Here is a 55,011-nt window from a genome sequence, read left to right as displayed (position 1 = left end):
CGGCGGTGCGGGTGGTGGCGCAGGGGCGGGGTTATTCGGTAACATCCGCAGGCCAGGCGATCACCGCAGGCGCCGTTGGCGAGACTGTGCGCATCCGTATGGAGAATGGCCGTGTCGTCGCCGGTGTTGTGTCCGAAAATGGAACAGTAGAGATCACTTTGTAAGCGATGGGGCGCAAGAAAAGCCTAAAGTCCCTGTCGAAGTGGTCGAAAACATTGCTACTGTGCCCCACATCGAGCGGGGTGGGAGAGAGCGATGAAGATAGGTCAAAACCCCGAAATAGCCAATGCAGTGTCGCAAGCCGCCACTGCCGCCAAGCAGGCCAAGGCCCCTGCGGCTGCCGCCGAAACGGCTGCCAAGAGCGCCGCGCCCGCTGCCGCTGCGGCCGCTGGCGTGCCTGTCACGTTTTCCAGCGCCGCCCGCGGACTCGAAGCCAACGGCCGTGCCAGCACCGATTTCGATGCCAACAAGGTGAAGGCCGTGCGCGCCGCCATCGAAAAGGGCACGTTCACGGTGGACGCCGATGCGATCGCGGACAAGCTGCTGTCCAATGCGCAGGAAATCATCTCCCACACCAGCAACAGCCACTGACCCCGGGTTTCCTGCAGGGGTTGATCGGCACAGGATCCACCCATGCAACTCGAAACCACGCTGTCTGAAGTCGAATCCCGGTTGAAAGACGTCGGTGCCGCCCTGCTGGAAACCGACGCGCTCGCGGTAGAACGTACCGCCCCCCTGTTGCGCCAGGCCGCTCTCGATCTGTCCCAGGCGCTCCAGAAAATCCCCCGCCCCACCGAATTGCCGGCCGACATCCAGCGCCGCATCCAGGCCCTGCGCAGCCAGTTGTCCCAGCAGCGTGAACAATTGGCACGCCTGTCCGCGTTGACCGAGCGCCAGGTGGCGACCCTGCTGCCGCCCCAGGAGGCCTCGACTTATGGAAACGGTGCGCCGGCACGCTCGGGCGGCGCCGCTCGGATCTACCGGTCGCAGGGCTGATCCCGCCCGGCTTCCCCTTCGTTCCTGCAAAAGCCAGTCCCCCAAAGCAAAAAGGCCGCATCTGCATGCGGCCTTTTTCGTTGGCTCCAGGGGATGTGCCCGGTGGGGCAGCGGCGCTCCGCTAGTGGCTGCGCATCTTGGCGCGCAGGCGGGCGATGGACTGGCTGTGCAGCTGGCAGATGCGCGATTCGGTCACGCCCAGCACGGCCGCGATTTCCTTCAGGTTCATGTCGTGCTCGTAGTACATGCCCATGATGTGCTGCTCGCGCTCCGGCAGGCTCTTGATGGCGGCCACCAGCGAGGCCTTGAGCCGCTGGTCGCGCAGCATGGTCATCGGATCGGCTTCGCCATCGGCCACGTGCCGGTCGAGGAAGCTGTCGTCGCCGTCGTCGCCCCGCGTCATGTCTTCCAGGTAGACGAGCTGCGTGCCGCGCACCTTGCCCAGCAGCGTCTGGTATTCGCCCAGGCTCAGGTCCAGCTCGGCGGCGATCTCGGACTCCAGCGGGCTGCGCCCGAGTTTCTGCTCCAGCCGGTGGACGGCGTGTTCGATTTCCTTCTGGCTCTTGCGCGAACTGCGGGACATCCAGTCGCCCTCGCGCAGTTCGTCGAGCATGGCGCCGCGGATGCGCTGGGTGGCGAAGGTCTCGAACTGCACGCCCTGCGCCACCTCGTAGCGCGACAGAGCCTCGCTCAAGCCCATCATGCCCACCTGGATGAGGTCGTCCAGCTCCACGTTGGGCGGGAGCTTGGCGATCATGTGGTGCGCAATCCGGCGAACCAGCGGCACGTGCTGGCGGATCAGCGCATCGCGGTCGAGCTGTCCTTTGGCGGTGTACATCGGGTCAATGTCTCCGGGCGAAATGCGCTGCCGTCTCCGTCATGCCGAAGGGCGGGGTGGGGGGCGGCGTTGCGGCGCCAATGGTGCACGCGTTTTCCAGCAGTTGCAAGGCCAGGCGCTGCACGTCCTGGGCGTGGTTGGCGCGCACCGTGCTGGTCAGGATGCCGCTGCCCAGGTGCCGCTCGGCGCAGCGCTGCAGCGTGTTCAACGCCGCATGCGTCGGGTCGGCCTGGGCCGGCCCGCCGGGCGGCAGGATGGAGGCCACCGAGCAGTGCACGCCGGCGTGCATCGCCATGTGTTTCAGTTGCCGGTAGCTTTGCACCACGCTGTCGGGGCCGCCCTCGGCGATCACCAGGGGGATGGCCGAGGTCGCGCGCACCAACGGTGCCAGCACCTCGGCGCTGGCGTAGAGCACGAGCAGCGCATAGGTGCGAAAGAAGGGTTGCAGCGCCTGCATCGCGGCCGGGCCGTCGGCGGTCTGGCGGGCGAGGCGCTGCATGCCGTAGCCGGCCGGAATCACCGCCAGCGACGAGGCTGCCGGACCGGTTTCGAGCGGGGCGCCGTTCTGCCAGGAGGGCTCGGCCAGCAGGTGGGCCAGGCCCGGCGCGTCGTCGGTTTCGCGGGCGGTGCCGTCCAGCACGGCCACGGGATACCCCAGCCGCTGCAGGCTGGAACACACCTGCCACAGGGTTTCCAACCCGTAGGCGGCGTCGGGCTGCGCCACGACGGACACGACCCGCAGGTCCGACTGCGGCGTGATGCTGTGCAGGCTCGTGGCCTGGTGGAATCCGGTATCAAGCATCGACCAGTCCCCTTTCCGAGGCCAGCTCGGGCGAGTGCGAGAAGAAGAAGTTCAGGTCCGACGCCTTGGGGTCGAAGGCCGACTTGGCGGGCGAGCGCATCGAGGTGCTGATGAGCTTGTGCGCATCGGCGGCCTCCCAGTCCTCAGGCACACGCTGGCCGTTGGTCACGCCGCGCAGCACCATCTGGTGGCGGATCAGGGCGTCGATCGAAGGGCCGAGCTTCACGGCCTCGTCCACCTTGGACAGGATGGCCTGCTGAGAGCCGGCGGTCTTGAAGGCGCTGAGCACGTCGTCCAGCGTGTCGCCGTGGCAGCCGGCGTTCAGCACCAGCAGGCGGTTGACGTTGGGCAGGTCCAGCACATCCAGCATGTCGCGCTTGCGCGGGTCGCGCGGGGCGACGCCGGTGGTGTCGATGAGCACCATCTTCTTGCCGCCCAGCAGGCCGAGCAGGTCCTGCAGCGCGGCGCGGTCGTGCGCCAGGTGGGCCACGACGCCCAGCATGCGGCCATAGGTGCGCAGCTGCTCGTGGGCGCCGACCCGGTACGTGTCCAGGGTGATGAGGCCGACGCTGCCCGGGCCGTGGATGCGGGCGCACAGGGCGGCGAGCTTGGCCGTGGTGGTGGTCTTGCCCACGCCGGTGGAGCCCACCATGGCGTAGATGCCGCCTTCTTCGTACAGGGGGCGGGCGTGCGCGTCGGTCTTCAGGTTGCGCTCCAGCACTTCCATGAGCCAGCGCACTGCATCGCCTGCGCCCAGTTCCTCGGGCAGGCGCTCCAGCACGGCGCGGGCCAGCGACGGCGAGTAGCCGGCGCGGATGAGCTTGAGCATCAGGTTCGACTGGATCGGGTTCTGCCGCGCCTGGCCGAGCCAGGCCAGGGTGTTGAAGCGGTCCTCGATGAGGTCCTTCATGGACTGCAGCTCGCTCATCAGGTTCTGCTGGCCGGCGGCGGGGGCCAGCGAGGGCACGGGTACTTGCACGCGGCGCGGGGCCACGGGCTCGGGGGCGACGTCCATCGGAATGGAGCGCAGCGGGTTGTGGCGCACCACAGGCGCGGCGGCCGGTGCGGGCATGCGTTCGCGCTCGCGGTCCGGCGCGCGTTCGCGGCTGCGCTCGTTGATCGAAGGTGCCTCGGCCGTGCCGGTCAGGGCTTCGTGGCGGCGGCGCAGCATGCGCTCGCGCACGTAGTCCTGGAACGACAGCGTGCTCATGGCCAACTGCTCGGTGTCCTGCGCCACCGCATTGCGCTGGGGCTCGGCCCGGGCCGCGGCGGCTGCGGGGCGGGCCAGGGTGCGCGCGGGGCTGGCGGCCATGTCGGAGGCGCGCTCCTGCAGGCGGCTCGGCGCGGCCTGCTCGGGCGCGTTTTCCAGGCTGGACAGCGTGTCTTCCGCCGTGGCCATGACTTCCACGCCATTGGCGGTGGGGCGGTTGGACAGGATGAGGGTGCCGTCCCCGAAGGCCATGCGCGCCTTGGCCAGGGCCTCACGCGAGGTGGGGGCGGTGAAGCGTTTGATGTTCATGCGGATGCACCTTTGAGGATCGGGCCAATGCGGATGGTGTGGGTTTCAGGGATCTCGCTGTGGGCGAGCACCTGCAGCCGGGGCGCGACGCGGCGCACCAGGCGGGAAATGGCGTTGCGGATGGCGTCGGGCACCAGCAGGCAGGCGGGCATGCCCAGTTCTTCCTGCTTCATGGCGACTTCTGCGGCCTTCTGCGTGAGGATGTCGGCCACGCCCGGGTCCAGCGAAGGGCCGGCGTTGTTGCTCAGGGCCTGCACCAGCAGGCGCTCCAGGCCGGGTTCGATGGCGATCACGTTCAGCTCGCGGGTCGGGCCGTAGATCTGCTGCACGATGGCGGGCGAGAGCGCGATGCGCACGCGGCGGGCCAGTTCCACCGGGTCGGTGGTGGCGCCGGCATGTTCGGCCAGCGTCTCGATGATGGTGCGGATGTCGCGGATGTGCACAGACTCTTCCAGCAACAGCTGGAGGACTTTCTGGAACGTTGCGATCGACACCATTTTGGGTACCACTTCCTCGATGAGCTTGGGGGCCAGTTTGGCCACGTGTTCCACGAGTTGCTGGGTTTCCGTGCGACTCAGGAGCTTGGCGGCTTGAACTTGCATCAAGTGTGACAAATGCGTCGCCATCACGGTTTCTGAATCAACGACCGTAAAACCCGCCATTTGTGCCGCTTCCTTCTGGTGTTCGTCGATCCAGTGGGCGGGCAGGCCGAATGCGGGGTCGGTCGTGGGCGTGCCGATCAGGGGGGTGGTGATGCCGCCGGGATTGATCGCCAGGTGCATGCCGGGGAAGGCCTCGCCTTCGCCCACCACCACGCCGCGCAGGGTGATGCGGTAGGCGCTGGGCTTGAGTTCCAGGTTGTCGCGCACGTGCACAGCCGGCGGCAGGAAGCCCACTTCCTGCGCGAACTTGCGGCGCACGCCCTTGATGCGGGTGAGCAGGTCGCCCTGGCGGTTCTTGTCCACCAGGGTGATGAGCCGGTAGCCCAGCTCCAGGCCCAGCAGGTCCACGGGCTGCAGGTCGTCCCAGCTGGCTTCGCCGTCGTGCGCCGGCGGGGGCGCTTCCACCACGGGCTGCGGGGCGTTGGCGCGCTTCATCAGCGTCCAGGCTGCGTAGCCCAAGCCTGAGCCCATGATGAGGAACACGGCGTGCGGCATGCCCGGGATCAGGCCCAGCAGGATCAGGATGCCGGCCGTCACGCCCAGCACGCGGGGCGACATGAAGAGCTGTTGCACGATCTGGTGCCCCATGTCCTCTTCCTTGCCCACGCGCGAGATCACCATGGCCGCGGCCACCGAGATCAGCAGGCCCGGGATCTGCGCCACCAGCGCGTCGCCGACGGCCAGCAGGATGTAGCTGTTGGCCGCCTGGCCGGCCGACAGGTCGTGCTGCAGCATGCCGATGGCGAAGCCGCCGACGATGTTGATCAGCAGGATCAGGATGCCGGCGACCGCATCGCCGCGCACGAACTTCGAGGCGCCGTCCATCGAGCCGAAGAAGTTGGCTTCTTCCGCCACTTCCAGGCGCCGGCGCTTGGCTTCCTTCTCGTCGATGAGGCCGGCGTTCAGGTCGGCGTCCACCGCCATCTGCTTGCCGGGCATGGCGTCCAGGGTGAAGCGGGCCGACACTTCGGCGATCCGCTCGGCGCCCTTGGTCACCACCACGAAGTTGATCACCACCAGGATGGCGAACACGATCAGGCCGACGGCGAAGTTGCCGCCGATCAGGAAGTGGCCGAAGGCCTCGATCACCGCACCCGCCGCGCCCGGGCCGGTGTGGCCTTCCAGCAGCACCACGCGGGTGGAGGCCACGTTGAGCGACAGCCGCATCAGCGTGGTCAGCAGCAGCACCGAGGGAAACGCCGCGAAGTCCAGCGGCCGCAGCATGTAGGCCGCCACCATCATCACCATCAGCGCGACGGCGATGTTCAGGGTGAAGAAGGTGTCCAGCAGCCAGGCGGGGATGGGCAGCACCATCAGCGCCAGGATGGCCACCACCAGCAGCGGGGCGGACATGCCCTGCACGGCCGAGGCGTTGGTGCCGGCCCACTGCCGGACGGATTTGATGGAGGGCGTCATGGGGCGGTCCCTGCGTCGGTGGTGCGGTTCAGCGGATCAAGTTCGGGCGGCACGAACGGGTCGGGCTGGGCCTCGGGCATGCGACCTTCGCCGCGCATCGCGGCCTTGAGGCGGTAAACGTAGGCCAGCACCTGCGCCACGGCGGCGTACAGCGTGGCGGGGATGGCCTGGTCCAGCTCGGCATGCGCGTAGAGCGCGCGGGCCAGCATGGGCGACTGCAGCACCGGTACCGAATGCTGCGTGGCCATTTCGCGGATCTTGAAGGCGAGCAGGTCGGTGCCCTTGGAGATCACCTGCGGGGCGCTCATCGTGCCTTCTTCGTACTTGAGGGCCACGGCATAGTGGGTCGGGTTCATCACCACGAAGTCGGCCTTGGGCACGGCGGCGATGCTGGCGCGGTCGGCGATCTCGCGGGCGCGCTGGCGCTGGCGGCTCTTGGTCTCGGGGCTGCCCTCGGATTCCTTGTGCTCCTGCTTGATTTCCTCGTGCGACATCTTCTGGCGCGACTTGAAGAAGAACGCCTGCAGCGGCACGTCGACGACCGCCGCGAGAAACACCACCAGCAGCATGAGGCTCACGCCCGAGGTCATCCATTCGCCCACCCAGCGCAGAGCCACCGGCGAGGGCTGCAGCACCAGCATGGACAGCTTCTGGATGCTGTTGCCCAGGAAGTTCCAGGCCACGGCGGTGATCACGCCGGTCATGAGCACCATCTTGCCCACGTTGACCAGCTGCTGTTTGGACACGAGGTTGGTGAACCCCGAGATCGGGTTCAGCCGGCTGAACTGGGGCGTGATGGGCTGGAAGCTGAACACCCAGCCGCCGGCGCCGATGGCGCTGACCACGGCTGCGGCGCTGGTGAGAACGGCGAAGACGAGGCTGGCGACCACGCCGATCAGCGCCATCTGGTGCAGCCGGGTGACCATGCTGCCCGTGGCCTGCACCGTGGCGGCGTTGAACACCAGCTGCTCGCGCACGGCCAGCTGCAGGTGTTCGGTCAGCATGGGCGCCAGCACGAGGACGCTGCAGGCGCCCATGCCGAGGACGGCGATGTGGGACAGGTCCCGCGAGCGCGCAGCCTGGCCGTCCTTGCGCGCTTTCTGGAGCTTGTGCTCTGTCGCGGGGAGGTCTTTGTCTTGGCTGGAGTCCATGGTGGCATGACGGCTGGTGGTCATGCCATTGTCGTGAGCGCCCCGGAAACCTAAAGCGCGAATAGACGGCTTGTCGGGCGGCTATTCAGGGTGGCGGCCGGTGGGGTGGGCCGGCAGGGGCGGGGCATCACGCACCCCGGTACATCAAAAATGATAGCAATATGCCCTAGTACTTATTGCTATTGCATGCCAAAAGGCCATGAAATCCCATGTGGATATGCGGTGGATGCTCCTTTCTCAGGAGCGCCAACGCCCGCCCGGCATCAGAAGCCCAGGCTGGCCAGCAGATCGTCCACTTGCGACTGGTCGGTGACCACATCGGGCGTGCCTTCGGGATCGACCACCGGGCCGGCCAGGTGTTCGCGGCGCGCTTCCACCACCGGGGCGACCTGCGCCTGCGCGGCCGGGGGGGCGGTCTGGATGAGCAACTGCACCAGCTGCTCTTCGATCGTGGCCGCCAGGTTGACCACACGGGCGATCACCTGGCCGGTGAGGTCGTGGAAGTCCTGCGCCATCATGATTTCGGTCAGGTGGCCGTCGGCTTCCTTGGTGACGCGTTCCACGTCGTGCAGGAAGTTCATGATCTCGCCCTTGGCGACGGCCGCCACGGGGTCCTTGACCAGCGAGGAGACGACGCGGCGGGTTTCCTCGGCGATGAAGTCGTGCTGGGCCTTGGCCTGCTCCACCCGGCTCAATACCTTCTCCGCCGCTTCGCCCGTGAGGCGCGCGATGTAGGAAAGTCGGCTTTGCGCATCGGGCAACTCGCCCATCGTGCCGCGCAGCTTGTCGGCGTAGCCGAGTTCGTTCAGCGAGTCGTGCAGCTGGCGGGTCAGCTGGCCGATCTTGTTGTGAACGGCGCCGGCTTCCGGAAGGTTGTTGTCCGAGGTATCCATGATCACAGGCCCATTTTCTTGAGGATCAGGGTGACTTTCTCTTCCAGCGTGGCCTTGGTGAACGGCTTGACGATGTAGCCGGCTGCCCCGTTCTGGGCGGCTGCCACGATGTCTTCCTTGCGGGCTTCCGCCGTCACCATCAGCACAGGCAGGTGCTTGAGCTTGTCGTCCTTCTTGATTTCAGCCAGTAGCTGGAATCCGTTCATGTTGGGCATGTTGATGTCGGTGACGACGAAATCGAACTTGCTGTTGCGCAGTTTGTTCAGCGCCACCACGCCGTCTTCCGCCTCGTCGGCATCGGCAAAGCCGCTTTCCTTGAGCAGGTTGCGCACGATGCGTCGCATGGTGGAGAAGTCGTCAACGATCAAAAAGCGGAGTGCAGTGGTCACGTGGGACCCTTTCGGTCGGAAATTGCAGTGTGTATTGTCATGGGCCGCAGGTTTGGTGACAAGACGTTACGGCCGAGGGGCGGATGCCGGATTCTCGCGCTTTTCGGCGGTGAACTCCGTGGAAGTGATGGTGGCAGATTTCTTTCCGAGCAGCCGTTCCTCGGCTTCCTGGGTCAAAACCGTGATCGTGATGCGCCGGTTGGCGGGCGCGCGCGGCTCCTTGGGTTCCAGCAAATCGCTGGCCGCCAGCCCGACAACGCGGCCCAGCTTGGCATCCGGCATGCCGGCGGCCACGAGTTCGCGGCGCGAGGCGTTGGCCCGGTCGGCCGACAGTTCCCAATTGCTGTAGCCGCGGTCGCCGTTACCGTAGGGCGTTGCGTCGGTGTGGCCCGCCAGGCTGATGCGGTTTTGCACGCCGCCGAGCGCGGTTCCGATTTCTCGAAGAATGTCGCGCATGTAGGGTTTTACCAACGCACTGCCGCTGTCGAACATGGGCCGGTTCTGGTCGTCCACGATCTGGATCTGCAGGCCATCGGGCGTCACATCCATGCGGATCTGCGAGCGATATTCATTCAGTTTGGGCGTTTCGGTGATCAGCGCGTCGATTTTGGCCTGCAGCGCCTTGATGCGCATCTCGTCCTGGCGGGCGCGCTCGGCGCGTGCGGCTTCGAGGTTGGCCCGGCGGTTCGTCGACGTCTCCGAGTCGGAGCGCCGCACCTGTCCGTGCACCTTGGACAGGTCGTTGCCGCCGCCGGGAATCACGCTCGAGCTGTTGCCCGCGCCGTCGCCCCCCTGCATGGCCACCTTCAGCGGCGAGTTGAAGTAGGCGGCGATGCCCTGCAGTTCGCCCTTGGCGGTGGAGCCCAGCAGCCACATCAGCAGGAAGAACGCCATCATGGCCGTCACGAAGTCGGCATAGGCGATCTTCCAGGCGCCGCCATGCACGGCATGGCCGCCCTTCTTGACGCGCTTGATGATGATCGGCTGGAGTTTCTTGTCGGCCATGGTGGCGTCTTCAGCCTACTTCTTGCCCTTCACGTGGCTTTCCAGCTCGGAAAAGCTCGGTCGGTCGGTGGAGAACAGGACCTTGCGGCCGAATTCGATCGCAGTGGCGGGGTTGTAGCCCTGCATGCTGGCCAAAAGCGTGGTCTTGATGCACTGCAGTTCCTTGGCGGCATCTTCCAGCTTCTGCTCGACCAGGCCACCGAGGGGTTCAACCACGCCATAGGCCAGCAAGATCCCGAGGAAGGTGCCGACCAGCGCCGAGCCGATCATGCCGCCCAGCACCGAAGGCGGCTGGCCCACCGAGCCCATGGTGTTCACCACACCGAGCACGGCCGCGATGATCCCGAAGGCGGGCAGGGCGCCGGCCAGGCGGGCCAGCGCTGCCACGGGGGCATGCGCTTCCTGGTGGTGGGTTTCGATCTCGCTGTCCATCAGCGCCTCGATCTCGTGGGCGTTCAGGTTGCCGGACACCATCATGCGCAGGTAATCGGTCATGAACTCGATCACATGGTGGTCGTTGCCGACCGTGGGGTATTTCTTGAAGATTTCCGACTCGTGGGGCGTCTCGACATCCTTTTCGATGGCCATCAGCCCTTCCTTGCGGGCTTTTTGCAGGATGTCGTAGAGCATGGCCATCAGTTCCATGTACCGCGCCTTGGTGTACTTGGATCCCTTGAGCGCCATGGGCAGCGCCTTCAGTGTGGACTTGAGCACCTTCGGCTGGTTGTTCACCACGAACGCGCCCAGCGCGCCGCCGAAGATCGTGATCATCTCGAATGGGAGCGCTTTGATGATCACGCTCACATTCCCGCCGTGCACCACGTACACGCCGAAAATGCACCCGAGACAGACCAGGTAACCGATGATTACAAACATGGGGCCATTCTGTCAGAGTCTTTTTGAAGCGCAAAAACGGAAATGCAGGTGGGATACACCCCAATTCGTTCCCCTTGACAAGTCCCTTTGCCCTGTTGGTGAAACCGGCCGCCCACCGCCAAAACAGGCGGGCAAACCATGGTTTATTGGGGCCACCGCAGGCTCCGCGAGCCCCTAAGATGGACCCCATCCGTTTCGATCCACTGCCCCCGATCCAACCCTTCCCCATTGCCTGCCGCCGATGTGCTCCATGCCCACTTCCACCGACGACGCCGATGTGCAAGAGCATGCCGAGCTGCTGATCGCGCTCTTCCAGGCCGAGCAGTGCCTGGCGCAGCAGGACCTGATGGGTGCCCTGACGAAATTCGCGACCGCCCTGGCGTTCGATCCGCAGCGTGCGGACGTGTGGATGCATGTCGGGCGCACCTACCTCAAGATGGAAAACTGGGCGCAGGCCATTCCGGCGCTGGAGACCGCCCTGAACCTGCAGCCCGGCATGCCGGATGCGCAGCATGGCCTGTCGTTCGCGCTGTTCAACCTGGGCCGGCATGCCGAAGCGTTGCAAATGATCGACGATGTGTGTCGCCGCGGCAACAATCCGGCCATGTGGGTGATGCGCGCCTTCCTGCATGACCAGATCGAGGGCAATCCCGTCAAGACGCTGGAGGTCTACCGGGACTGGGGCCGGCGCTACGCCGATCCGCTGACGCGAAAGGCCGCTCCGCTCGTCGTGGCCGATCGGCGGCCGAAGAAACGCCTCAAGGTCGGCTATGTCACGGCCGACTTCCGGGAGCACTCCATCGCTTTTTTCATGCTGCCCGTGTTGCGCCACCACGACCCGCAGGAGGTCGAGGTGCATGTGTACTCGGGCGGGCGGCGCGACGGCATCACCGATGCCCTGCAGCAGTGCGTGCCCCATTGGCACGAGATGATCCACCTGTCCGACGACGAGCTGTACACGCTCATCCGCTCGCACGGCATCGACGTGCTGGTGGACCTGTCGGGCCACACCGCCGGCAACCGCCTGCTGGTCTTCGCGCGCCGCGCAGCGCCCGTGCAGGTGACGTGGCTCGGATTCATGAGCCCGCTGGGCATGAAGGCCATGGACTACCGCCTGACCGATGTTGGCATCACCCCGCCGGGCCATGAAGTCTTCTACAGCGAGCGGCTCTTTCGCCTGGCCTGCATGGCGAGCTACGCGCCGCCCACCTATGCGCCGCTGTGCGAAGAGCCGCCGATGCTGCGCAACGGCTACCCCACGCTCATCTCGCTGAACAATTCCGCCAAGGTCACGGACCGCATGCTGGGCGTCTGGGGTCGCATCCTGCAGGCACGCACCGATGCGCGCCTCGTCATCATGGTGAAGGAGCGGTCTGCCGAGGCCGCGCAGGCCAACATGCAGATGCGGGTCGAGGCACAGGGCCTGCCGCTGGACCGGGTGTTCGTGATGCACCAGCAACCGCTCAACCAGTTCATGGAACTGGGGCATATCGCCGACGTGGCGCTCGACACGGCCCCGATCTCCGGCGGCACCACCACGCTGCATGCCCTCTGGATGGGGCTGCCGATCGTGGCGCTGGACGCCGAGCGCGGTGTGGACGCGAGCACCGCGCGCACGCTGCAGGGCGTGGGCTATCCCGATTGGGTGGCGCGCAGCGACGACCAATACGTCGAGCGGGCCCTGGCGTTCATGGCCGATCCGGAAACCCTGGCCCGCCTGCGCCACGAAACACGGCAACGCGTTTCCGCCTGCGCACTCATGGACTATGCCGCCCGCACGGCCGAGCTGGAAAAGGCGTTCCGGCTCATGTGGCTCAATTACCTGGAAGGCCGTGACGGTTTCCTGGATGTGTTCGCCGATGCGGAGCCGGCCCTGGCACGCCTGGGCGGTGGCGAGAAGCGTGTGCACGGCACGCCCTCCGTATGACCGCCGGCGCTCCCACCGATCCCATTCCTCTGCTGGTGCCGGATGTGCCGGACCCGCTGTCCCTCCTGCCCTATCTGCAGCGCATGCATTCCGCGCGCTATTACTCCAACGGCGGCCCCCTGGTGCGCGAACTGGAGGACCGCTTCGCCGAGCGCTTCGGCCTGGGCGCAGAACAGGTCACGACCGTGGCAAGCGCCACCCTGGGCCTGGAGCTGGTGCTGCAATCGCTGGGGCTGCGTGCCGGCTCCCGGGTGCTCATGCCCACCTTCACGTTCGCTGCCACGGCGACGGCAGTGCTGCGCGCCGGCCACGTGCCGGTACTCTGCGATGTGGATGCCGACAGCTGGCTGCTGACGCCCGACATCGCGCGCGCGGCCCATGCCACCGATGCCGTGGATGCCGTCCTGCCCGTGGCGGCCCTCGGCATGCCGCACGACATGGCGGCCTGGCAACGCTTCGAGGACGAAACGGGCCTTCCGGTGGTGATCGATGCGGCAGCCGGCTTTGGCAGCCAGTGGCTGGCAGGCGCTTCTTGCACCCTCGTGTTCAGTCTCCATGCCACCAAGTCGCTGCCGGCGGGAGAGGGCGGTTTCGTGGTCTCGTCCCGTCCCGGGTTGGCGGCGCGAGTGCGTCAACTGGCCAATTTCGGCATCAACCTCGACCCGGCCAGCCACCTGCCGGTCGGCGCCCTGGCTGCGGTGGGAACGAACGCCAAAATGAGCGAGTTGCACGCTGCCGTGGCGCTGGCATCGCTCGCTTGCTGGGAGCAGGGCGCGCAGGTCCGGCGCGCGTTGCAGCGGGAAATGCAGGATGCCCTTGCACGCGCGGCGGACGGCCGGATTGCATGGCAGATGGCGGGCCCGGCCGGTGCCATTGCAGCACCGACGCTGTTGTGTGCACGGATGCCCGACGCTGCCTGCCGGGGACGGCTCGAGGCACTGTGTGCCGCGCAGGGCATCGCGACGCGTCGCTGGTACCAGCCTCTCATGCACCGCATGGAAGCCCTGTTGCCCTTCTGTACGCTATTGCCCACGCCCCAAGCGGATGCGCTCGCCGAGACCCTGATCGGTCTGCCGTTCTTTCCGAAGATGGATCCTGCGCAGATGCAGCGGCTCACCCGTGTGATGGAGCAGGCAATGCGCAGCTAGGAAGGGGCCCATTTCAGATCACTGTAGAGACAATGGGCTGTACGAGCCGCCGCTGGCTCGGCAGGCCCCAGACCGGTACCGAACACGGAGCCGCGGTCCTTGCAACATCCATCCAGAAGAGTCGATCCATGCCGACCAGTGTCGTTTCCCCCCACTTCTATCGAGATCCCGATCACCACGCCCGCGAACTGGAGGGGCTGTTCCGCGAAAGCTGGGTTTTCGTCTGCATGCGCTTCGAACTCGACGGTCTCGTGCACCGCGGTGTGCAGGTGGGCGGGGTGTCGTTGTTGCTCCAGTGTGACAGCCAGGGGCGGCCGCGTGCTTTCCTCAATGTCTGCTCCCACCGGCATGCCCAGTTGTGCGAATCGGGCACGCACCGCGGGCCTGCGCGCTGCCCCTACCATGGCTGGGTGTACGACCGGGAGGGCGTTCCGGTCGGCATCCCGGCGAAACACTGCTTTCCCGAGGTGGTGGCCGAACCTGCCCGCTTTCGCCTGCAGGAATTCAACTGCGAGGCGGTGGGGCAGTTCGTATTCGTCCGTATTTCCGAAGGCGGCCCGGCACTGCGCGAGTATCTGGGCGAGCAATACGCCTTTCTCGAGCGTGCCAGCGAGGGAATGCAAGGCTTGCTGGACGAGTTCCGAGAGCCGGTGGACGCCAACTGGAAAATCGTGATCGAAAATGCCCTCGAGGGGTATCACGTCCCTGCCGTGCATTCGCGCACCTTCATGCAGGTCGACGGCATGGACCGGGCCGAAACGGCACCCCGCTTCTTCCTCGAAGATCGCCTGCACAGCCACCTGGAGCATGCCGCCGATGCGCAGTGGGTAGCGCGGTTCGCCCGCATGGAGAGCAAGATCGGGCAGTGGCCCTGGCGCTTCGCGCATTACACCCACCACCATATTTTTCCGAACCTGACTGTTACGTCGTTCATGGGTTACAGCTTCCATGTCCAGTCGTTCGAGCCGACCACGTCTCGCCAGACCACGGTTCACTCGAGGACTGTGGGCGTGGAGTTCACCGGGACCACGCCTGCCGGCGCCAAGATGATGGAACACATCCATGCCGACGGCCACGCCTTCACGCGCAAGGTGTTCGCGGAAGACGGTGGTATTTGCATTAAGGTGCAGGCGGGCGTCGATCAGGCGCAGCGCCCGGCCCTCGTGGGCGCCGGGATCGAGGACCGGGTGGCGCATTTCCAGGCGGCCTATGCCCGGGCGCTTCAGGGCTCCGAAACATCGATGGGCGGAAAAGCATGAAGGCCATCATCCTGGCGGGGGGGCTGGGTTCCCGCCTGAGCGAGGAGACGCAGCAAAAGCCCAAACCCATGGTGGAGATCGGCGGCCGCCCGATTCTCTGGCACATCATGAAGATGTATTCGCACCATGGCATCCATGACTTCGTGGTGTGCTGCGGCTACAAGGGCTACGTGATCAAGGAGTACTTCGCGAACTATTTCCTGCACATGTCCGATGTGACGTTCGATCTGGTGAACAACCGCATGGACGTTCACGAGCGGTATGCCGAACCCTGGCGGGTGACCCTGGTGGACACCGGCGATGCCACCCAGACGGGTGGTCGCCTGCGCCGTGTGCGGCGCTACGTGAGCGAGGACGAGGCCTTCTGCTTCACCTATGGCGATGGGGTGGGCGACATCGACATCACGGCGCTCATCCGGTTCCACCGGGCGCATGGACGGCAGGCCACGCTCACCTCCACCCGGCAACCCGGCCGCTTCGGCGCGCTGGACATGGAGGGCGACCGCGTGCTGTCGTTCCGCGAAAAGCCCGATGGCGCCGGCGGCATGGTCAACGGTGGGTTCTTCGTGCTGTCTCCTGCCGTCTTCGATCTGATCGATTCCGACGAGACGGTGTGGGAAGGCCCTCCGCTCGAGGCGTTGGCGCGGTCTGGGCAGTTGCAGGCCTATCGGCACGAAGGCTTCTGGCAACCCATGGATACGCTGCGCGACAAGAACTATCTCGAACAGCTTTGGCAGGGGGGCCATGCGCCCTGGAAGTCATGGTGAGCGGTCCCGACAGCGGTTTTTGGTCCGGACGCAAGGTGTTCGTCACGGGCCACACAGGCTTCAAAGGCACCTGGCTGTCGCTTTGGCTGCAGCGTTTGGGCGCGCAGGTGACGGGGTATGCGCTGGACGCGGACTCCATGCCCGCGATGTTCGCGCTGACCCGGGCCGCGCAGGGCATGCATTCGGTCATCGGCGATGTGCGGGATGCGGCGTTGCTTGCAGGCGCGCTGGAAGCAGCGGCGCCGGAGATCATGATCCACATGGCTGCACAGCCCCTGGTGCGCCAGTCCTACGCCGATCCGGTCGGCACCTATTCGACCAACGTCATGGGTACCGTGCACCTTCTGGACGCCGTACGGCGCGTGCCGTCGGTGCGCGCGGTGGTGGTGGTGACGAGCGACAAATGCTATGAGAACCGCGAGTGGCTCTGGGGCTATCGCGAGGACGACGCGTTGGGCGGGTTCGACCCTTACAGCAACAGCAAGGCATGCACCGAGCTGGTGGCCGCCTGTTACCGCGACTCGTTTTTCGCCCCGGCAAGGCACGCGGATCACGGTGTGGCGCTGGCCACGGCGCGGGCGGGCAATGTGATCGGCGGCGGTGACTGGTCCAGCGACCGGCTGATTCCGGACTTCCTGAGAGCCGCCTGCGGCGGCGATCCGCTGGACGTGCGCAATCCCGCTGCCGTACGGCCATGGCAACATGTGCTGGAGCCCCTGGCCGGGTACCTCCAATTGGCGCAGAGACTCGTCGAGAAGGGTCCGGTGGCATCGGGCGCCTGGAATTTCGGGCCCGCCGAGCAGGACGTGCGAAGCGTCGGCGACGTCATTCGGCAATTGGCTGCCGCGTGGCCTGGCCCTGTCGAATGCCGCTTCGCGGCCGGGCCCGAGGGCGTGCACGAGGCGCAGATGCTTCGGCTCGACAGCAGCAAGGCCTGCTCTCTGTTGGGCTGGGGGCCTCGGTGGTCGATGGCGCAGGCCGTGGAGAGCATTGCCCAATGGCATTCCGCACACGCTCGCGGCGAAGACATGCGCCAGGTGACCGAGCGTCAGATCGAATCGTATTGCGCCGCTGAGCGCTGAAATTCTATGGACAAGTTGCACCACATCCGCGAGCAGATCGCCGCGCTCGTTGGCGAATACGCGGCCCACGCGTATCGCGCCCAGCCATTCCTGCCGGGCGCCACGGCCATTCCACCCTCCGGTAAGGTGATCGGGGAGGCCGAACTGCAGAACATGGTGGCTGCGTCGCTCGACGGATGGCTGACCACGGGGCGTTTCAACGATGCGTTCGAAAAGCGCCTACGCGAGTACCTCGGGGTGCGCCATGCGCTCACGACGAACAGCGGCTCGTCCGCGAATCTGCTCGCCTTCTCGGCGCTCACGTCTCCTGCATTGGGCCAGAGGGCCATCCGCCCGGGCGACGAGGTGATCGGTGTGGCGGCGGGGTTTCCCACCACCGTCAATCCCATCCTGCAGAACGGCGCGGTGCCCGTCTTCGTGGATGTGGAGCTCGGCACTTACAACATCGATGTCGCGCTGATCGAAGCTGCGATCTCGCCGCGCACCAAGGCCATCATGCTGGCCCACACCCTCGGCAATCCCTACAACCTGGAAGCGGTGCAAGCGCTGTGCCGCAAGCATGGACTGTGGCTCGTCGAGGATTGCTGCGACGCCCTGGGGTCCACTTACGACGGACGGCTGGTAGGCACCTTCGGTGATATCGGAACCCTGAGCTTCTATCCGGCCCACCACATCACCATGGGCGAAGGCGGCGCCGTCTTCACCAACGACGATGAACTGGCACGCATCGTCACGTCATTCCGCGACTGGGGGCGGGACTGCTATTGCGGGCCCGGCAAGGACAACACCTGCGGAAAGCGGTATGGCTGGCAACTGGGCGATCTGCCCCCAGGCTATGACCACAAGTACACGTATTCGCATGTCGGCTACAACCTCAAGATCACCGACATGCAGGCGGCCTGTGCCCTGGCGCAGATGGACCGGTTGCCCGGTTTCATCGCGGCGCGGCAGCGCAATTTCGAGCATCTCGTCAGCCGGCTAAAAAGCTGCGAGGAGTTCCTGGTGCTTCCCCGGGCCACGGAGAATTCGCAGCCTTCGTGGTTCGGGTTCCCGCTCACGCTGCGCGAAGCGGCCGGTACCCGCCGCGTCGATCTGCTGGAGTACCTGGAGCAGAGCCGCATCGGCACGCGGCTGCTGTTCGCCGGCAACCTGACCCGGCAGCCTTCGATGCAGGGACAGACGTACCGGGTGGCCAGCAGCCTGGCGAATACGGACACAGTCATGGAGCACACGTTCTGGCTGGGCATCTACCCCGGATTGAGCGAGGCCATGATCGACTTTGTGGCCGATCGCATCGAAACCTATTTCGGCGTCAACTTCTAGCACCCACCATGCGCTTCGAAGAAAGCCCTTTGCCGGGCTGCTACCTGATCCAGCCCGAAGTGCGGCCCGACGAGCGCGGGCGATTCGTGAAGACCTTCAGCCGCGAGGCGTTCCTTGTCCGGGGGCTCGACTGCGACTGGGTAGAAAGCTTTTACAGCGTATCGCGGCGTGGCGTGCTGCGCGGGCTGCACTTTCAGTTGCCGCCGCACCACCATGCCAAGCTGGTGCATTGCAGCCACGGCCGCCTCTTCGATGTGGTGGTCGATCTGCGCCGAGGCTCGCCGACACAGGGCCGCTTTGCCACCTTCGAGCTGGACGCCGAGCTTGGCAACCAGGTCTACATTCCGGCGGGGTGTGCCCACGGCTGCTATGCACTGACCGAAGGCGCGACCATCGTCTATCACGTCACCTCGGCCCACGCACCTCGGCATGATGCCGGCATCCGCTGGGACTCTGCCGGCATTCCCTGGCCCGATGACCATCCTGTGCTGTCGGTGCGCGACCGCGAGCATCCGCGGATGGAAGATTTCGCCAGCCCCTTTGAGATGCCGGAAGGACTGCCGAATGACCACTGAGCGGCATGTATTCCTGACGGGAGGGACGGGGTTCATCGGCCGACACGTGCTGGCATCCTTGCTGGAGGCGGGCCATCGCGTCACCGTCCTGAGGCATCCGGCCGACGCGCCTGCATCGGTGCATCCTCGCCTTGTGTGGCTCAGCCGCGCCATGGACCAGTTGACGCCCGCCGATCTGGCCGGGGCGGACGTGCTGATGCACCTGGCGTCGCCCGGCGTACCGCCGCAGCAGGCCGACTGGCAGGTCCTGTTCTACTGGAACGTCACCGTTTTGCTGCAACTGCTCGATACGGCGCGTGCCGCTGGCGTGAAGCGGTCGGTCCTGGCGGGTACCTTCGCGGAATACGGTCGCAGCGCGGATGCCTTCGACTTCATTCCGGCCAGCGCACCGCTGGCACCCGCGTATGGCTATGCGGCATCCAAGGCCGCAGGTTTCCAGGCTGCGCATGCGCACGCCATCGAACACGCCATGGAGCTGTGCTACCTGCGGATCTTCTCGGTCTTCGGCGAAGGCCAGTACGCCGGGAACTTCTGGCCGGCATTGCGTCTGGCCGCATCGCAGGGCCTTGATTTTTCGATGACACCCGGTGCGCAGGTGCGCGACTACGTCCCCGTGGAGGCGGTCGCCCGGGCATTCCGGCATGCGGCTGAGCGCGGTGACGTCGAGGCGGGCAGGCCCTGGGTGCGCAATGTGGGATCGGGCTCGCCGGTATCGATGCAGGATTTCGCGCAGCACTGGTGGTCTGTCTGGAAGGCGCCGGGCCGACTGCTCGTTGGCGCCCTGCCGTACCGGCCCAACGAGGTGATGCGCTGCGTCCCCGAAATGGCTGCCGACCTGTTCTTGTCTGGATCTGAACATGAGGGGCGACGATTTGCGTGAATTCAACGAACTGTCCGCCCTGGAGGGCTCGCGCATCCTGATCACGGGTGCCGGCGGAATGCTCGGGCAGGCTTTCACCCGCCACTTGGCTGAGCAGGTACCCACTGCCCTGGTCGCGGCCCTCGACCGCCACGCGTTCGATGTGCGCCAGCGCGAGCAGGCCCAGGCCTTGCGCGCTTGGCGGCCCGATATCGTGATCCATTGCGCCGTGTGTTCCGACGTCAACTGGTGCGAGGACCATGCGGACGCGGCGGCGCAGGTGCAGATCGAAGGAACCCGCCACGTGGTCGAGCTGGCCCGCGAATGCGGGGCCCGTTTTTTTTACCCGCAGACCTTCCTGATCTACGACGGAAGCCAGACAGTGGACGAGGCCACGCCCCCCCGTCCTTTGAGCGTGTACGGACGGCTCAAGCTGGAGGCGGAGCAGATCGTGCTGGAGGCATCGCCGCAGGCGCTCACTGTGCGCATGGGCGGGTTTTTCGGAGAGCATGCGCGCGACAAGAATTTCGTCGGCAAGCTGATTCCGCACCTCGCGGGACTGCTGCGCTCCGGCGTGGACCGCATGGAGATCGGTGACCGCATCTGGCAGCCCACGCTCACGGACGATCTGGCCTACAACAGCCTGCTGTTGCTGGCGCGCGGCGAGACGGGCCGGTTCTGCATGGCTTCCCATGGGCAAGCCTCTTTCTTCGAACTGGCGCGGGAGATCGTGCTCCGATTGGGGCTGGATCGCCGCATCGAGATCGCGCGTGTTCCTGCGGAAACCATGGCCCGCAAGGAAAAAGCCGTGCGCCCCGATGCGGTGGTGATGCGCAACGCTGCGCTGAAGGCCCGCGGGCTGGATCGTCAGCGCACATGGCAGGACAGTCTGGCCGCCTATCTCGACCACCCTTATTTCACTGGAATGTTCGCCCCATGAGCCTGCAACTGCTGAGCCCCTTCGTTCACCACGACATGTTCGGTCCCATGCGCAACCGTGTGGCCATGGCCGCCATGACGCGTGGTTTTGCCGATGCGCAGCACCGCTGCACGGACGAAATCGCTGCCTACTACGCACGGCGTGCCGCTGCCGGCGTATCGCTCATCCTGACGGAAGGCATCGTGGTCCATGCTTCGGCGGATGGTTACCGGAACGTGCCCCACCTGCAGAACGACGAGCAGGCCGACAGCTGGATCCCGGCCGTCCGGCAGGTGCAGGAGGCCGGCGGGCGCATCGTGGCGCAACTGTGGCATTGCGGGCGGATCTCGCACCCGGACTTCACTGGCGGGGTGGCACCGGTCAGTTCCACGGACCGGCCAGCGGCGGGCATCAACCGCCAGAACGGCCAGCCCTACGGGCAGCCCCGTGCGCTGCATACATCGGAGATGCCTGGCATCTACCGTCTTTTCGAGGAGGCCGCGCAGCGCGCCTTGAATGCAGGTTTCGACGGCGTGCAGATCCATATGGGACATGGATACCTGATTGACCAGTTCCTGGATGCGCGCATCAATGACCGGACCGATGCCTATGGCGGATCGGTCGAGAACCGCTGCCGCATCGTGCTGGAACTGGTGGAGCGCCTGCTGCCCATTTGCGGCCCCCAGCGACTCATGATCCGCCTCTCGCCTGCGCGGATGATGGGCGGACTGTACGAGTGGCCGGACCTCGACGACATGCTGCAGCATCTCATCCCCCAGCTGGATCGCCTGGGGCTGCGGCAGCTGGACATCAGTTGCGCGGATGCGCCCTATGCCGAAACTTCCGGAAAAATCGTGCGCCGTGTGCGTCCCCTCTGGCCCCACTTCCTGATGGGGGGCGCTTCGCTGTCCGCTGCGGATGCCGAGCACGAAATCCAGGAGGGGCATCTGGACATGGTCACCTGGGGCCGCGCGCTCCTTGCGAACCCGGACTTCGTGCAAAGGCTGGAGCTTGGAGAAGCCCTCGAGCCCATGACGCCCGAGCGGCGCGCCGTGCTCTATTGAACGGGTCGGGGGCCGTCAGCCGACCCGGCCACTGAAGAATTCGGCGATCGTGAAGCCCTGAGCGCTTTCCTCGTGCGCCTGCCGCATGGCCGAGGGCAGATCGGCGTAGACCTCCCGCCACCAGGCGGGCGTGCCGACGAAGCCCTTGTTGAGGGTCAGATTGAACAGCGGGACGCTCTTGAGCGACAGGACATCGGCGTACTCGTCCATCGGCAGAAGATGGTTCGCGGCGAACCGGTAGCCATCGGCGAGGTCCCGGGCCGGCTCACCCCACTTGTGCGCCAGGCTCTGCCACAGCAGGCATTCGACGGCCGCCTTCTGGATCTGCTGGTAGGGCTCGTTGGTCCGGTGCTGGATCTCGGACGCACCGCGCAGGTCTTCCGGCAGTGCCCACAGCTCGCACATGTCCTGGGTGCGGCTCACGAGAAAACGCTCGGAGAAATGGAAGGGAATCTGCTTCCAGGACGAATGCGCCAGGAAGCCGAACTTCCCCTCGTTCCTGCTGCCATCGTCGAACAGTTCTTCCACCGCCCGGTAGAGCGATCCGGTGACGACCGTATCGCTTCGCATGCGCACCGAGTACGGCACGCCCACTTCGGCCAGATGCCGGGCGCCCGCCTTGGCCGAGCGAATGATGGCATTGCGGCTGTCCACCATGTTCTGGGGCTGGGGAAGCGTGATCACGGCGTCCACCCATGGTCGGCAGGCATCGAGGCTGGCGGCGGACTGGTGATCCCAGGTGACGAAGCACAGATGCGCCTCGGGGCACGCCATTCGCTGCCAGGCCAGTGCCATGGGGGTATAGGGAAACACCGGGCCCTGCACGAAGATGCCGAGTGAAGGCGTTCGCAGGGGCGGTTTGCGCTGCAGGGACAGTCCTTCGAACACCCTGGAGAAAGCCTGGAGCTGGTCGATGTCTCCATGCCGGCCGCTGTGGGTGAGCGCCGGCACGCAGCGGTAGTCGCCCCACAGGTTGCGGATCTGGTTCATGATTTCCGCCGAATGCGCTGCGAAGATCACCAGGAGCACTTCCTCATGCGGTTCCTTCATGAGCGCTTCGGGGCTGCGGACGGGAACGCCATGGATCTGCCTGTCCTGGTGGGCGGTGAACGGGCACACGGTGTATTCCACCGGCAGGCCCAGCAGCGGGTAGTAGTCCGTGAACGCCTGTCCAGCGCCCCAGCCGATCAGCCGGACCTTGGCCGGGTCGATTTCCGGATATTTCAGTAGAACGCGGTCAAGGCCGCCCCGAATCTTGGCCATCCTGCGGTGCCCTCTGGGTAGTGGAGTGAATGCCTCTGGAGAGGCGTTTCAGCGATAGAAATACAGGCAGGTATCCCAGCGATCTTCGGTGTGGTGTTGTAGCCCGATCGAGTAGCCGGGGGCCACGGCATCCACCAGTGCCGGGATGTCCAGCAGGTCGGTCGCGCGGTGATAGGCGGAGATCGCCATCTTGGGCAGGCCGGCGCGGATGGCCGCCTGGGCGCCTCGCAACGCCGGGATCTCGAATCCTTCGATGTCCATCTTGATGAAGGTCGGAGGCGCATCGATGAGATCGTCGATGCGCCGGATGCGCACGGTCTCCAAGGGCGCGCTCGGATCGACGGCGATGCTGCCGCCATGCCCTCCCAGATGGTGGAACGGGGCTTCCGCGTCGTTCTCCCCGACGGCGAAGGGATACAGCGAAATCCGGGATTCGAGCGCGGTGCCTGCGTAGCCCTGCTGCAGCTTGCGCAGCACCTCGATGTTCAGCCGATCGGGCTCGATCATCCAGGAGTGTTCGATGCGATCGCCCGTGAGGCCCAGCAGCCCGGTCGTGGATTCGCCGATGGAGGCGCCGCAATCGACGAACCTCTCATGGTCCGAGAATGTCAGCAGGCCCGAGCGGAAGTACAGCGTCGAATAGGGCCTGGCCACAGTGAGATACCACTCGGGATTGCAGCTCAGGTGGAACAGGAGCACGCTGCGCAATGTGCTCACGGAGTGTGCATCCGCAAGCCGCCGCTCCAGCGCCAGGAATTCATCGAACCTGCTGCTGATGGCAGGGGCCCAGTCGGCCGTGCGGTAGTCCACCCGGTCATTCATGCCGAAGAGCCGGGTGACCTGCTCGTGGTTCAAATGGGCGATGCCGTGGCGGGTGCAGAGCCGGTCGAAAAACCGCCTTGAATAATCCGTCCGGCAGCAGTTGATGGCAATGATGTCCGGGTCCTCGCGCAGCATCGCAAGGAAGCGGTCGGTGGAAATGATGTCCACGCCGTAGTAGTCCTCGCCGCTGGCGTGCTTGAAATCATCCACCACGGCCAGGGCCCAGCCTTGGTCGCGGGTTGCACGGATGAAGACTTCCGCGAAGGTCTTCGTTCCCAGCAGGATGAAGCGCGTCCGGTCCCCGCGCCGGGCGAAGATCTCGCGCGCCTGCTCAGGTATGCAGAAATGCGGGTCGCGGCGGTACAGGTCCAGCATGGCGAGCAGTGCTTCATCGAGCTGGAAGCGATCCAGGTTGATGCGGCTGACCAAGGCGTCGGGCGGGAAGGAAGGGGGCAGTGAGGCCATGGTGGGTCGCTCGCGGGGGCATGCGGTGCCGGGGCGCCGGAGACGTTCAACTCCAGGAAAAGCGCCGGGCCGGATTGCCCATGATGGTGATGTTGGGCGGAATGCGGCCATACACCACGCTGCCCGCACCGACCTTGACGTTGTCGCCGATGACCGTGCCGCTGGTGATGACGCAATTGGGATGGATCGACACGAAGTTGCCGATCTTCGCGCCGCCGCCGATGGAGCAGTGGCTGTTGATCTGGCACCAATCCCCGACGCGGACATCGTGCCCGATGACCGTATATTCCTGGACGCACACGAAATCGCCCAGCTGGACATCCACCGAAATGCCGACACGGGGTGCGATGATGCAGCCACGGCCCAGCCGGGCATGCCGCGTCACATGGGCCTGGGGATGCACGACCGTGGCGAAGTCGACGTCGTGGACCGATCGCAGTACCTCGGTGTACTTGTATCTCGCCATCGGATCGCCCAGTGCGGCCATGAAGACGTCGCCATCCACGGGGGTGTAGGTCAGGGGATCGCCCACGATGCCGATCGAGCGCTGCATGCCGTTCAGCGCCGAAGTGCGCGAATCCAGAAAGCCCTTGGGGCGAAACAGCGGGTTGTCGTCTTCGATATACGTCAGGACTTCGCGGCCGAAGCCACCAGCGCCCACGATGAGCAGGTTCCGATGCGGAGCGGACGTATCCGTGGAGGGCGTAGCCATGGGGGGATCAACTGATGGTGAGGCCGCCGTCCATCACCAGCGTTGTGCCGGTGATCCATCGGCTGGCCTGGGACAGCAGGAACACGGCGGCATTGGCCACGTCCTCCGGCTGGCCGAAACCGAGCGGGTAGTTGCCTCGCTCCTTTTCCATCGAGCCCACGAGCGTGGCGGTGGCGTCGAGCAATGGCGTTTCAACCAGGGCGGGCGAGAGGCAATTGGCCCGGATGCCCCGCTTGACGACTTCCATCGCGAGGCAGCGCATCATCGCAATCAGTGCGGCCTTGGTGCCGGAATAGGCGGCCACTCCCGGCACGCCGATGTGTGCGGCGATCGATGCGATGAACACCATCGATCCTCCCGGCGCGATCAGATTGCGCTTGAGAAGTGCCTGCGTCAGCAGCATCGGGGCGTCCACGTTGATGCTCTGGACTTCGCGCAGATGCTGTTCGGTGATCATCCGCACGGGAGACAGGCGCGAGATGCCTGCGCTGTGAACGATGCCGTTCAACGGCACGGAAGCGATCTGCTCCACCAACTCGGAGCGATCGGCAGACTGGGTCAGATCCGCTCGCACCACGAGGTGGCCGGCTGCCGGTGCGGCGGATTGCAGTGCCTGCAGCGTGCGAGCGAGCCGCTGCTCGTCGCGGCCCACACCGATGACCTGGGCTCCCATGCGTGCGCAGGCGAGGGCGGTGGCGTGGCCCAGGCCCGAAGTGGCCCCCGTGACGAGGATGCGCTGTCCCTGCAGGTGAAAAGGCGTGGGCGTTGCGTCCATTGGGTCAGGACTCCAGCATGGCCGGGAAGCGTGCCCCTGCAATGTCCAGGATGCACGTGCCCCAGGACAGGCCGATGCCGAAGCCGCTCAGCAGCAGCTTGTGCGTGCCGCTGGCCAGCGTTTCGTTCAGGCGCGCGGTCATGGTGACCGGCAGGGTCGCCCCACTGGTGTTGCCATAGTCGGCCAGCGTCGATGGGACTTTCTCAGGGGGGAGTGCCAGCTTCTTGCGGATGGTTTCATTGATCATCCGGTTGGCCTGATGGAAGACGAAGTAGTCCACATCGTCCTTGGACACGCCTGCATATTGCAGCGTGCGCTCCACGGCCGGAGGAATTTTCTGTGTGGAGAAGCTGAGCACGGCCGGTCCGTCGAGGAGGAGGCGGTCCGGCCATTGCAGTTCCCCGTCCTCGTCGCGCGTGGGGATGCTGTGATGAAAGGCATAAGGCTCCCGATGCCCACCCACCGGTTTGATGATGGCTTTGTAGCCGCTGCCGTCGCTGTTGAGGTCGAAATACATGGGCGCGGCTGAAGGATCGAATTCCAGTGCGGTCGCCGTGCCGGCGTCGGAGAACAGCGGGTCCTTTTCGCTTGCGGAGCGGTCTCCCACCAGCAGCAGGCCCTTTTTCACCGTGCCGGACGCGATCATGCTGCCCAGCAGGTGCAACCCGAACGGGTAGCCAGAGCAGCCGAGATTCACGTCGAACGCGATCGTGGACTGCGACAGCCCGAGCTTGTCCTGCAGGATGATCGCGGTGGAGGGAATGGGATAGTCGGGCGACTGCGTCACGACGATCAGCGCGTCCACGTCTTCGCGGGCCCACTGTAATTCCTGCAGCAGCTTTTCCGTGGCGTCTTGCGCCAGATCGGAAAAGCATTGCCACGACGCGCACAGGCGGCGCTGCTGGATGCCGATGTTGCGAACCAGCCTTTCCCGCTCCGAGCGGATTTTCGGAGGGCAATCCTCGAGGTTGGAAACCACGCGCTTGGGCACGCAGCTCGCCATGCCTGCAAAGCGCACGTTGTGCAGGGTGGACAGGCCCATGGTGGTCTACCCCAACAGCTTGTAGAGGTCCGTGACCGTGACGCAGTTCTTCAGGTCGTCGCCCACAATCGTTTTCCCGTACTCCACGTCGAACATCACGATGACACCCAGGGCGGCAAGGGAGTCCCACTCGGGCAGAGCACGCAGTTCGGTATCCGCGGTGACCTCCACCGGCTCCTGGAAATCGACGGCGGTCAGAAAGCTTTCGATGAATTGCTCGATGGAAGGCGAAGGCATGCGTACTCCAGAATGAAAAATGTCGCTGAGACCAAGATTTCGGCCTCCAACGGCAGTGTATTAGCCCCGGATGCCTTCTTCTTCAGCCCTGCAGGAGTTTCAGCACTTGCTGGGGCAACTGGTTCGCCTGGGCCACCATCGCAGTGCCCGCCTGCTGCAGGATCTGCGTGCGCGACAGGTTCGCCGTTTCCTTGGCAAAGTCGGCATCCACGATGCGGCCGCGGGCTGCCGACATGTTCTCGCCCTGGATGTCGATATTGGCGATGGCATTTTCGAAGCGGCTTTGCAGGGCCCCGAGGTCAGCGCGCGCCGAATTGACCTGATCGATCGCGCTGTCGATCTTTTTGAGGGCCACCCAGGCCTGGCTCTGCGTTCCGACATCGACGCTGTCGATCCCTTTCTGGCCGGTGCCCGTGGCGTTCGTCAGCGTGGGTGGGGTAAAGCCCGTATTGGCCACGGTGAACCCGGTGGTGCCGCCGAACGTGACGGTCTCCGGCACGGGGGGAACGGCATTCGTCAGTTTCGAGGAGGCGAACTCCAGCCCGTAGCTGCCGTCGTCGTTCTTGGTCAGGAAGGCGGTCACCCCCGTATCGGCCGTCTTGTTGTTGATTGCCGAGATCACCTGGCCGAGCCGTTCCACGCCCGAGCCGGCGGCCTTGATGCTTCCCAGGTCGATGGCGGAGCCCGAACCGACCTGGATCGTCAGGCCGCCTGCGGGGATCGCGCTGCCGAAGGCGGAGATCGACGTATCTGACGCGTCCACGGCGATCGCGGTGCTCGTGCTCGAGTACATGATGCTGGACAGGCCCGAGGCGCGGGTGTCCGCCAGGGCGCCGAGCGTGACGTTGTCGCCGGAATTGGCGCCCACCTGGAACAGGGCGCCCGCAAAGCTGCCGTCCAGGATCTTCTGGCCGTTGAAGCTGGTCTGCTTGGAAACGCGGTCGATTTCGTCGGTAAGCTGCTTGACTTCGGACTGCAGCGCGGCCCGGTCGGCCTTGCTGTTCGTCGCATTGCTGGCCTGAACGGCCAGTTCGCGCATCCGTTGCAGCATGTCGCCCACCTTGCCCAGGGCGCCTTCTGCCGTCTGGGCCAGCGAGATGCCGTCGTTGGCGTTGCGGGAGGCCACGGCCAGGCCCTTGACCTGGGTGTTCATGCGCTCGGCGATGGCCAGGCCGGCCGCATCGTCCTTGGCACTGTTGACGCGCAGGCCGGAAGACAGCCTCTGCATGGTGGTCGTCAGCGAGGCTGCCGACATTCCCAGATTGCGCTGGGCGTTGAGTGAGGCGATGTTGGTGTTGATCGTCGAGGCCATTACGGAACTCCTTCGCAAAAGGGACAAGGCACAGCTGCCGTGGCCAAGGACACCACCATCAGCGGGCAACCCTAGCGTTGGGAGAATTCTCCCCAGGTGGGGTTTTCCTGGCGTGGGGAAAAAAGGGCGGAAAACCGTCCATATCCACCCTTGTGGGAGGTGGCTGACCCGGGCGGAGCCGGGGAAAGTCGATTTTTTTGCTTGGAGACGCTCAAGTTCTCCAGGGCCTGCCCGATAACCTAACCAACAGGTTCAAGCGAATTTGTTGACCGGCAAGCGATGGATGGGTTCACGTGACTGCCGCCCCGGTCTTGGCAGCTGGCCATGGGGGTCAGCGTTGTGATCGGCGGTCTAGCCGGAATTTAAGTTACCAAGGAGCATTTCAATGGCCTCTACCATCAACACCAATGTCGCTTCCCTGACTGCTCAGCGCAATCTGGGGATGTCGCAGAACTCTCTCACCACCTCGATGGCTCGCCTGTCCTCGGGCTTGCGCATCACCAGCGCCAAGGACGATGCAGCCGGATCCTCGATCGCCGAGCGCATGAACACCCAGATCAAGGGTCTGGCCGTGGCAGCCCGCAACGCCAACGACGGCATCTCGCTGGCCCAGACGGCGGAAGGCGCTTTGGGCAAGGTCGGCGACATGCTGCAGCGGATGCGTGAACTGTCGGTGCAGGCCAGCAATGCCACCAACAGCAAGAAGGACCGCGAGGCCCTGCAATCCGAAGTCAAGCAGCTCACCGATGAAGTCGACCGCGTTGCCAAGCAAACCAGCTTCAACGGCCAGAAGATTCTGGACGGCAGCTTCGCAGGCGCCTTGTTCCAGGTGGGTGCCAACTCCGGTGAAAACATCACCGTCGGTGCCTTGACCAACTCGTCGGCTTCCGGTCTGTCGAACATTGAATACTCCACCGGCAGCGTGACTTCCATCAATGCTTCCGACGCAACCGTGACCGGTTTCGGCACCAAGATCGCAGCGGGTGGCCTGACCATTCAGGTGGGTTCCGCCTCCGCCATCGATCTGGGCGAGATCAAGGCTGCCGGTTCGGGCGTGGAACGCCTGGGCCAAGTGGTGTCCGCCATCAATAACAAGTCCGCCGATACCGGTGTGACGGCCTTCCTGACGAAGAAGGACGACGGCACGTACGATCTGGAGTTCGCATCGTCCAAGCTGACCAGCGCAACGCCTCCTGTGCCGGAAACCATCACTTTCGGCGGCACGACCGGCTTCTCCGCGGCAAACACGGGCTTCGCAGCCCCCACGCTGGCAGCGGCCACCGGTACCGACAAGAAGGGCATCGACACCGTGACCGTCGGTACTCAAAAGGACGCGTGGGTCGCTCTGAAGAAGATCGACAGCGCGATCGACCAGGTGAACTCGGCCCGTGCTGACTTGGGTGCCCTGCAAAGCCGCTTCGAAAACTCGGTGGGCAACATCGACATCCAGGCCGAGAATCTGTCGGCATCGCGTGGCCGGATCGTGGACGCCGACTTCGCCAAGGAAACGGCTAACCTGTCGCGCACGCAGATCCTGCAACAGGCCGGCACCGCGATGGTGGCGCAGGCCAACCAGCTGCCACAGGGCGTTCTGTCTCTGCTGCGTGGTTGATCAGTGGCTTATAAGGGGGATCGGAGCGGTCCGAACCCTTTTAAGCGGCGACAGGGCCACTCCTGTCGCCGCTTTTCCTGCTTTTAGATCGAAGCGATTCTCGCCACAATCGTGTATTGATTGTTGATGGCGGCCCCGGCTGCCTGGGAGACCAAAATGGGCATTACCTCGATAGGCATTGGCAGCGGGCTCAACGTCGAAACCATCGTCACCAAGACGGTGGCGCTGGAAAAGCAGCCCCTCGTTCAGCTGCAGGCCAAAGCGGACACCATCCAGACCAAGATTTCCACGTTCTCCCAGGTGAAGTCGCTGCTCTCGACCTTGTCGGACGCCGCGGCCAAGCTGACCCGGGACAGCGCGTGGAACGGCATGGCGGTCAGCTCTTCCAACAGCGCGGCCGTCACGGCCACGGTGTCGGGAATTGCCAGCGCATCGTCTTTCGGTGTGAGCGTGCAGCAACTGGCCCGCGCGCAATCGAATGCTTCTACCGCCGTCGCCAAGGACTCTGTCATTGGCGCAGGCACCATGACCATCCAGTTGGGCACCTGGGATTCCACTGCGAATCCACCGACTTTCGGCGTGGGGTCCTCCAAGCCGATCAATGTCTCGGTCAGCGCGACCGACACGATCACGAACATCGCCGCCAAGATCAACGAAGGCGATGCCGGCGTCACGGCCACCGTGTTGCGCGATGCCTCCGGGGAGCGGCTCCTGCTGCGTTCCAAGACCACCGGGCAAGAGTCGGGCTTTCGCGTGCAGGTGGCGGAAGATCCGGCGGCGCCGGGCCTCTCCAAGCTCGCCTTCGATCCGCAAAATTCCCCAGGCGTGGGGCTGGCGGCCAATACCATCCAGTACGCACAGAACACGCAGGCCAAGATCAACGGCATCAGCGTGACGTCCAAGGACAACACGTTCACCGAAGCCATTCCCGGATTGACCCTGACGGTGTCGCAAGTGACCACGACCGACGTGGAGATGGGGGTGAAGGCCGATACCGCCACGATGAAGAAGAACATCCAGGATTTCGTGGATGCCTACAACGCCGTCAATGACCTGCTGGGTTCCTCGACCAAATACGACAGCGAGAGCAAGACCAAGGGCGTGCTGCAGGGCGACAGCACGGCGGTCGGGCTGCAGAACTCGCTGCGGGCGGCCATCGGTGCCGCAGTCGGCGGTACGTCTGCCCTGCAGACGCTCTCCGACATCGGCCTGGAAGTGCAGCGCGGCGGCAAGCTGACGGTGGACAACACCAAGCTGGACAACGCGCTGAAAACGCCCGACACGCTCAAGCAGCTGTTTGCGTCCGACCCGGCCTCGGGCGGCACGGGCACTGGCGCTGCCGTTCGCATGAAGTCGTTCACCTCTGGACTGCTGTCGCTGGACGGCCTCATGAACAACAAGTCCGACGCCCTCGACCTGGAAGTCAAGCGCAACACGTCCGACCAGGAAAAGGTGAACAACCGCGCGGCCGTATTGGAAAAGCGCATGCGCGCGCAATACACCGCGCTGGACACCCAGATGGGCAGTCTCTCGGCCCTCAACAGCTACATCACGCAGCAGGTCGCCCAGTGGAACAAGTAAGCCCGGTGTCCGGGCCAGCCGCCGCCGCGCGGCTGGCCTGAACCCTGGGTCACTCTCCGTTGCGCCACCCTGCCAGAACGCCAAAACACCTCGTAAATGTCCTTGAGTTCCTTCTTGATCTGCCGATATTGAATGTAAGTAGCATGAAGGAGTTCTCGATGTACACGCCAGTCAGTTCCCGCGCCGCCTCGGTCTATCGGCAGGTCGGTGTGCAATCCAGTGTGGATGGCGCCTCGCCCCATCAATTGATCCAGATGTTGTTCGATGGCCTGGTGCAGTCGCTCAACGCGGCCCGCGGCTCCATGCAGCGCGGCGATGTGGAGGAAAAGGGCCGTCAACTGGGCAAGGCCGTGCGCATCATCGAAGAGGGCCTCAAGGGAGCGCTCAATCCCGCCCAGGGTGGTGAACTGGCCGCCAATCTGCGGGCCCTGTATGACTACTGCGTGGGCCGGCTCACCATGGCCAACCTGCGCAACGACGTCACCCTGGTGGAAGAAGTGGTCAACCTGATCGTGCCGGTGGCGCAGGGTTGGGGCGAGATCGGTGCCGGTGGCCGTCCTTCGGCCCCCGGTGGGAGAAACTAAGAATGTCTGAAATGCTCATCGATTACTACAAAGCCATCGAAGACAGCAGCGCCAAGATGCTGGAGGCTGCCAAGCTCAAGGATTGGGATGGCGTGGTTCGCTACGAAGGCGCCTGCGCGGTGCTCATCGAGCAACTGCGATTCAAAGCCCAGGAGCACGATCTGCTGCCGGAGCACCGCCGGGAAAAGACGCGCATCATGCAACGCATCCTGAGCAACGATGCCCAGATCCGCTGCCTGGCGGAACCCTGGCTGTCGCAGTTCGAGCATTTGCTGGAGCGCCAGCCGCAGATGATGCATTGAGGAGGGAGGGGGTCGTCCCCTCGCCGGGCTGCCTGCCCGGCCAGTGCCAAGCGGCGCCATCGCGCAGTGCAGCGAGCGGTGGCGGCCAGCAGGCTGGCGCGCAGTGCGCCTTCGGCAGTGTTGTTTTCAGGATCGCCGCCGCCGCCAAGCGGGGTTGAGGCGGGTGGTGTATTGAATCGAAAGCCCATGCGGCGCGGCTGTATCAACCGCAGCGGTGCAAGGAATTACCAGTCAAATGGCCTTCCAGTGCAATAAGTACTAAGGCGTTTCGCTATAAAAATAATAGCAAATGATGGGTTCGATGTTGCGGGCTGGCGTCAAACCTGCATGTTCATGATGTCGGTGTAGGCCTGAACCATGCGGTTGCGCACGTGCAGCGTGGCCTGAAAGCCGATCTGGGCCTTCTGGATCGCCACCATGGTTTCTTCCAGGCTCACGGCCGGGTTTTCCATCTGCACTTCCTTTTGCAGGTCGGCCGCCCGGTTCTGGGAGGCGCTGACCGACTGCAGCGCGCCCTTGAGCGCCGAGGAAAACCCCACTTCCTGCGAGTCCTGCGGTGCCGCGGCACGGCGCGCAAGGCCAGCGCCTGCAAGTGGCGTGGTGGGGCTTGATATGCGGAGGTCCATGGCTGTGTCCGAAGGAATGGCGGGATGGTGCAATCCTAGGGGGCCGGCGCCGCGCCATCCTGGGGAATAGATGGTGAAACGACGGCCTTATCTCGGCTACGTCGGCAAGGGGCTCGTCCAATAATCGCCCCACGCCAACCCTCTGCCGGGTCGGACCTTTTGGAAAGCACCATGTCCGCAGTTGCTGAAGTCCCTGTCATCAGTCCCGCTAACCCCTCGTGGATGCAGCGGTTTTCCGCGCTCGAACGGGGCCAGCGGATGCGCCTGGGCGCAGGCATGGTCTTGCTGATCGCTGCCGTGGTTGCCGCGGTGGTCTTCAGCCGCCAGCCGGACTACCGGGTGCTGTTCGCCAATCTGAGCGACAAGGACGGCGGCGCCATCGTGGCCCAGCTGTCAACGATGAACGTGCCCTACAAGTACGCCGAGGGCGGCGGGGCCATCCTGATTCCGGCCGAGCGCGTGCACGACGTGCGCCTGCGTCTGGCCACCCAGGGCTTGCCCAAGGGCTCGGTGACGGGCTTCGAGCTGATGGAGACGAACCGGTTCGGCGTCACCCAGTTCCAGGAGCGGCTGAACTTCCAGCGTGGCCTCGAGGGCGAGCTGACCCGCTCGATCCAAGCGCTGTCTTCGGTGCAAAGCGCACGTGTGCACCTGGCTCTGCCCAACCAGAACGGTTTTTTCCGCGAGCAGCAAAAGCCTTCCGCGTCCGTGCTGCTGAGCCTGTTCCCCGGCCGTTTCCTGGACCGCACGCAGCTGGCCGGGATCGTGCATCTGGTAGCCTCCAGCGTGCCGGAGCTGTCGCCCTCCGCCGTGAGCGTGCTGGACGACACCGGCAAGCTGCTATCGCAATCCCCCGACACGGCTGCCGGTTCGGGCGTGGACGCACAGCAGCTGAGCTACGTGCAGCAGATCGAGCAGCAGTACACGCGCCGCATCCTGGACATCCTGGAGCCGGTGGTGGGCAAGAACAACGTCAAGGCGCAGGTCACGGCCGAGGTCGATTTCAGCCAGACCGAATCCACCTCCGAGCAGCATCGCCCTAACCAGACGCCCGACGCCAGCGCCGTGCGCAGCCAGCAGGTCGTGGAAAGCGCCGGCACCCAGGGCGCCCAGCCCCCCAGCGGAGTGCCCGGCGCCACCAGCAACCAGCCGCCCCAGCCTTCGACCGCGCCCATCAACGGCGCCAACCCCGCACCGACGGCCGCTGGTCAGCAGGGCGCGCAGGGCACGGGCAGCAAGCGCGAATCCATCACCAACTATGAAGTGGACAAGACCGTCCGCGTGACCCGCGGCGGCAGCGGCGCCCTCAAGCGCGTGAGCGCGGCGGTGGTGGTGAATTACCAGGCCGTGGCGGAAGCCGCGGGCAAGGCGCCCACCAACAAGGCCTTGTCGCCCGAGCAACTGGAGCAGATGACGGCGCTGGTGCGCGAAACCATCGGCTTCAACAAGGAGCGTGGCGACTCGGTGAACCTCATGAACACGCCGTTCCTGGTCGATTCCACGCCGGTGGTGGACCTGCCGCTGTGGAAGCAGCCCGAGATGATCGAGCTGGCCAAGAGCCTGGGCTGGCCCGTGGGCATGTCCCTGTTCGCGGCCATGGTACTGCTCGGCCTGGTGCGCCCCGCCATCAAGGGCATGGGCAAGCCCCGGGCGATTCCGGTGGCCCAGGGCGGACAGCTCGACGCCATCGAGGCGGAAGAGCCGCAGCGCCCGGCGCTGGCCGCGCCGTCCAAGCCCGAGGAGGTCGCCCAGACGCCCGAGCAACTGCGCCTGGAAGAGGCCCGTGTGCTGGCCAAGGAGAACCCGATGGCCGTGGCGAATATTCTCAAGACGTGGGTCAACGGCGAGTCGTGACGCGGCGCCGTGCGATGATTTCCCACCGACGCATGAAACCACGAGCTTTCCATGGATGACCAAGGCCTGAACGATGCTGCGATTTTGCTGATGTCCCTCGGCGAAGAGGAAGCCGCCGAGGTCTTCAAGCATCTGTCGCCGAAGGAAGTGCAGAAACTGGGCGAAACCATCGCCCGCATGCGCTCGGTTTCGCGCGAGAAGGTCGATTCGGTCATCAACCGCTTTTCCGGCGACGCCGCGGCGCAGAGCCTGCTGGTGTCCGACACCAGCAACTACGTGCGGTCGGTGCTCAAGCGCGCGCTGGGCGACGACAAGGCCGCGTTGCTGATCGACCGAATTCTCCAGGGCGGTGACGTTTCCGGCATCGAAAGCCTGAAGTGGATGGACCCGCTGTCGGTGGCCGAGCTGCTGCGCAACGAGCACCCGCAGATCGTCGCCGCCATTCTGGTGCATCTGGATTCCGAGCAGGCCGCAGCCGTGCTGATGCAGCTCACCGACCGCCAGCGCAGCGAGGTGCTGCTGCGCGTGGCTACGCTGGAAGGCATCCAGCCCACCGCGCTCAAGGACCTCAACGAGGTGCTGTTCAAGGTGCTGGCGGGTGGCGACAAGATCCGCAAGAGCTCGCTGGGCGGCGTCAAGGCGGCGGCCGAGATCATCAACCTGCTGGGCTCCAACATGGACAGCGTGGTGCTGGAGTCGATCCGGGGCTACGACCCCGACCTGGCCCAGAAGATCATGGACAAGATGTTCGTCTTCGACGACGTGGCCAAGCTCGACGACCGTGCGATCCAGACCGTGCTCAAGGAAGTGGCGTCCGAAACGCTCATCGTGGCGCTCAAGGGCGCCGTGCCCGAGCTACGCGAGAAATTCCTGGCCAACATGTCGTCGCGCGCCGCCGAGGCCATGCGCGAAGACCTGGAGTCGCGTGGCCCGATGCGGCTGTCCGAAGTCGAAGCCCAGCAAAAGGAAATCCTCAAGACCGTTCGCCGCCTGTCGGATGAAGGCCAGATCGTGATCGGAGGCGGCGGTGATGACGCATTCGTATAACCCGCGCAGCTACACGCGGTTCATCCCCAGCGAAGAGGTCGGGGAGGTGACCCAGTGGCAGTTCGGCGCCGTGGACGGATCGGATTTGCTGCCCCCCGTGCCGGAGCCCGAACCGGAACCCCTTCCGGTCGTCTTCGACGAGGCCACGCACCTGAGCGCCCTGGAAGCGGCGCGGCAGGAGGGCTTCGAGCAGGGCCGCGCGCATGGCGAGGAAAAAGCCGGACTGGAGTGGCAGCAGCGCATGGACGACTACATCGCCGGCCAGGGCCAGGAGGTCGCGCAGCGGATGGATCAGGTGGTGCAGGCGGCCCAGGCCAGCCTCGTCCACATGCAGCAGCATGTCGCGCAGGAAGTGCTGCAGCTGGCCTGCGACATCGCCCGCCAGGTGATCCGCCAGGAATTGTCGAGCCAGCCGCAGGCCTTGCTGCCCGTGGTGCGCGAAGCCCTGGGCATGCTGATTGCCGAAGGCCGCCCGGCCACGGTGCGCATGAACCCCGCCGACTGGGAGGTGCTTGAAAAACCGTTGGGCGAAGCCTATGCGGGGGCCAAGGTGCAGTGGCTGCCCGATGCGGCCGTGGCCGCAGGCGATTGCTTCGTGGAGTCGGCCGGGACGGTGATCGATGGCTCGCTGGGCCGGCGCTGGGAGCGTGCGATTGCCTCGCTGGGCCTGGCGTCCGCCTGGGATGCTGAAGGGGAGAAGGCCCATGGCTGACACCCTCCCTGAAACCTCGCTGTTGCCGGATGCACCCATCGAGGCCGATGTCCAGAGCCCGGCGGACACGGCCTGGGGCCGTTTCATGGCGGATGCGCGGGCCCGCGTGGCACAGGGCGCCCCACTGGAAACCCGCGGCACGCTCACCCGATTGACGGGGCTGGTGCTGGAGGCCGTGGGCATCCGCGTGCCCGTGGGGTCGCAGTGCATGGTGCAGATGCCCGGCCACGAGCCTGTGCTGGCGGAGGTCGTCGGGTTCTCGGCCGACCGCGCTTTCCTGATGCCGGCGGGTGACATCCACGGGCTGTCCAGCGGCGCCAGCGTGGTGCCTGCGGCGGCGTACGTGCCCCAGCCGAGGCTGGGCGAGGACGCCCGGCCATCACCGGCCGCTGGCGTGCTCCGGTTGCCGATGGGCGACGGGTTGCTGGGGCGCGTGGTCGATTCCCAGGGCATTCCGCTGGACCATGGCGGTGCCGTGGTCAACGTGAACTCCGAGCCCATGGACCGGCGCCAGATCAACGCCATGGACCGCGATCCCGTGCGCGAGACCCTGGACACGGGCGTGCGTGCCATCAACGCCCTGCTCACCGTGGGGCGCGGCCAGCGCCTGGGGCTGTTCGCCGGCTCCGGCGTGGGCAAGAGCGTGCTGCTGGGAATGATGGCCCGCTACACGCAGGCCGATGTGATCGTCGTCGGCCTGATCGGCGAACGTGGCCGCGAGGTCAAGGAATTCGTGGAAGACATCCTCGGCGAGGAAGACCGGGGCCGCGCCGTCGTGGTGGCGGCGCCGGCCGATGCGCCGCCGCTGCTGCGCATGCAGGGCGCCGCGTACGCCACGGCGATTGCGGAGCACTTTCGCGACAAGGGCAAGCACGTGCTGCTGCTCATGGATTCGCTCACCCGCTATGCCATGGCGCAGCGCGAGATCGCGCTGGCCATCGGCGAGCCACCCGCCACCAAGGGGTACCCGCCCAGCTGCTTTGCCAAGCTGCCGGCGCTGGTGGAGCGCAGCGGCAACGGATTGCACGGGGTGGGCTCCATCACGGCCTTCTACACGGTGCTGTCCGAAGGCGATGACCAGCAGGACCCGATCGCCGATGCGGCGCGCGCCATCTTGGACGGGCACATCGTGCTGTCCCGCGCGCTGGCTGAAACGGGGCATTTCCCGGCCATCGACATCGAGCAGTCGGCCTCGCGCGTGATGCACAACGTGGTGTCGCGGGAGCATTTCGAACTGGCCCGGCGGTTCCGCGCGGTGTATTCGCGCTACCAGAAGAGCCGTGACCTGATCCAGGTGGGCGCCTACATGAGCGGCTCCGACCCGGCGCTGGACGAAGCCATCCGGCTGCAGCCCGCCATGGCGGACTTTTTGCAGCAGAACATGTTCGAAGCGGCGCCCATGGGCGAAAGCCTGGGCTTCATGGGCGCGGTGCTCAACCATTGATGGGCCAGGGGTGAACCGACCATGTCTTCGCTGAATGCTTTTCTGGTGGCCGTCGAAATGGCCGAGCGCAAGCGCGACGAGGCGCGGCAGGTGCTGCAGGACGCGCAGCGCGCGCGCCAGGCGTCGCAAGCGCAACTGCAGCAACTGGAAGGCTACGCGCTGGAAACCCAGGGACGCTGGGGGGCGCAGGCCGACACCACCGTCAAGCCCGAAGTCATGTACCACCACTACCAGTTCATGGACCGGCTCGCCCATGCGGTCGGCCTGCAGACCGGGGTGGTGGGCGATCAGGCCGGGCGCGTGGAGCATGCCACCCGTGCCGTGCTGGCGGCCGAGTTGCGGCTGGCGGCACTGAAGAAAGTGGTCGAGAAACGGCGGAGCGAGATGGACAAGCTCCAGGCGCGCCGCGATCAGAAGCAAACCGATGAGCGCGCTGCGCTGCAATTCGGCAAGGAAAATGCAACCCAGGGCCAGCAGGGGCCGCAGGAGTGGTGAACATGGAACCGACACGCATCAACAGCTCGCACACGACCCACGAAACGCGCGGCGCGCGCGCCGCCGGCAAGGCCGGCGCGGCGCAGGATGCCACGCAGCAGGGTGCGGGGCAGGGCGGCTTCTCTCTGCTGCTGGCCGCCATGGACACCACCGCACTCGGGGACGGCACCGCAGACATCCTGCAGGCCGATCCCGGCGCGGCCCAGGCCCCCTGGCTGCAGGCCGGCGAGGTCGGTGCACTGCCGTTGGACCCTGCCGCGCTGGCGGCGTTGCAAAGCGGTCAGCTGTCCACCCAGGTGCCCATCCAGGGCCAGGGGCAGCTCCCGGCGCAGGGCGGTGCGCAGCAGGGGGTGCTGGGCCAACCGCTGGGCCGGGTGCTGGGCGACAACGCCGGCACAGGCGCCTGGGCCAATGGGTTCAGCGGCCTGATGGACTCTGGCAGCCTGGTCGGTCAAACGGCCTGGATGGACCGCGCAACGGATCTGTCCGATACGGCAGCGGCTGCTCCGGTGGCCCCTGGCACTACCCCTTACAAGGGCCTGCAGGCACGTCTCTCTGCGGCGGCGGGCTCCTCCGCTGCTGGCTTGGGCGTGGATCCGTCCACGGCGGGCACGGGCGCTGCGGCCTTGCGCAATGCGCTGGGCAAGGAAGACAAGAAGCCGGCTTCGGCAGAGATGCCTGGCGCATTGACCGCAGCGGTCGCCGCCATGGCACCGGATCGGCGTGATGGAGCGGGCGCCGCCGGGGTGTCGGCATTGGCGCGGGCACCGCAGGATGCCTTGGGTGCGGCTGCACCGGTCGCTGGCGCACTGGCCGAAGCGGTGGCCTTGCGCTCGTCGGAGCGTGGCGCGGGGTCAGGGGCCTCCGATGGGCCATCCTCACGGGGTGGCGGGCCTGGGGCCGAGTCCGGAATGGGCTTTTCCCTGAGCGACGCACCGGTGGCGACCGATGGCGCAGGGGTGCTGGCCGACCCCTCCCAGGTGGGCGTGGAGGACCAGATCGCCGAGCAGGTCGCGTACTGGGTGCACCAGAAAACGCAGAACGCCGAACTCACCATCGATCGGGAAGGCCAGCCGGTGGAGGTCATGGTGTCGCTGTCGGGCAACGAGGCGCATGTCACGTTCCGCAGCGACCAAGCCAACACCCGCGAATGGCTGGACTCCAGCGCGGCGCAACTGCGGGATCTGTTGCGCAGCGAGGGGCTGGAGTTGTCCGGTGTCACCGTGGGTCAGTCGGGCAGTAACGGGGCCGGGGCTTCGGGCAGTGATGGCCGTCGCCCCGCTTCGGACCGCGACGGACCGACACGGCATGCTCAGGTGCAGGCCGCCGCCGGCGTGGGCTCGGGAGCGGGCTTGGCCGTGAAGAGCCCTTCGGGTTCCGCCCGCGCGCTGGACGTCTTTGCCTGAACGCAAGCCGGCCTGGGCATCCTGGCGCACCGGGCCGAAGAAGGGCCGGAGGCGGCAGGCCCGGCTGGGCCGACATCCCGCATCGGTTCTGGACGGCGCGCAGCCCTAGGAGGCTGAAAGCCATGGTTTTGGGCTTTTATTCTGGCTATTATCGAAAGCTGGGACGCCCAATAATGGGGACATCGAGTGAGGTGTGCCGCCTGTGCGGCCCTCGCTGTGCCGCCCTGTCCTGAATTTGTTGCGCAAGGAATCCCAACGTGTCTGCCAATCCTGCCGCCGCAGCGCCGCCCAAGGCCAAGAGCAAGAAGATGCTCATCATCGGTGTGGTCGTTGCCCTGCTGGTCATCGCTGGTGCAGGCGCGGCCTGGTTCATCATGAGCAGCCGCAGCCATGCCGAAGACGAGGAGGGCGCAGAGGCCCGCCCCCATGCCCCGGCAGCTCCCAAGGTGGCGCCCACCTTCCTGCCCATCGACAACATGGTCGTGAACCTGGCCGATACCGGTGGAGAGCGGTTCGCCCAGATCGGTCTCACCTTGGAACTGGCCGATGCGAAAACGGCGGAGCAGGTCAAGCTGTACCTGCCGAGCATCCGCAGCGCCATCCTGATGCTGGTGTCCCAGCGCACCTCCGAGGAGTTGCTGGGCCGCGAAGGCAAGGAAAAACTGGCGACCGACATCCGGCGCGAAGTCTCCAAGCCCTTGGGATACACGGTGCCCAAGCCCCGCAAGCGCCCCGCCAGCCAGGAGGTGGAGGACGAAGAAGAGGCACCGCGTGCCAAGCCTGCCGCTGATACGAATCCTGTGCGGCAAGTCCTTTTCTCCAGTTTCATCATCCAGTGACGGCGACAGGAGACTGCCATGAGTGATTCATTTCTGTCGCAGGAAGAGGTCGATGCCCTTTTGGAGGGTGTCACGGGTGAGAGCCAGAAGTCGGTCGAGGAAGTGGCCGAGACCGGAGCGGTCCGCAATTACGACATCTCCAGCCAGGAGCGCATCGTGCGCGGCCGGATGCCGACGATGGAAATCGTCAACGAGCGGTTCGCACGCAACTTCCGCATCGGCCTGTTCAATTTCATCCGGCGCAGCCCGGAAATCTCGGTGGGCACGGTGTCGGTGCAGCGTTACAGCGCTTTCCTGCGCGAGCTGGCGGTGCCGACCAACTTCAACATCGTCGCCATCCGTCCGCTGCGTGGCAGCGGGCTGATCGTGTGCGAGCCGTCCCTGGTGTTCGGCATCATCGACACGCTGTATGGCGGCGTCGGCAAGTTCCAGACCCGCATCGAAGGGCGGGATTTTTCCCCGACCGAGCAGCGGGTCATCAACCGCCTGGTCGATGTGATCTGCGCCGAGTACAAGAAGGCATGGCACGGCATCTATCCGCTCGAGCTGGAGTACCAGCGTTCGGAAATGCAGCCCCAGTTCGCGAACATCGCGACCCCCAGCGAAATCGTGGTCTCCACGGCTTTCCAACTGGAAATCGGGGATCTGTCCGGCGCGATTCATATCTGCATGCCCTATGCCACGCTGGAGCCCATCCGCGATGTGCTGTATTCGTCCACGCAGGGCGACTCCATCGAAGTGGACCGCCGGTGGGTGCGCGTGCTCACGCGGGAAATCCAGGCCGCCGAGGTGACGCTGGTGGCGGAACTGGCCAAGGCCGATGCCACGGTGGAGCAGTTGCTGGCCATGAAGCCTGGCGATTTCATCGAACTCGACCGTGAACCCCGCATCCGTGCCTCCATTGGAGGCGTGCCCATTTTTGAGTGCCAGTACGGCACGCACAACGCGAAATACGCCATCCGGATCGAGGAATGCCTGCGCAATTCCGATCTGAGCTGGCTGGGAGAAAAGAATGTCAACTGAAGGCGACAACGACAACAAGGACGCCAGCGCGGACGATCCGTTTGCTGGCTGGGCCGAGGCGCTGGAAGAGCAAAAGCGCACGGACGAGCCTGCTGCGGACCAGGGTGGCCCCCTGGCTGGTGACCCGGTACGGCCTTTTTCGGCCAACTCGGACTCTCCGGTCAACGACATCAACATGGTGCTGGACATTCCGGTGCAGCTGTCGGTGGAGCTGGGCCGGACCAAGGTGCCGATCAAGTACATCCTCCAACTGGCGCAAGGCTCGGTGGTCGAACTGGACGCGTTGGCCGGCGAGCCCATGGACGTGCTGGTCAATGGCTATCTCATCGCTCAGGGCGAGGTGGTGGTGGTGAACGACAAGTTCGGTATCCGCCTGACCGATGTGGTCACGCCGTCGGAACGCCTGCGAAGGGTCAGCCGTGGATAGCGCGGGCGGCAACATGACGCAGACGCTGGTCATCGTCGTGCTTTTCGTGGCGGCCATTGCCACGCTGCCCTGGTGGATCCGGCGCATGCAGCAACGCCAGGGCGGCGGGCCGGGAGCGGCGGCGAGCGCCGCCTCCAAGGTGGTCTCTACCGTGGGCATCGGGCCACAGCAACGCGTGATCACGGTGGAAGTGGGGCCGGAGCACCAGCGGACCTGGCTGGTCCTGGGGGTCACGGCGCAGCAGATCCGTTGTCTGCATGTGATCGACCCTTCCGTGTCTGCCGGAGCGCCCCGGGGTGCGATTCCTGCGCCGTCCTTTGCCGATGAGGTAGCCGCAGCCAGGTTGCGGGGGCAAGAGGCGCCCCATGGCTGATCGCCGGCGCGCCTGGAGCGGGTGGGCGTTGGCGGTTGCCGCCACGGTTTTCGCTCCAGCGGCACTTGCACAAGCGGCACCGGGTTCGTTGCCCGTGCTGGTCGGTTCGGGCAACGCGGGCGCGAGCTTTTCGGTGCCCATTCAGACGCTGCTGTTCTTCACGGCCCTGTCATTTTTGCCGGCAGTGCTGCTCATGATGACGGGCTTCACCCGCATCGTGATCGTGCTGTCACTGCTGCGCCAGGCCATCGGCACCCAGTCGGCACCGCCGAACCAGGTGATCGTGGGTCTGTCGCTGTTTCTCACGTTCTTCGTGATGGGGCCCACCTTCGATCGCGTGTACCAGGACGCCTACGTGCCTTACACCGCGAACACCATCACGTTCGAGCAGGCGCTGGAGAGGGCGGAGGCCCCCATGCGCGGCTTCATGCTCAAGCAGACGCGCCAGTCCGACTTCGCCCTGTTTGCCCGCCTGGCCAAGCTCGATGCAGGGGCCACGGCGGAAACCGCGCCCCTGCGCGTGCTGGTGCCGGCATTCGTGACCAGCGAACTCAAATCGGCGTTCCAGATCGGGTTCATGATCTTTATCCCGTTCCTGGTCATCGACATGGTGGTTTCCAGCATCCTGATGTCCCTGGGCATGATGATGCTGTCGCCGGTGCTGGTCGCATTGCCGTTCAAACTCATGCTGTTCGTGCTGGCGGACGGCTGGAATCTGCTGATCGGCTCCCTGGCCGCCAGTTTCGCCACCTGAGGAGTGCGCATGACCTCGCAAATGGTTTTGACGATGGGGCGAGACGCCCTGACTTTGCTGCTGGTGATTTCGATGCCGGTGCTGGGCGTGGTCATGGTGGTGGGGCTGCTCGTCAGCATCTTTCAGGCTGTCACGCAGATCAATGAGGCCACGCTCGCCTTCGTGCCCAAGCTGATTGCCGCCATGGTGGTGTTCGCCATCGCCGGCCCCTGGATGATCACTTCGCTCGTGGACTTCATCCGCAGAACCATCGAATCCATCCCGTCGGTCGTGTCGTGATCACGTTTTCAGAGGCCCAACTGGTGGCTTGGCTGTCACCGATCCTCTGGCCTTTCCTGCGCATCCTGGCCATGTTCATGGTGGCGCCGGTGTTCTCCATGCGCGTGATCCCGATGCGGGCCAAGATCGGCTTGGCCTTCCTCATTTCGGTTTGCGCGCAGGCCGCCCTGCCGGATCAGCCCATCATCAACATCAACGGGCGCGAGGCACTGGGTGCCGTGGCCCAGCAAGTGGCCGTGGGGGCCGCCATTGGCTTTGCGGTGCGCCTGGTGTTCACGGCGGTGGAACTGGCGGGCGAGGTGATCGGCCTGCAGATGGGGCTGAACTTCGCATCGTTCTTCGATCCCTCCAGCAACACGCAGGTGAGTGCCGTGGCCCGGTTTTTCGGGCACATGGCCATGCTGCTCTTCGTGGTCATCAATGGCCATCTGATGGTGCTGATGGCGGTGGTGAAAAGCTTCGACAGCTTTCCTGTGAATGGCCATTTCATGCAGGCCCTGGGCCAGTTGCGGCTGCATGATCTGGGCGCTTCGCTCTTTTCCAGCGCCCTCTGGATTGCCTTGCCCATGATTGCCCTGTTGCTGTTCGTGAACATGGCCATGGGCATCATATCGCGCGTGGCGCCGCAGATGAATATCTATGCAGTGGGTTTTCCCGTGACGCTGACCGTGGGCCTTCTGGGCATTGCGGCGACCCTGCCCATGCTCGAGCAGCCCGTCATGGCGCTGATGCAGCAATCCATCGATCTTTTCGCTTCACAGCGTTAGGCGGCCAGGCCTTCAGACCAACTGGTTGCGAATGGCGTACACCGTGAGTTCCGCGTTGTTGGTGAGCTTGAGTTTTTCCAACACGCGGGACCGATAGACGCTGACCGTCTTGGGGCTCAGCATCAGTTCTTCCGCAATGTCTGACAGGCGTTTGCCGGACGCAATCTTCACCAGGGTTTGCAGTTCCCTCTCCGACAACGCCTCGTGGGGCAACTCGGGACTCGGCTGCGCCAGGCTGTCCGCCAGCATCTGCGCCACCTCTGGAGTGAGGTACTTGCGGCCTTTCATCACGGTGCGCACGGCTTCGATCAACTCCACCGGGTCGCCTGCTTTGTTGGCATAGCCCTGTGCGCCCGCGCGCAGGCACCGCAGCGCATATTGGTCCTCGGGATACATCGAGACGACCAGTACCTTGACGGCGGAGTCCGTCTCGCGAAGGCTGGCGAGCACTTCCAGGCCGCTGCGACCGGGCATGTTGAGATCGAGCAGCAGCACGTCGCAAGGCGCGGTGCGCAATACCTCCCTCAGTTCGGAGTAGCCACCGGCCTCGCCCGTCACCTGAATGTCCGGTGCCTCCGAGAGCGTGTCACGGATGCCCCTTCGCAGGACCGCATGGTCATCACACAGCACGACCTGGATCATGGTGCCTCCTCCTCTGAAATGTTTTGGGGTGTCAGCGGCACCGACAGGATGACGGCGGTTCCGCGGCCGGGATGGCTGCTGATGTCGAGCCATCCTCCCACGGTGCGCGCTCGTTCTTGAAGGCCTTTGAGACCGAATGATTTGGGCTTCTCCCGCATGGCAGGCTCCATGCCCCGTCCGTCGTCGGTGACCTCCAGTGTCAGTACCCCCTCGCTGTCCGACAGGTCGACGCCAACCTGTCGCGCTTCGGCATATTTGAAGACATTGGTCAGGGCTTCCTGCGCCGTGCGGTAAGCCACCAGCTGAATGGCTGCGTCCACGTGGATTGTGTCCTTGCTCGTGTGCACCCGGGTGGGAATGCCGGTGCGCCGCTCGAAACTTTCCGCCAGCCATTGCACGGCGGCCACCAGGCCCTGGTCCAGGATGGGGGGGCGCAGATTCATCATGATGCGCTGACTCGCCTCGATGGCGTGCTGCAGCATCTCGGTGGCGGCCGCCGCGTGGGATTGCATCCCGTCGTCCTTGGCATGCCGGCTGATCCAGCCCACATCGAAACGCACGGCACTCAATGCACCGCCAATGTCATCGTGGATCTCGCGGGCAATGGCGGCCCGTTCTTTTTCGATCGAACTTTGCAAATGCTCGGTGAGTTCTGCCAGCCGCCGTTCGGACGCAGCCAGATCGGCCGTGGCTTTCTCCCTCGCGCGCCGAGCCTCGTGCACTTCGATGGCGCGGTCAATGACGTGCGGCAGCCTCACCATGTCGTCTTTGAGAAGGTAGTCCGCAATGCCCAGCCGCATCGCATCCACCGCTGCCGCCTCGCCGATGGCACCGGAAAGCAAGACGAAGGGCGGATGGGGCTCCCGCTGCGCCACCACACTCCAAGCGTCCAGCGCAGTGAAGCCAGGCAGGCGGTAGTCCGCAAGGATCAGATCGAAAGGCTCTGCATCGAGTTGCTCTATGAACGATGTCAGTGTGTCCACGTGGTGGATTTCATACACCACGTTGGCGCGGCGCAACGTAATGCAAGCCAACTCATGATCCGCTACAGAATCTTCTAAATGCAGGATGCGCAAGGGTCGATCCGTTACTCCTGATGGCATGGGGAACGCTATCATAGGATACATATTGGAACAAACAAGGGTGTTTGTCCCGTGCGGCGGTGATCGAGGAAAGCCGAGAGAATGGTTCGCATGGGACGTCTTTGCCAGTGGATTCCGCCACCAGCGTCTTGCCGAATTGGAATTTGTTTGCCCTGCAGCCGCTTGCAGTTCTGGAGAAACGATGCAATCTACGCTAACTAGCCCTGGCGGCCCAGGGGTTCAAGTGCCAGTCATGGTTGCTGCAGAATTGCAAGACTCCTTGTTGGTCGTCATGCATGATCTGCATCGACTGGAAGGCCTGCTCAGCCATGCGACCGACAATCTGCTGGCACGCTTCGGCGAAGCCAACGGTGCGTTGACCGACGATGTAGTCGGCGATTCGGCGGAACTCGCCGCGCTGCGGACGGCACTGCGCAGTGCTGTCACTGAACTGCAATTCCAGGACATGGCCTCCCAACTGATCTGGCACACCACGAAGGTGCTTCAAGGATGCGCTTTCCGCCTGGCCTCCGAAGCCATGGGTACCGAAGAGGGCGAAGAAGCCGCGCCCTTCGCTGAAATGGCCCCCGACCGTCCCAATCCTGTCACGCAGAGCGAAATGGATGCAGGATCAATCGACCTGTTCTGAGCCCGCGCCCGTAACTGGTTACCTTATATATTCAAGTGAGTGGAGCCCTACATGCAATCGATTCTTGCCGTTGATGATTCACCGTCCATGCGAAAGATGGTGTCCTTCACCCTGACCGGGGCGGGGTACCACGTGGTGGAGGCGGTAGACGGGCAAGACGCGCTCGAAAAGGCCGAAACCCACGATATCCATCTGGTGCTGGCCGACCAGAACATGCCAAGACTCGACGGAATCGGCCTGACCCGCAAGCTGCGTGAGCATCCCAGGTTCAAGACCATTCCCATTCTGATCCTCACGACCGAGTCGAGCGACCAGATGAAGCAGGCGGGACGTTCCGCGGGCGCCACGGGCTGGCTCGTGAAGCCTTTCGATCCGAACCGCTTGATCGAAGTGATTCAAAAAGTCATTCGCTAACGCCATCGCGTGCAGATAACCTAAGTACTGGAGCCCCTAATGGCGGATACCTATCAAGAAGGCGCGGGCGGTGGCGCGGACTTCGATCTCAGTCAGTTCTATCAGATCTTCTTCGAAGAGGCGGGCGAGAACCTGGACCAGATGGAGCACATGCTCCTGGACCTGGATCTGAGTGCGGCCAATGACGAAGAATTGAACGGTATTTTCCGTTGCGCGCATTCCATCAAGGGAGGAGCTGCAACCTTCGGATTCTCCGATGTTGCAGAGTTGACCCATCAAATGGAATCGCTGCTGGACCGCTTGCGGCGCCATGAACTGCAGCCCATTCCCCAAATGGTGGATGTGCTGCTGGAGTCTGCCGATGCGTCCCGCAGCCTGCTTGCCAGGCACCAAGCGGGAGGCCAGGGCGAAGCCGTATCCACGGCGGAACTGGTTCGCCGAATCAGTGAATTGGCTGCCGGCAATGTTCCTGCCGAACCTGTGGCGGCCTTGGCGCCGCCCCCCCCACCGCCGCCAGCGCCGACTCCTGTGCCTGCGCCAGCTCCGGTCACGCCTGCCCCATCCGTTCCCGCTGCGGCAGCCGCACCGGGTAGCGCGCGCTCCCTCGAGATCCGCATCGGTCCGCTGGAGCGTTTGGAACAGGCTGACGCCATCAAGGAATTGTTCCGCGATATTCCCGGCCTCGGTTCCATTCGCGACGTTCCTTCTGACGAGCAGGGTGTCCGGCTGTTCGCGGTCGAGACCACTTCCACCAACGATGACCTGCTGGATCTGTTCGCCTTCCATGTGTCGAAAGACCAGGTCAGGATCGGTGCAGAAGACGGTTCGGCCAGTGTGGAAGCCGATCCGGAAGCAGCCCTGCTGCAAGCGGGCGAGGTGTCCACGGAAGCACCCTATGGATTCTTCAATGGGTCCCCTGGTATGCCGAGCGATCGGACGGAGGTGGCCGTTGCAAATGTGTCGGATGCCCCGTCTGCCAAGCAGCCTGCAGCCGCAGCCCGCGCTGCGGAGCCCAAGGCGGTCAGCCAAGCGCAGATGGAGTCCACCACTATTCGTGTGGCAGTGAACAAGGTTGACCAGTTGATCAATCTGGTCGGCGAATTGGTGATCACCCAGGCCATGTTGGCGCAGAACAGCCGCGGTCTTGATGCGGGGGCCTATCAACAGTTGCTGGCGGGGTTGGCCGATCTGGATCGCAACACACGGGATTTGCAAGAGTCCGTGATGTCGATCCGCATGATTCCCATGTCGATCGTGTTCAGCCGCTTTCCGCGGATGCTCAGAGACTTGGCCAACAAGCTGGGCAAGAAAGTCGAGATGGTCACCTTGGGTGAAGCCACCGAACTGGACAAGAGCTTGGTCGAAAAAATCACCGACCCATTGACGCATTTGGTTCGGAACAGCTGCGACCATGGCATTGAAATGCCTGCTGACCGGCTTGCTGCAGGGAAGTCCGAGCATGGAACGATCACGTTGTCCGCCTCGCATCAAGGAGGCTCCATCGTGATTGAAGTACGTGACGATGGTCGAGGACTCTCGCGCGAAAAAATCATGCGAAAAGCCAGGGAACGTGGGCTGGATGTCTCCGATCAGATGAGCGACGCAGATGTGTGGGGCCTGATTTTCGCGCCAGGCTTCTCCACTGCCGATGAAGTGACCGATGTCTCCGGGCGTGGGGTCGGCATGGATGTGGTGAAACGGAATATCGCTGCACTCAACGGGTCGGTGGAAATCGATTCTGCCGAAGGGTATGGCATGCGTGTGTCCGTGCGGTTGCCGCTGACGCTGGCGATCATGGATGGCATGTCGGTGGGAGTGGGGGAAGAGGTCTACATCCTTCCGTTGTCTTCTGTCGTGGAGTCGTTCCAGGTCAATCCCGATGATGTCAATACGGTCGCGCAAGGATCTCAACTGGTCAAGGTGCGGGATGAATATATGCCGGTCATCGCCCTGGAGAAAACATTCCAGGTCCCTCGCCTGGATCAAAGCAAGTCCAGCAACATCATGGTGGTGGTTGAGGCGGACGGTAGCCGGGTCGCATTGTTGGTGGATGAGTTGCTCGGCCAACACCAAGTCGTCGTGAAAAACCTGGAAACCAACTATCGCAAAGTGCCCAATGTGTCCGGCGCCACCATTCTCGGGGACGGAACTGTGGCACTCATCCTGGACACAGGTGCTTTGGTGCGGCGCGCTCGCCACTGAGCCCGCGACCCGTTGATATAAGGAGAGCCCTATGGCTGGAGTGATGGAAAAAACCAATGAAGCGACTGTCTCTGGCGCCCGGGAGTATTTGACTTTCCGGCTGGATCAAGAGGAGTATGGGATCGACATCCTGAAGGTGCAGGAGATCCGCGGCTATGAGCCGCCGACACGCATCGCCAATGCGCCAGACTTCATCAAGGGCGTGACGAATCTGCGCGGCACCATTGTTCCCATCGTTGACATGCGGCTGAAATTCAGTTGTTCCAAAGCGGAATACAACAGCTTTACGGTGGTCATCATCCTGAATCTGCGAAACCGGGTTGTCGGGATCGTGGTGGACTCGGTGAGTGACGTCATGGAACTGAACTCGGACCAGATCCGCGTTGCCCCGGAGGTGGAGAGCACCATCGACACCAACTGCATCGTCGGCTTGGGCTCGGTGGGTGAGCGCATGCTCATCCTGTTGGATATCGAGAAGCTCATGGCCAGTATGGACATGGGTTTGGTTTCTGCCAACGAATGAGGCCGACACTTCGCCGCCACGCAACGGCTTAAAGATCAATCGACGTGGCTGTATCCGTAACCGCTGGCCTGTGAACCATCGACCTCTCGAAGTGAAAAGCAACATGCGCCAGACCTCCAGTCCTCTCCCTCCTGCACGAGGCGTGGCGGAATCACCAGCGGTTTCGCCTTCATCGGGCCCCTTGGCCCAAGGGCGAGAATTCGTCTGGACCAACGCAGATTTTTCACGTGTCCAGGCGCTCATTTATCAGCGGGCTGGTATCAGTTTGCACGATGGCAAACATGCAATGGTCTACAGCCGTTTGTCGCGGCGGTTGCGCGATACCGGGCATACGAGCTTTCATGAATATCTGAGCTGGCTGGAAACCCATGATGGCCCGGAGTGGCAGGAGTTCGTGAACGCGCTCACGACCAATCTGACTGCGTTCTTCCGGGAGCAGCACCACTTTGAGATTCTGGCCAATCTCCTGCGCACACGGCCTGCTGGCCCGTGGAGTGTGTGGTGCAACGCTGCATCCACCGGGGAAGAACCATATTCCATCGTGATGACAGCCATGGAGTCTTTGAGCAGTAACGGCTCGTTCAAATTAACGGCCAGCGATATCGATTCCCGGGTGTTGGCTACGGCAGCCGAGGGGGTGTACCGCCTGGACAGCGTGAAAGGGTTGAGTCCTGAACGCCTTCAACGATTCTTCTTGCGGGGCAAGGCCTCAAATGCCGGGTTTGCACGTGCAAAACCTGAGTTGCGCCGAAGCATCGATTTCCTGAGCGTGAATCTCATCCGCGACGACTGGCCTTTTCGGGAGCCGTTCGACGTCGTTTTTTGCCGCAATGTCATGATCTATTTCGATGCCCCCACCCAGCGCAAGGTACTGGAGCGCATCCATCGTGTGTTGAAACCGGGCGGCATGCTTTTTGTCGGGCATGCTGAAAACTTCAGCGAGTCCCGTGACCTTTTCACTTTGCGCGGCAAGACCGTGTATGAGCGCCGTTGACCGATAGTCTTCTGCAAGAGCCCACATGACCAATACCCGCCCTGGCTTTCCCCCTCCGTCTGGCGCACCGCCGTCCGCCTATGGTGGAACGGTAGAGCGGCGTCGTGCACCGCGAATTGCGCCGCTCAGTGCCGATATTTACACTGGCACTCCAGCCTCTGCCGCAAAGCAATCAACATTGCCGGAGCTCAAGGCGCAAACGCGCCGGCCGGGAGAAGCCTCATTTTTCTTTTTTGATCATCATTTTCAGCACAATGCGGTCAAAGTGCTTCCCGGGGAATATTTCGTCTCGGATGAGAATCTGGTGATCATGACCGTGCTCGGCTCATGCATTGCCGCTTGCCTGTGGGACAGCCGTAGCCGGGTCGGTGGTATGAATCACTTCATGCTCCCCGATGGCGATTCCTCCGATGTATCCGGCCGCTATGGCTCGTATGCCATGGAGTTGCTGATCAACGAAATGCTGAAACTTGGAGCTCGCCGGGAAAGCATGCAGGCCAAGATATTTGGTGGGGCACAGGTGATGCATAACTTCACCACGATGAATGTGGGTGAGCGCAACACCAACTTTGTGCTCAACTATCTCCAGACAGAGCGTATCCCGATTGTTTCGGAAGACGTGCTCGATATCTATCCACGCAAAGTCGTTTTCTTTCCGGTGACAGGAAAAGCGATGGTGAAGCGGCTCGCCCATGCGCATCCAGAGACATTGGTGGAGCAGGAAGTTCGCGGCAACGCTGCGACGGTTGCCAAAGCGACTGCCGGCGGATCAGTGGACCTCTTTTGAGAAATGAACAAGGACATGAGGGAATGAGGAAGATCCGGGTGATCGTTGTGGATGATTCGGCGTTGGTGCGCAGTCTTTTGGCCGAAATCATCAATCGCCAGCGGGACATGGAGTGCATTGGAACCGCCAACGATCCTTTGATTGCACGCGAAATGATTCGCGAAATGAACCCCGATGTCATTACCTTGGACGTCGAGATGCCTCGCATGGATGGAATTGATTTTCTTGGGCGCCTGATGCGCCTTCGGCCCATGCCCGTGGTGATGATTTCCACGCTCACGGAGAGGGGGGCTGAAGTCACGATGAAGGCGCTCGAACTGGGAGCGGTTGACTTCGTTGCCAAACCCCGGGTCGGCCTTTCCAGTGGTCTGAATGAATTGGCGACCCAGATCGTTGAGAAGATTCGGGTGGCCGCTGTCGCACAGGTCCGGAGAGCGCCGGTGCAAAGCCCGACCCGTCCGCACTCTCCAACAACTGGTTCTGTAGAGGGGGGACATGCTCCGACGCATACGACCACATTGCTGGGCCGCTTGTCGACGGAAAAGCTGATTTGCATCGGTGCATCCACTGGTGGAACAGAGGCCATCCGCGAAGTGCTGATGCAGATGCCAGCAGACTCACCGGCGATCGTGATCACTCAGCACATGCCACCAGGTTTCACCACCAGCTTCGCCGCCAGGCTCAATGGGTTGTGCCAAATCACAGTGAAAGAAGCGGCCAACGGAGAGCGCATCTTGCCTGGCCATGCCTACATAGCGCCCGGAGGAAAGCAGTTTCATATTGCACGCAGTGGAGCCAACTATGTGGCCGTGGTGGATGATGGTCCTCCTGTCAATCGGCACAAGCCGTCGGTGGAGGTCTTATTCAAGTCGGCCGCGGGGGTAGCGGGACGTAACGTTTTCGGCATCATGTTGACCGGCATGGGAAATGATGGTGCCTCCGCGATGCGCGAGATGAAGGATGCTGGCAGTTACAACTATGTGCAGGACGAGGCAAGTTGCATCGTTTTCGGTATGCCCCGGGAGGCCATTGCACATGGCGCTGCAGATGAGGTTTTGCATTTGACGCAGATTGCACCGGCTTTGATCGCCAAGCTGCGTGGTGCAACCGATCGATTGCACCATCGCATCTAGGTATCAGTGCGCAATAAGACGGGGCGTTAGGACGACAAAGCGGTCCAGCGCTCCAGCGCAATCATCAGTTGATTTTCGATCTCTCCCTCCCTTGCATGGAGGGAGGCCGCTCGTGCACCATCTTTGGCATATAAGGAACCGTCAGCCAGTGCTGACTGGATTGACTGTTGCTCTGTCTCTAGTGTGGCAATTTGAGTTGGGAGCTGTTCAAGCTCCCGTTGCTCTTTGTAGCTCAACTTCTTCTTGGGAAGATGTGCTGACTTTTCCTCTACGTCCACAGTGTCATTGCGCTCAACTGCCGCCTTGGAGGGTGGCAAAGACGTGGGATTGAGCGGCCCACTGCGCCGGGACTGGGTCAGCCAGTCTTGAACACTGCCCTCGTATTCCCGCCAGAGCCCGTTTCCTTCATACGCAATGGTGCTGGTCACCACATTGTCAAGGAAGGTCCGATCATGGCTCACAAGGAATACGGTGCCGTCATACGTCTGAAGTAGTTCCTCCAGAAGATCCAGCGTGTCGATATCTAAGTCATTCGTTGGCTCGTCGAGCACCAGCACATTGGCAGGACGTGCGAAGAGGCGAGCCAGAAGCAGTCGGTTGCGTTCCCCTCCTGAAAGTGAGCGGACTGGTGAGTGAGCCCTGGCAGGGGAAAAAAGGAAATCGCTGAGGTAACTTTTGACATGCTTGCGTTGCTTGCCAATCTCGATCCATTCGCTGCCAGGGCTGATGAAGTCTTCAAGGGTCGCGTCGAGGTTGATCGCATGTCGCATCTGATCAAAGTACGCTACCTGCAGATTGCTTCCTCGCCGAACGGTGCCCTCATCTTGAGCTAGTTCACCTAGGATGAGCTTGAGCAAAGTGGTTTTTCCCGCACCATTGGGGCCGATCAAACCCACTTTGTCGCCGCGGAGGATCGTTCCAGAAAAACCTTTGACGATGACTTTGTTTCCGAAAGATTTGCTGACGTCAGACAACTCCGCAACGATCTTGCCTTGATAGCCATTTTGGGCACCCGAGGCAATATCCATCTTGACGCTGCCCAGCACCTCTCTCCGAGCACTGCGGTCAGCTCGCAGGGCCTCAAGGCGCCCGATGCGGCTTTGACTGCGGGTTCTTCGGGCTTCAACACCCTTGCGCACCCAAATTTCCTCTTGAGCGAGCAACTTGTCGGCCTTGGCCGAGACAACGGCCTCCTGGGCAAGCTGCTCACCCTTTTGAAACACGTACTGGGCGAAATTTCCCGGATACGATCGGAGTTGCCCTCGATCGAGCTCCACAATCCGCGTGGCTACTCTGTCCAGGAATGAGCGATCGTGGGTGATCGTGATGACGCTGCCTTTGAAATCAATCAATAGATCTTCCAGCCATTCGATGGAATCCAGATCGAGGTGATTGGTCGGTTCGTCCAGCAACAGAACATCCGGTCTTGCCACCAACGCTTGCGCAAGAGCGACTCGTTTTTTTGTTCCGCCTGATAGGTTGCCCACGATCGAGTGGGGATCTAGTCGAAGTCGCTGCAGGGTCTCTTCAACCCGCTGTTCCCAGTTCCAAGCGTCGTAGGCCTCAATCTGCGATTGCAACGCATTGAGGTCCAGTCCCGGGTCGCCAGAGAGGTAAAGATCTCTTATTTCTGCTACTTCGCGCAGCCCTTCTGAGGCTGCGGCGAAAACACTAGCTTCCATCTCTAGGACCGGCTCCTGCGCAACGTAGGCAATTCGAACTCCCTGTTGGACTTGTAGGGAGCCATCATCGGGCTTGGCAAGACTGCCCAAGATTTTCAGTAGCGATGACTTTCCAGCACCGTTACGCCCGATCAATCCGACGCGTTCGCCGGCTTCCAGGGAAAAGCCAGCATGATCTAGCAGTGCAACATGACCGAAAGCCAGTTGAGCATTAAGTAAGGTGAGAAGTGCCATATGTGAGGAATTATCCGGCTTAGCGCTGAAGGAGGCGCAAGGCGACTGTGGCAAGATACATTGCAATTTTTGTCATCTTTCTCCTACGGGTGTGGGAAAAGTGGTCTATACTTGCGGGCTTGGCAGGTGAGACGGATGACTGAGTTGTCCGGAGAGTCTGACAAGAAAGGTTGGTTTTGAGTTGTGGCCGGGTTGAAATTCGGTATATAATTCGAGGCTTCGCTGGGTGGGTTGATTGCTGGAAGCGGCGGTTGATCAAAACAACGAAAGACCTTCAAGTTTGACGGGACTTTAAAAAACCTGCTATAATTCAAGGCTATGCTGATTGCAGCAAAGTTTGAAACAAAGAAGAGATTCTGAGTTTCGGTTCATTAAAAATATACAGCCGATAAGCGTGGGCGTTTGATGGCGAGTGCCAAGTTCTTTGGAACTAGTGCTTAGCACTA

57 protein-coding genes (1 of these 57 only partly in view) are annotated in these 55,011 nt (G+C 63.8%); 37 read left to right on the top strand and 20 right to left on the bottom strand.

The window, feature by feature from the left end; all coding sequences use genetic code 11:
- From flgA to AVMA1855_RS21640, 3 genes are all read left to right on the top strand, one after another.
- Positions 1-164 carry the 3' portion of a flagellar basal body P-ring formation chaperone FlgA gene (gene flgA / locus AVMA1855_RS21650; protein ID WP_502870362.1) on the top strand. Its footprint begins 595 nt before the window's first position, so 164 of the gene's 759 nt are visible here — the last part of the coding sequence; its start codon lies off the left edge, out of view; it ends in the stop codon at positions 162-164.
- A gap of 91 nt (positions 165-255) precedes the next feature.
- Entirely contained in the window at positions 256-591 is a 336-nt protein-coding gene (gene flgM / locus AVMA1855_RS21645) for a flagellar biosynthesis anti-sigma factor FlgM (protein ID WP_272565436.1), read from the top strand.
- Between the two features lie 42 nt (positions 592-633).
- Entirely contained in the window at positions 634-996 is a 363-nt protein-coding gene (locus tag AVMA1855_RS21640) for a hypothetical protein (RefSeq protein WP_284407499.1), read from the top strand.
- 121 nt (positions 997-1,117) lie between these two features.
- Here AVMA1855_RS21640 and AVMA1855_RS21635 read toward each other — a convergent pair whose 3' ends face one another.
- The 9 genes from AVMA1855_RS21635 to motA form a co-directional block, all read right to left on the bottom strand.
- On the bottom strand, positions 1,118-1,834 hold the full coding sequence (locus AVMA1855_RS21635; protein WP_284427265.1) for an RNA polymerase sigma factor FliA: 717 nt from the start codon (positions 1,832-1,834) through the stop codon (positions 1,118-1,120).
- A 4-nt stretch (positions 1,835-1,838) separates the two neighbouring features.
- Entirely contained in the window at positions 1,839-2,636 is a 798-nt protein-coding gene (locus tag AVMA1855_RS21630) for a hypothetical protein (RefSeq protein WP_272565433.1), read from the bottom strand.
- Positions 2,629-4,155 carry a flagellar biosynthesis GTPase FlhF gene (flhF, locus tag AVMA1855_RS21625; RefSeq protein WP_284402627.1) on the bottom strand — a complete coding sequence of 509 codons (1,527 nt, stop codon included), beginning with the start codon at positions 4,153-4,155 and terminating at the stop codon, positions 2,629-2,631. The genes AVMA1855_RS21630 and flhF overlap by 8 nt, the downstream gene beginning before the upstream one ends.
- Positions 4,152-6,233 (bottom strand): flagellar biosynthesis protein FlhA, encoded by a 2,082-nt coding sequence (flhA, locus tag AVMA1855_RS21620; protein WP_284402628.1) that lies wholly within the window; start codon positions 6,231-6,233, stop codon positions 4,152-4,154. Before flhA ends, flhF begins: the two co-directional genes overlap by 4 nt.
- Positions 6,230-7,384, bottom strand: a complete 1,155-nt coding sequence (locus AVMA1855_RS21615; RefSeq protein WP_272569821.1) for an EscU/YscU/HrcU family type III secretion system export apparatus switch protein — start codon at positions 7,382-7,384, stop codon at positions 6,230-6,232. Before AVMA1855_RS21615 ends, flhA begins: the two co-directional genes overlap by 4 nt.
- Positions 7,385-7,647: 263 nt before the next feature.
- A complete protein-coding gene (locus AVMA1855_RS21610; protein WP_272565428.1) occupies positions 7,648-8,277 on the bottom strand; it encodes a protein phosphatase CheZ in 630 nt (209 codons plus the stop codon).
- A 2-nt stretch (positions 8,278-8,279) separates the two neighbouring features.
- Positions 8,280-8,666, bottom strand: a complete 387-nt coding sequence (gene cheY / locus AVMA1855_RS21605) for a chemotaxis response regulator CheY (RefSeq protein ID WP_092745669.1) — start codon at positions 8,664-8,666, stop codon at positions 8,280-8,282.
- 66 nt (positions 8,667-8,732) lie between these two features.
- Positions 8,733-9,671 (bottom strand): flagellar motor protein MotB, encoded by a 939-nt coding sequence (motB, locus tag AVMA1855_RS21600; RefSeq protein WP_284402630.1) that lies wholly within the window; start codon positions 9,669-9,671, stop codon positions 8,733-8,735.
- Positions 9,672-9,686: 15 nt separating this feature from the next.
- A complete protein-coding gene (motA, locus tag AVMA1855_RS21595) occupies positions 9,687-10,547 on the bottom strand; it encodes a flagellar motor stator protein MotA (RefSeq protein WP_272565425.1) in 861 nt (286 codons plus the stop codon).
- 250 nt (positions 10,548-10,797) lie between these two features.
- Between motA and AVMA1855_RS21590 the strand changes: the two genes are divergently transcribed.
- From AVMA1855_RS21590 to AVMA1855_RS21545, 10 genes are all read left to right on the top strand, one after another.
- The gene (locus tag AVMA1855_RS21590) at positions 10,798-12,474 is read left to right on the top strand and encodes an O-linked N-acetylglucosamine transferase, SPINDLY family protein (protein ID WP_284427264.1); all 1,677 of its coding nucleotides are present in this window, start codon (positions 10,798-10,800) and stop codon (positions 12,472-12,474) included.
- Complete coding sequence (locus tag AVMA1855_RS21585; RefSeq protein WP_284427263.1) at positions 12,471-13,622, top strand: DegT/DnrJ/EryC1/StrS family aminotransferase; 1,152 nt, start codon at positions 12,471-12,473, stop codon at positions 13,620-13,622. The genes AVMA1855_RS21590 and AVMA1855_RS21585 overlap by 4 nt, the downstream gene beginning before the upstream one ends.
- Positions 13,623-13,750: 128 nt before the next feature.
- The gene (locus AVMA1855_RS21580; RefSeq protein ID WP_284427262.1) at positions 13,751-14,881 is read left to right on the top strand and encodes an aromatic ring-hydroxylating oxygenase subunit alpha; all 1,131 of its coding nucleotides are present in this window, start codon (positions 13,751-13,753) and stop codon (positions 14,879-14,881) included.
- Positions 14,878-15,648 carry a glucose-1-phosphate cytidylyltransferase gene (gene rfbF, locus AVMA1855_RS21575; protein WP_284402635.1) on the top strand — a complete coding sequence of 257 codons (771 nt, stop codon included), beginning with the start codon at positions 14,878-14,880 and terminating at the stop codon, positions 15,646-15,648. The genes AVMA1855_RS21580 and rfbF overlap by 4 nt, the downstream gene beginning before the upstream one ends.
- The gene (gene rfbG / locus AVMA1855_RS21570) at positions 15,642-16,730 is read left to right on the top strand and encodes a CDP-glucose 4,6-dehydratase (RefSeq protein WP_284427261.1); all 1,089 of its coding nucleotides are present in this window, start codon (positions 15,642-15,644) and stop codon (positions 16,728-16,730) included. The genes rfbF and rfbG overlap by 7 nt, the downstream gene beginning before the upstream one ends.
- 6 nt (positions 16,731-16,736) lie before the next feature.
- Positions 16,737-18,053 carry a lipopolysaccharide biosynthesis protein RfbH gene (gene rfbH / locus AVMA1855_RS21565; RefSeq protein ID WP_284427260.1) on the top strand — a complete coding sequence of 439 codons (1,317 nt, stop codon included), beginning with the start codon at positions 16,737-16,739 and terminating at the stop codon, positions 18,051-18,053.
- Between the two features lie 8 nt (positions 18,054-18,061).
- Positions 18,062-18,628, top strand: a complete 567-nt coding sequence (rfbC, locus tag AVMA1855_RS21560) for a dTDP-4-dehydrorhamnose 3,5-epimerase (RefSeq protein WP_284427259.1) — start codon at positions 18,062-18,064, stop codon at positions 18,626-18,628.
- Complete coding sequence (locus tag AVMA1855_RS21555; protein ID WP_284427258.1) at positions 18,618-19,508, top strand: NAD-dependent epimerase/dehydratase family protein; 891 nt, start codon at positions 18,618-18,620, stop codon at positions 19,506-19,508. Before rfbC ends, AVMA1855_RS21555 begins: the two co-directional genes overlap by 11 nt.
- Entirely contained in the window at positions 19,486-20,427 is a 942-nt protein-coding gene (locus tag AVMA1855_RS21550; RefSeq protein WP_284414722.1) for an SDR family oxidoreductase, read from the top strand. Before AVMA1855_RS21555 ends, AVMA1855_RS21550 begins: the two co-directional genes overlap by 23 nt.
- Positions 20,424-21,470 (top strand): oxidoreductase, encoded by a 1,047-nt coding sequence (locus tag AVMA1855_RS21545; protein ID WP_284427257.1) that lies wholly within the window; start codon positions 20,424-20,426, stop codon positions 21,468-21,470. Before AVMA1855_RS21550 ends, AVMA1855_RS21545 begins: the two co-directional genes overlap by 4 nt.
- A gap of 15 nt (positions 21,471-21,485) precedes the next feature.
- Here the strand turns inward: AVMA1855_RS21545 and AVMA1855_RS21540 are convergent, their stop codons facing one another.
- From AVMA1855_RS21540 to AVMA1855_RS21510, 7 genes are all read right to left on the bottom strand, one after another.
- A complete protein-coding gene (locus AVMA1855_RS21540) occupies positions 21,486-22,733 on the bottom strand; it encodes a WavE lipopolysaccharide synthesis family protein (RefSeq protein WP_284427256.1) in 1,248 nt (415 codons plus the stop codon).
- A 48-nt stretch (positions 22,734-22,781) separates the two neighbouring features.
- Positions 22,782-24,020 carry an FkbM family methyltransferase gene (locus AVMA1855_RS21535; protein ID WP_284427255.1) on the bottom strand — a complete coding sequence of 413 codons (1,239 nt, stop codon included), beginning with the start codon at positions 24,018-24,020 and terminating at the stop codon, positions 22,782-22,784.
- A gap of 46 nt (positions 24,021-24,066) precedes the next feature.
- Entirely contained in the window at positions 24,067-24,732 is a 666-nt protein-coding gene (locus AVMA1855_RS21530; protein ID WP_284402647.1) for a NeuD/PglB/VioB family sugar acetyltransferase, read from the bottom strand.
- 7 nt (positions 24,733-24,739) lie between these two features.
- Positions 24,740-25,507, bottom strand: coding sequence for an SDR family NAD(P)-dependent oxidoreductase (locus AVMA1855_RS21525; protein WP_284427254.1), 768 nt, complete (start codon positions 25,505-25,507; stop codon positions 24,740-24,742).
- 4 nt (positions 25,508-25,511) lie between these two features.
- Positions 25,512-26,549 carry a ketoacyl-ACP synthase III gene (locus AVMA1855_RS21520; protein ID WP_284407485.1) on the bottom strand — a complete coding sequence of 346 codons (1,038 nt, stop codon included), beginning with the start codon at positions 26,547-26,549 and terminating at the stop codon, positions 25,512-25,514.
- 6 nt (positions 26,550-26,555) lie between these two features.
- Positions 26,556-26,786 (bottom strand): acyl carrier protein, encoded by a 231-nt coding sequence (locus AVMA1855_RS21515; RefSeq protein ID WP_272565401.1) that lies wholly within the window; start codon positions 26,784-26,786, stop codon positions 26,556-26,558.
- Between the two features lie 82 nt (positions 26,787-26,868).
- Positions 26,869-28,098, bottom strand: coding sequence for a flagellin (locus AVMA1855_RS21510; RefSeq protein ID WP_284402651.1), 1,230 nt, complete (start codon positions 28,096-28,098; stop codon positions 26,869-26,871).
- Between the two features lie 385 nt (positions 28,099-28,483).
- Between AVMA1855_RS21510 and AVMA1855_RS21505 the strand changes: the two genes are divergently transcribed.
- The 4 genes from AVMA1855_RS21505 (at position 28,484) to AVMA1855_RS21490 (ending at position 32,177) form a co-directional block, all read left to right on the top strand.
- The gene (locus AVMA1855_RS21505; RefSeq protein WP_284427253.1) at positions 28,484-29,710 is read left to right on the top strand and encodes a flagellin; all 1,227 of its coding nucleotides are present in this window, start codon (positions 28,484-28,486) and stop codon (positions 29,708-29,710) included.
- Positions 29,711-29,866: 156 nt separating this feature from the next.
- Positions 29,867-31,291 (top strand): flagellar filament capping protein FliD, encoded by a 1,425-nt coding sequence (gene fliD / locus AVMA1855_RS21500; protein WP_284427252.1) that lies wholly within the window; start codon positions 29,867-29,869, stop codon positions 31,289-31,291.
- A 158-nt stretch (positions 31,292-31,449) separates the two neighbouring features.
- On the top strand, positions 31,450-31,875 hold the full coding sequence (gene fliS / locus AVMA1855_RS21495) for a flagellar export chaperone FliS (protein ID WP_284407508.1): 426 nt from the start codon (positions 31,450-31,452) through the stop codon (positions 31,873-31,875).
- Positions 31,876-31,877: 2 nt separating this feature from the next.
- Positions 31,878-32,177: a flagellar protein FliT gene (locus AVMA1855_RS21490; protein WP_092745692.1), complete on the top strand. Its 300-nt coding sequence runs from the start codon at positions 31,878-31,880 to the stop codon at positions 32,175-32,177.
- A 317-nt stretch (positions 32,178-32,494) separates the two neighbouring features.
- Here AVMA1855_RS21490 and fliE read toward each other — a convergent pair whose 3' ends face one another.
- Complete coding sequence (fliE, locus tag AVMA1855_RS21485; RefSeq protein ID WP_272565395.1) at positions 32,495-32,803, bottom strand: flagellar hook-basal body complex protein FliE; 309 nt, start codon at positions 32,801-32,803, stop codon at positions 32,495-32,497.
- A 171-nt stretch (positions 32,804-32,974) separates the two neighbouring features.
- Between fliE and fliF the strand changes: the two genes are divergently transcribed.
- The 13 genes from fliF to fliR all read left to right on the top strand — a co-directional run bounded on the left by fliF (position 32,975) and on the right by fliR (position 44,223).
- The gene (fliF, locus tag AVMA1855_RS21480) at positions 32,975-34,657 is read left to right on the top strand and encodes a flagellar basal-body MS-ring/collar protein FliF (protein ID WP_284402654.1); all 1,683 of its coding nucleotides are present in this window, start codon (positions 32,975-32,977) and stop codon (positions 34,655-34,657) included.
- Between the two features lie 51 nt (positions 34,658-34,708).
- A complete protein-coding gene (fliG, locus tag AVMA1855_RS21475) occupies positions 34,709-35,704 on the top strand; it encodes a flagellar motor switch protein FliG (RefSeq protein ID WP_272565391.1) in 996 nt (331 codons plus the stop codon).
- Entirely contained in the window at positions 35,688-36,416 is a 729-nt protein-coding gene (locus AVMA1855_RS21470) for a FliH/SctL family protein (RefSeq protein ID WP_284427251.1), read from the top strand. The genes fliG and AVMA1855_RS21470 overlap by 17 nt, the downstream gene beginning before the upstream one ends.
- An 85-nt stretch (positions 36,417-36,501) precedes the next feature.
- The gene (fliI, locus tag AVMA1855_RS21465) at positions 36,502-37,860 is read left to right on the top strand and encodes a flagellar protein export ATPase FliI (RefSeq protein ID WP_284407507.1); all 1,359 of its coding nucleotides are present in this window, start codon (positions 36,502-36,504) and stop codon (positions 37,858-37,860) included.
- A gap of 21 nt (positions 37,861-37,881) precedes the next feature.
- Positions 37,882-38,355, top strand: a complete 474-nt coding sequence (gene fliJ, locus AVMA1855_RS21460) for a flagellar export protein FliJ (protein WP_272565386.1) — start codon at positions 37,882-37,884, stop codon at positions 38,353-38,355.
- Between the two features lie 2 nt (positions 38,356-38,357).
- A complete protein-coding gene (locus AVMA1855_RS21455; protein WP_284427250.1) occupies positions 38,358-39,761 on the top strand; it encodes a flagellar hook-length control protein FliK in 1,404 nt (467 codons plus the stop codon).
- A gap of 257 nt (positions 39,762-40,018) precedes the next feature.
- Positions 40,019-40,600, top strand: coding sequence for a flagellar basal body-associated FliL family protein (locus AVMA1855_RS21450; RefSeq protein WP_272565383.1), 582 nt, complete (start codon positions 40,019-40,021; stop codon positions 40,598-40,600).
- An 18-nt stretch (positions 40,601-40,618) separates the two neighbouring features.
- Complete coding sequence (gene fliM, locus AVMA1855_RS21445; RefSeq protein WP_272565382.1) at positions 40,619-41,623, top strand: flagellar motor switch protein FliM; 1,005 nt, start codon at positions 40,619-40,621, stop codon at positions 41,621-41,623.
- Positions 41,613-42,050 carry a flagellar motor switch protein FliN gene (gene fliN, locus AVMA1855_RS21440; protein WP_284407477.1) on the top strand — a complete coding sequence of 146 codons (438 nt, stop codon included), beginning with the start codon at positions 41,613-41,615 and terminating at the stop codon, positions 42,048-42,050. Before fliM ends, fliN begins: the two co-directional genes overlap by 11 nt.
- A 13-nt stretch (positions 42,051-42,063) precedes the next feature.
- Positions 42,064-42,423, top strand: coding sequence for a FliO/MopB family protein (locus tag AVMA1855_RS21435; RefSeq protein WP_272565378.1), 360 nt, complete (start codon positions 42,064-42,066; stop codon positions 42,421-42,423).
- Entirely contained in the window at positions 42,416-43,177 is a 762-nt protein-coding gene (gene fliP, locus AVMA1855_RS21430; RefSeq protein ID WP_284407475.1) for a flagellar type III secretion system pore protein FliP, read from the top strand. Before AVMA1855_RS21435 ends, fliP begins: the two co-directional genes overlap by 8 nt.
- Positions 43,178-43,186: 9 nt before the next feature.
- The gene (gene fliQ, locus AVMA1855_RS21425) at positions 43,187-43,456 is read left to right on the top strand and encodes a flagellar biosynthesis protein FliQ (RefSeq protein WP_284427249.1); all 270 of its coding nucleotides are present in this window, start codon (positions 43,187-43,189) and stop codon (positions 43,454-43,456) included.
- Positions 43,453-44,223, top strand: coding sequence for a flagellar biosynthetic protein FliR (fliR, locus tag AVMA1855_RS21420; RefSeq protein ID WP_284427248.1), 771 nt, complete (start codon positions 43,453-43,455; stop codon positions 44,221-44,223). Before fliQ ends, fliR begins: the two co-directional genes overlap by 4 nt.
- A 12-nt stretch (positions 44,224-44,235) precedes the next feature.
- Here fliR and AVMA1855_RS21415 read toward each other — a convergent pair whose 3' ends face one another.
- Together AVMA1855_RS21415 and AVMA1855_RS21410 are read right to left on the bottom strand one after the other, a co-directional pair.
- Positions 44,236-44,865 carry a response regulator gene (locus AVMA1855_RS21415; RefSeq protein ID WP_272565372.1) on the bottom strand — a complete coding sequence of 210 codons (630 nt, stop codon included), beginning with the start codon at positions 44,863-44,865 and terminating at the stop codon, positions 44,236-44,238.
- Positions 44,862-45,983, bottom strand: a complete 1,122-nt coding sequence (locus AVMA1855_RS21410; protein ID WP_502870361.1) for a hybrid sensor histidine kinase/response regulator — start codon at positions 45,981-45,983, stop codon at positions 44,862-44,864. Before AVMA1855_RS21410 ends, AVMA1855_RS21415 begins: the two co-directional genes overlap by 4 nt.
- A gap of 166 nt (positions 45,984-46,149) precedes the next feature.
- On the opposite strand from AVMA1855_RS21410, the gene AVMA1855_RS21405 reads away from it, so the two are divergent.
- From AVMA1855_RS21405 to AVMA1855_RS21375, 7 genes are all read left to right on the top strand, one after another.
- A complete protein-coding gene (locus tag AVMA1855_RS21405; RefSeq protein WP_272565370.1) occupies positions 46,150-46,596 on the top strand; it encodes a hypothetical protein in 447 nt (148 codons plus the stop codon).
- A 51-nt stretch (positions 46,597-46,647) separates the two neighbouring features.
- Positions 46,648-47,010, top strand: a complete 363-nt coding sequence (locus tag AVMA1855_RS21400; RefSeq protein WP_092745705.1) for a response regulator — start codon at positions 46,648-46,650, stop codon at positions 47,008-47,010.
- A 39-nt stretch (positions 47,011-47,049) separates the two neighbouring features.
- The gene (locus tag AVMA1855_RS21395; protein ID WP_284427247.1) at positions 47,050-49,212 is read left to right on the top strand and encodes a chemotaxis protein CheW; all 2,163 of its coding nucleotides are present in this window, start codon (positions 47,050-47,052) and stop codon (positions 49,210-49,212) included.
- A 31-nt stretch (positions 49,213-49,243) separates the two neighbouring features.
- Positions 49,244-49,735: a chemotaxis protein CheW gene (locus AVMA1855_RS21390; protein ID WP_272550831.1), complete on the top strand. Its 492-nt coding sequence runs from the start codon at positions 49,244-49,246 to the stop codon at positions 49,733-49,735.
- 103 nt (positions 49,736-49,838) lie between these two features.
- Entirely contained in the window at positions 49,839-50,729 is an 891-nt protein-coding gene (locus tag AVMA1855_RS21385) for a CheR family methyltransferase (RefSeq protein WP_284427246.1), read from the top strand.
- A gap of 25 nt (positions 50,730-50,754) precedes the next feature.
- Positions 50,755-51,516 (top strand): chemoreceptor glutamine deamidase CheD, encoded by a 762-nt coding sequence (cheD, locus tag AVMA1855_RS21380; protein ID WP_284402665.1) that lies wholly within the window; start codon positions 50,755-50,757, stop codon positions 51,514-51,516.
- A gap of 23 nt (positions 51,517-51,539) precedes the next feature.
- Positions 51,540-52,649: a protein-glutamate methylesterase/protein-glutamine glutaminase gene (locus tag AVMA1855_RS21375; RefSeq protein WP_284427245.1), complete on the top strand. Its 1,110-nt coding sequence runs from the start codon at positions 51,540-51,542 to the stop codon at positions 52,647-52,649.
- Between the two features lie 26 nt (positions 52,650-52,675).
- On the opposite strand, the gene AVMA1855_RS21370 is transcribed toward AVMA1855_RS21375, so the two are convergent.
- Positions 52,676-54,565, bottom strand: coding sequence for an ATP-binding cassette domain-containing protein (locus tag AVMA1855_RS21370; protein WP_284427244.1), 1,890 nt, complete (start codon positions 54,563-54,565; stop codon positions 52,676-52,678).
- Positions 54,566-55,011: the final 446 nt, after the last annotated feature.

The sequence above is a fragment of the Acidovorax sp. SUPP1855 genome (assembly GCF_030158955.1).
Classification (GTDB): domain Bacteria; phylum Pseudomonadota; class Gammaproteobacteria; order Burkholderiales; family Burkholderiaceae_C; genus Paracidovorax.
Note: the sequence above shows the minus strand (reverse complement) of the source record. Positions and strands in the feature narration are given on the sequence as shown.

Coding starts and splice junctions, on each gene's coding strand:
- flgM (WP_272565436.1), top strand. CDS start 256: ATGAAGATAGGTCAAAACCCCGAAATAGCCAATGCAGTGTCGCAAGCC.
- AVMA1855_RS21640 (WP_284407499.1), top strand. CDS start 634: ATGCAACTCGAAACCACGCTGTCTGAAGTCGAATCCCGGTTGAAAGAC.
- AVMA1855_RS21635 (WP_284427265.1), bottom strand. CDS start 1,834: ATGTACACCGCCAAAGGACAGCTCGACCGCGATGCGCTGATCCGCCAG.
- AVMA1855_RS21630 (WP_272565433.1), bottom strand. CDS start 2,636: ATGCTTGATACCGGATTCCACCAGGCCACGAGCCTGCACAGCATCACG.
- flhF (WP_284402627.1), bottom strand. CDS start 4,155: ATGAACATCAAACGCTTCACCGCCCCCACCTCGCGTGAGGCCCTGGCC.
- flhA (WP_284402628.1), bottom strand. CDS start 6,233: ATGACGCCCTCCATCAAATCCGTCCGGCAGTGGGCCGGCACCAACGCC.
- AVMA1855_RS21615 (WP_272569821.1), bottom strand. CDS start 7,384: ATGGACTCCAGCCAAGACAAAGACCTCCCCGCGACAGAGCACAAGCTC.
- AVMA1855_RS21610 (WP_272565428.1), bottom strand. CDS start 8,277: ATGGATACCTCGGACAACAACCTTCCGGAAGCCGGCGCCGTTCACAAC.
- motB (WP_284402630.1), bottom strand. CDS start 9,671: ATGGCCGACAAGAAACTCCAGCCGATCATCATCAAGCGCGTCAAGAAG.
- motA (WP_272565425.1), bottom strand. CDS start 10,547: ATGTTTGTAATCATCGGTTACCTGGTCTGTCTCGGGTGCATTTTCGGC.
- AVMA1855_RS21590 (WP_284427264.1), top strand. CDS start 10,798: ATGCCCACTTCCACCGACGACGCCGATGTGCAAGAGCATGCCGAGCTG.
- AVMA1855_RS21585 (WP_284427263.1), top strand. CDS start 12,471: ATGACCGCCGGCGCTCCCACCGATCCCATTCCTCTGCTGGTGCCGGAT.
- AVMA1855_RS21580 (WP_284427262.1), top strand. CDS start 13,751: ATGCCGACCAGTGTCGTTTCCCCCCACTTCTATCGAGATCCCGATCAC.
- rfbF (WP_284402635.1), top strand. CDS start 14,878: ATGAAGGCCATCATCCTGGCGGGGGGGCTGGGTTCCCGCCTGAGCGAG.
- rfbG (WP_284427261.1), top strand. CDS start 15,642: ATGGTGAGCGGTCCCGACAGCGGTTTTTGGTCCGGACGCAAGGTGTTC.
- rfbH (WP_284427260.1), top strand. CDS start 16,737: ATGGACAAGTTGCACCACATCCGCGAGCAGATCGCCGCGCTCGTTGGC.
- rfbC (WP_284427259.1), top strand. CDS start 18,062: ATGCGCTTCGAAGAAAGCCCTTTGCCGGGCTGCTACCTGATCCAGCCC.
- AVMA1855_RS21555 (WP_284427258.1), top strand. CDS start 18,618: ATGACCACTGAGCGGCATGTATTCCTGACGGGAGGGACGGGGTTCATC.
- AVMA1855_RS21550 (WP_284414722.1), top strand. CDS start 19,486: ATGAGGGGCGACGATTTGCGTGAATTCAACGAACTGTCCGCCCTGGAG.
- AVMA1855_RS21545 (WP_284427257.1), top strand. CDS start 20,424: ATGAGCCTGCAACTGCTGAGCCCCTTCGTTCACCACGACATGTTCGGT.
- AVMA1855_RS21540 (WP_284427256.1), bottom strand. CDS start 22,733: ATGGCCAAGATTCGGGGCGGCCTTGACCGCGTTCTACTGAAATATCCG.
- AVMA1855_RS21535 (WP_284427255.1), bottom strand. CDS start 24,020: ATGGCCTCACTGCCCCCTTCCTTCCCGCCCGACGCCTTGGTCAGCCGC.
- AVMA1855_RS21530 (WP_284402647.1), bottom strand. CDS start 24,732: ATGGCTACGCCCTCCACGGATACGTCCGCTCCGCATCGGAACCTGCTC.
- AVMA1855_RS21525 (WP_284427254.1), bottom strand. CDS start 25,507: ATGGACGCAACGCCCACGCCTTTTCACCTGCAGGGACAGCGCATCCTC.
- AVMA1855_RS21520 (WP_284407485.1), bottom strand. CDS start 26,549: ATGGGCCTGTCCACCCTGCACAACGTGCGCTTTGCAGGCATGGCGAGC.
- AVMA1855_RS21515 (WP_272565401.1), bottom strand. CDS start 26,786: ATGCCTTCGCCTTCCATCGAGCAATTCATCGAAAGCTTTCTGACCGCC.
- AVMA1855_RS21510 (WP_284402651.1), bottom strand. CDS start 28,098: ATGGCCTCGACGATCAACACCAACATCGCCTCACTCAACGCCCAGCGC.
- AVMA1855_RS21505 (WP_284427253.1), top strand. CDS start 28,484: ATGGCCTCTACCATCAACACCAATGTCGCTTCCCTGACTGCTCAGCGC.
- fliD (WP_284427252.1), top strand. CDS start 29,867: ATGGGCATTACCTCGATAGGCATTGGCAGCGGGCTCAACGTCGAAACC.
- fliS (WP_284407508.1), top strand. CDS start 31,450: ATGTACACGCCAGTCAGTTCCCGCGCCGCCTCGGTCTATCGGCAGGTC.
- AVMA1855_RS21490 (WP_092745692.1), top strand. CDS start 31,878: ATGTCTGAAATGCTCATCGATTACTACAAAGCCATCGAAGACAGCAGC.
- fliE (WP_272565395.1), bottom strand. CDS start 32,803: ATGGACCTCCGCATATCAAGCCCCACCACGCCACTTGCAGGCGCTGGC.
- fliF (WP_284402654.1), top strand. CDS start 32,975: ATGTCCGCAGTTGCTGAAGTCCCTGTCATCAGTCCCGCTAACCCCTCG.
- fliG (WP_272565391.1), top strand. CDS start 34,709: ATGGATGACCAAGGCCTGAACGATGCTGCGATTTTGCTGATGTCCCTC.
- AVMA1855_RS21470 (WP_284427251.1), top strand. CDS start 35,688: ATGACGCATTCGTATAACCCGCGCAGCTACACGCGGTTCATCCCCAGC.
- fliI (WP_284407507.1), top strand. CDS start 36,502: ATGGCGGATGCGCGGGCCCGCGTGGCACAGGGCGCCCCACTGGAAACC.
- fliJ (WP_272565386.1), top strand. CDS start 37,882: ATGTCTTCGCTGAATGCTTTTCTGGTGGCCGTCGAAATGGCCGAGCGC.
- AVMA1855_RS21455 (WP_284427250.1), top strand. CDS start 38,358: ATGGAACCGACACGCATCAACAGCTCGCACACGACCCACGAAACGCGC.
- fliM (WP_272565382.1), top strand. CDS start 40,619: ATGAGTGATTCATTTCTGTCGCAGGAAGAGGTCGATGCCCTTTTGGAG.
- fliN (WP_284407477.1), top strand. CDS start 41,613: ATGTCAACTGAAGGCGACAACGACAACAAGGACGCCAGCGCGGACGAT.
- AVMA1855_RS21435 (WP_272565378.1), top strand. CDS start 42,064: ATGACGCAGACGCTGGTCATCGTCGTGCTTTTCGTGGCGGCCATTGCC.
- fliP (WP_284407475.1), top strand. CDS start 42,416: ATGGCTGATCGCCGGCGCGCCTGGAGCGGGTGGGCGTTGGCGGTTGCC.
- fliQ (WP_284427249.1), top strand. CDS start 43,187: ATGACCTCGCAAATGGTTTTGACGATGGGGCGAGACGCCCTGACTTTG.
- AVMA1855_RS21415 (WP_272565372.1), bottom strand. CDS start 44,865: ATGATCCAGGTCGTGCTGTGTGATGACCATGCGGTCCTGCGAAGGGGC.
- AVMA1855_RS21410 (WP_502870361.1), bottom strand. CDS start 45,983: ATGATAGCGTTCCCCATGCCATCAGGAGTAACGGATCGACCCTTGCGC.
- AVMA1855_RS21405 (WP_272565370.1), top strand. CDS start 46,150: ATGCAATCTACGCTAACTAGCCCTGGCGGCCCAGGGGTTCAAGTGCCA.
- AVMA1855_RS21400 (WP_092745705.1), top strand. CDS start 46,648: ATGCAATCGATTCTTGCCGTTGATGATTCACCGTCCATGCGAAAGATG.
- AVMA1855_RS21395 (WP_284427247.1), top strand. CDS start 47,050: ATGGCGGATACCTATCAAGAAGGCGCGGGCGGTGGCGCGGACTTCGAT.
- AVMA1855_RS21390 (WP_272550831.1), top strand. CDS start 49,244: ATGGCTGGAGTGATGGAAAAAACCAATGAAGCGACTGTCTCTGGCGCC.
- AVMA1855_RS21385 (WP_284427246.1), top strand. CDS start 49,839: ATGCGCCAGACCTCCAGTCCTCTCCCTCCTGCACGAGGCGTGGCGGAA.
- cheD (WP_284402665.1), top strand. CDS start 50,755: ATGACCAATACCCGCCCTGGCTTTCCCCCTCCGTCTGGCGCACCGCCG.
- AVMA1855_RS21375 (WP_284427245.1), top strand. CDS start 51,540: ATGAGGAAGATCCGGGTGATCGTTGTGGATGATTCGGCGTTGGTGCGC.
- AVMA1855_RS21370 (WP_284427244.1), bottom strand. CDS start 54,565: ATGGCACTTCTCACCTTACTTAATGCTCAACTGGCTTTCGGTCATGTT.